Origin of the sequence: Nocardioides ochotonae (assembly GCF_011420305.2) — a bacterium.
In the GTDB taxonomy this organism is placed as follows: Bacteria; Actinomycetota; Actinomycetes; order Propionibacteriales; family Nocardioidaceae; genus Nocardioides; species Nocardioides ochotonae.
This window is the reverse complement of record NZ_CP061769.1, coordinates 4,079,417-4,136,514: the sequence shown is the minus strand read 5'-3', so window position 1 is coordinate 4,136,514 and position 57,098 is coordinate 4,079,417. Positions and strand designations below refer to the sequence as shown.

The following is a 57,098-nucleotide window of genomic DNA, read 5'->3' as shown; positions in this document are numbered from 1 at the left end:
GAGGACCCGGAGGTCCGCGACGCCGGGCGCCGGCCCTCGCCGTACCCCGCCCCGGCGGACTCGCTGACCCGCCGGATGCCGCTCGGCACCTTCGTCCACGCCCGCTCGGGCGACAAGGGCGGCGACGCCAACCTCGGTCTCTGGATCGCCCACGACGCACCCGCCTGCCCGGCGGGCCACGCGGAGCGGGTCACCTGGCTGGCCAAGCTCATCAGCCCACGCAAGGTGCGCGAGCTCGTCCCCGAAGCGACCGACCTCGACATCGACGTCTTCGTGCTGCCCAATCTCGGCGCCGTGAACGTGGTCATCCACGGGCTCCTCGGGCGGGGGGTGGCCGCCTCGACGCGGTTCGACCCCCAGGCCAAGGGGCTCGGCGAATGGGTCCGATCGCGCACCGTCCACGTCCAGGAGGACCTCGCATGACCGCCACGACCGACCCCACGACCGACGAGCGCACCCCCGAGGAGGCCGCGGAGGTCCGCGCCGCCCTCAAGGAGACCGCCCAGGAGTTCACCCGCCGGGAGGTCGCCCCGCACCTGCAGCAGTGGGAGGACGACGGGGAGATCCCGCGGGCGCTGCACCGCGCCGCCGCGCGCCAGGGCCTGCTCGGCGTCTCCTTCGCCGAGTCCGTGGGCGGCGAGGGCGGCGACCTGCTCGACACCATCGCGCTGCAGGAGGGGATGTTCGCCGAGGGCGCCTCCAGTGGCCTGATGGCCGGGCTGTTCACCAACGGCATCGCGCTGCCGCACATCGCGGCCCACGGCACGCCGGAGCTCATCGACGCCTACGTGCGCCCGACCCTGGCCGGCGAGCTGATCGGCGCGCTCGCGATCACCGAGCCCGGCGGCGGCTCCGACGTCGGCAACCTGCGCACCACCGCCGTGCGCGACGGCGACCACTACGTAGTCAACGGCGCCAAGACCTTCATCACCAGCGGCGTGCGCGCCGACTTCGTGACGACCGCGGTGCGCACCGGCGGCGCCGGCTCCGGCGGCGTCAGCCTGCTGGTGATCGACAAGGACACCCCCGGCTTCACCGTCGACCGCCGCCTCGACAAGATGGGCTGGCGCTGCTCCGACACCGCCGAGCTGTCCTTCGTCGACGTGCGGGTGCCGGTGGCCAACCTGGTCGGCGAGGAGAACGCCGGCTTCTGGTACATCGCCGAGCAGTTCGTCGTCGAGCGGATGGCGCTCGCGGTGCACGGCTACGGCATCGCCGGGCGCGCGCTGGCCCTGGCCAAGGAGTACGCCGGCCAGCGCGAGACCTTCGGCGAGCCGCTGATCAAGCGCCAGGCGGTGCGCCACAAGCTCGTCGAGATGCACCGCCAGGTCGAGGTCGCCCGCGCCTACACCTACGAGGTCGCGCGCCGCCACGCCGCCGGCGAGATGGTGATCGCCGAGGCCTGCCTGGCCAAGCAGACCGCGTGCGAGACCGCGGCGTACGTCTGCGACCAGGCGGTGCAGCTCTTCGGCGGCGCCGGCTACATGCACGGCACCGAGGTCGAGCGGCACTACCGCGACGCGCGGCTGCTGCCGATCGGCGGCGGCGCCACCGAGGTGCTCACCGACCTCGCCGCCAAGCTGCTGGGCTACTCCTGATGACCGGGGCGCGGGCGGCGATGCAGGAGCGGGTCGCCGAGCTCGACGCCGCCCACGCCCAGGCGGTCGCCGGCGGCGGGGAGAAGTACGTCGCGCGCCACCACGCCCGCGGCCGGCTGCTGCCGCGCGAGCGCATCGAGCTGCTCCTCGACGAGGGCTCGGCGTTCCTCGAGCTCAGCCCGCTGGCGGGCTGGGGGTCCGACTTCGCCGTCGGCGCCAGCGTCGTCACCGGCATCGGGGTGGTCGAGGGCGTGCAGTGCCTCATCACCGCCCACGACCCCACGGTGCGCGGCGGCGCCTCGAACCCCTGGACGCTGCGCAAGATCTTCCGCGCCAACCAGATCGCTGCGGAGAACGACCTCCCGCTCATCTCCCTGGTCGAGTCCGCGGGCGCCGACCTGCCGACCCAGAAGGAGATCTTCATCCCCGGCGGCCGGCTCTTCCGCGACCTGACCCGGGCCAGCGCCCGGCGCCAGCCCACGATCGCGGTCGTCTTCGGCTCCTCCACCGCCGGCGGCGCCTACGTGCCGGGGCTCTCCGACCACACCGTGATGGTCAAGGGGGCCGCGCAGGTGTTCCTGGCCGGCCCGCCGCTGGTCAAGATGGCCACCGGCGAGGACGCCGACGAGGAGGCCCTCGGCGGCGCGGAGATGCACGCCCGGGTCTCCGGGCTCGCCGACCACCTCGCCGAGGACGAGCACGACGCGATCCGCATCGCGCGCCGGATCGTGGCCCGGCTGGGCCGTGAGCACTGCGCCGCGCCCGAGCCGGCGACCAGCACCGAGTACGCCGAGCCCGAGGTGGACCCCGAGACCCTCCTCGACGTGGTCCCGGTCGACCTGCGCGAGCCGTTCGACCCGCGCGAGGTGGTCCGCCGCGTCGTCGACGGCCCCGGGCCGGGCAACGAGGTCGCCTTCGACGAGTTCAAGGCGCTCTACGGCACCTCGCTGGTGACCGGCTGGGCGCGCCTGCACGGCCACCCGATCGGGATCCTGGCCAACGCCCAGGGCGTGCTGTTCAGCGAGGAGGCCCAGAAGGCCACCCAGTTCATCCAGCTCGCCAACTCCTCGCGGACCCCGCTGCTCTTCCTGCACAACACCACCGGCTTCATGGTCGGCGAGCGCTACGAGCAGGGCGGCATCATCAAGCACGGCTCGGCGATGATCAACGCGGTCGCCAACAGCACCGTCCCGCACCTCTCGGTGCTCGTCGGGGCCTCCTACGGCGCCGGCAACTACGGCATGAACGGGCGCGCCTTCGACCCCCGCTTCCTCTTCTCCTGGCCCAGCGCGAAGTCGGCGGTGATGGGGCCCGCCCAGCTGGCCGGCGTGCTGTCGATCGTCGCCCGGGCCGGCGCCGAGGCCCGCGGCCAGGACTACGACGAGGCCGCCGACGCCGCGATGCGCGCGATGGTGGAGCAGCAGATCGAGGAGCAGAGCCTGCCGTTCGTGCTCTCCGGGATGGTCTACGACGACGGCGTCATCGACCCCCGCGACACCCGCACCGTGCTCGGCATCTGCCTCTCGGTGATCGCCCTGGCCCCCGACCCCGACGCCGGCTCCTTCGGCGTCTTCCGGATGTGAGGGCTCGATGATCACCCGCCTGCTCGTGGCCAACCGCGCCGAGATCGCCGCGCGGGTGTTCCGCACCTGCCGCCGCCTCGGCATCGAGACCGTCGCCGTGCACTCCGACGCCGACGCGTCGCTGCCCTACGTCGCCGAGGCCGACCACGCGGTCCGGCTGCCCGGCACCAGCGCCGCCGACACCTACCTGCGCGCCGACCTGATCATCGACGCCGCCCGGCACGCGGGCGCCGACGCCGTGCACCCCGGCTACGGCTTCCTCTCCGAGAACGCCGACTTCGCGCGCGCCGTGCTGGCGGCCGGGCTGACCTGGGTCGGCCCGGCCCCGGAGTCGATCGAGCAGATGGGCGCCAAGGTCCGCGCCAAGCAGGTCGTCCGGGCCGCCGGCGTACCCGTGCTGGAGGCGCCGGAGCTGCCCACCGCCGCGGACCTGCCGCTGCTCGTCAAGGCCTCCGCGGGCGGCGGCGGGCGCGGCATGCGGGTGGTCCGCGACCTCGATGACCTGCCCGCCGAGCTGGAGCGGGCGCGGGCCGAGGCGGCCGCGGCGTTCGGCGACGGCACCGTCTTCGTCGAGCCGTACGTCGAGCGCGGCCGGCACGTCGAGGTCCAGGTCGTCGGCGACACCCACGGGCGGGTCGCGGTGCTCGGCACGCGCGACTGCTCGGTGCAGCGCCGCCACCAGAAGATCGTGGAGGAGGCGCCCGCGCCCGGCCTGTCCGCCGTGGTGGAGCGGGGCGTGCTGGAGGCCGCGCGCCGGGCCGCGGAGGCGATCGGCTACGTCGGCGCCGGGACCGTGGAGCTGCTCCTCGACCCGGGGACCGGCCGGTTCTGGTTCCTGGAGATGAACACGCGTCTCCAGGTCGAGCACCCGGTCACCGAGGAGGTGCTGGGCCTGGACCTGGTGCAGCTCCAGCTCGAGGTCGCGGAGGGGCGCGCGCTCGGTGCCGGGGCCACCGACACCGTCGGCGGGGAGCCGTGGGCCGACGGACACGCGATCGAGGTGCGCCTCTATGCCGAGGACCCCGCGCGCGGCCACCAGCCGCAGAGCGGGGTGCTGACCGCCTTCGAGGTGCCCGCCGAGCCGGGCATCCGGGTCGAGGCCGGGTTCGCCGCGGGCGATGCGGTCACCACCCACTACGACGCGATGCTGGCCAAGGTGGTCGCCCACGCCCCGACCCGCGAGCAGGCCGCCCGGCTGCTCGCCGGGGTGCTGCGCCGCGCCCGCCTGCACGGCGTGGTCACCAACCGCGAGCAGCTGGTCGCCGTGCTCACCTCACCGGCGTTCCTCGCCGGCGAGCTGAGCACCGGCTTCCTCGGGGACCACCTCGCCGAGCCCGCCGACCCCGCTTGCGTCGCCGTTGACCCCGGCGCCCCGGTCGCCGCCGCGCTGGCCCTCGCCGAGCGGGCCGCCGCCGCGCGGACCGTGCAGCGCGGCATCCCGGTCGCCTGGCGCAACGTCGTCTCCGCCCCGCAGCGCACCACCTTCCGCCGCGGCGAGGAGGAGGTCGCGGTCGCCTGGTGGGGCGGGCGCACCGGCTACACCGTCGAGGCAGCCGAGCCGGGCGCCGCGCTCACCGTCGTGGCCGCCGGCCCGACCCGGGTCACCCTCGAGCGCGCCGGCGTACGCACGTCGTACGACGTCGCGGTGAGCGGTCCGCGCGACCACGAGGTCGTCGAGGTCGACGCCCCGACCGGCCACGTGCGCCTGGAGCGGGTGCCCCGCCTGCCCGACCCGGCCGAGGCCGGGGGAGCCGCCGCGCGCGGCGCCCTGCTCGCCCCGATGCCGGGCAGCGTCGTCAGCGTCTCCGCCGAGGTGGGGGCCACGGTCCGCGCCGGGCAGCCGCTGCTGGTGCTCGAGGCGATGAAGATGCAGCACACCGTGAGCGCACCCACCGACGGGGTGCTCACCGTCCTCGATGTCGAGCCGGGCGCGCAGGTCGCGGCCGGCGCCGTCCTCGCGGTGGTCGAGGCCCGCACCGATACCCCTGATGAAGGAGAGCACCGATGACCACCTTCTCCGAGACCGAGGAGCGCCAGGAGCTGCGCCGCCAGGTCGCCAAGCTGGCCGGCACCTACGGCCGTGACTGGTTCGCCCGCAAGGCCCGCGCGGGCGAGAAGAGCACCGAGCTGTGGCTCGACATCGGCCGCAACGGCTACCTCGGCATCAACATCCCCGAGGAGTACGGCGGCGGGGGCGGCGGCATCGGCGACATCGCCGCGGTCTGTGAGGAGCTGGCCGCCCAGGGCTGCCCGCTGCTGCTGATGGTGGTCAGCCCGGCGATCTGCGGCACCGTGATCACCCGCTTCGGCACCGAGGAGCAGAAGCGCCGCTGGCTGCCCGGCATCGCCGACGGCACCTCCACGATGGCCTTCGCGATCACCGAGCCCGACGCCGGGTCCAACTCCCACCGGATCACCACCACCGCCCGCCGCGACGGCGAGGACTGGCTGCTCAGCGGCAACAAGGTCTACATCTCCGGCGTCGACGAGGCCGAGCACGTGCTGGTCGTGGCCCGCACCGAGGACTCGCGCACCGGCAACCTCAAGCCGTGCCTGTTCGTGGTCCCCACCGACGCGCCGGGCTTCGAGGCCCAGGAGATCGCGATGGAGATCGTCAGCCCGGAGAAGCAGTTCACCGTCTTCCTCGACGACGTGCGGCTGCCCGCCGACGCCCTGGTCGGCGACGAGGACGCCGGGATCTTCCAGCTCTTCGCCGGTCTCAACCCCGAGCGGATCATGGCGGCGTCGTTCGCCACCGGCCTGGCCCGCTACGCGCTCGACAAGGCCACGACGTACGCCCGCGAGCGCACGGTGTGGAAGACCCCGATCGGCGCCCACCAGGGCGTCGCGCACCCGCTCGCCGAGGCGCACATCGAGGTCGAGCTGGCCCGGCTGATGACGCAGAAGGCGGCCGCGCTGTGCGACGCCGGCGACGACGCGGGCGCCGGCGAGGCCGCCAACATGGCCAAGTACGCCGCCGGCGAGGCCTGCGTGAAGGCCGTCGACTCCGCGGTGCAGGTCCACGGCGGCAACGGCGCCACCCAGGAGTACGGCGTCGCCGGCCTGCTGGTCGCCTCCCGGGTCACCCGGATCGCCCCGGTGAGCCGCGAGATGATCCTCAACTACGTCGCCCAGCACTCCCTGGGGCTGCCCAAGTCGTACTGACCGGGGTGCGGATAGTCCGCCACACAGGGGTCGTGAATCGCGCCGATGACGACCCTGGTGTGGCGGACTATCGCGCCGGCGAGGGCAGGTGACCGCGCAGGTGACCGCGATGGTGGCCGCGCTGCTGGCATGACGCCGGTAGCGTGAGGACCGTGGGACGAGTGAGCGAGGGAGTGGACCGCACCCAGCAGCGGGTCCCGGTGCTCGGCTTCCCGCTCGCGGTGATCTACAAGTACTCCGACGACCAGGGCAACTACCTGGCCGCGATCATCACCTACTACGCCTTCATCGCGATCTTCCCGCTGCTCCTGCTCGCCACCTCGATCCTCGGCTTCGTGCTCCAGGGCGACCTGGCGCTGCAGGAAAAGGTGCTCGACTCCGCGCTCGGGCAGTTCCCGATCATCGGCGACCAGCTCGGCCGCCCCGGCGGGATCAAGGGCTCCACCGGCGGTGTCGTCGTCGGCGTCTGCGTCGCGCTGTACGGCGCGCTCGGGCTGGGCACCGCCGTGCAGAACGCGCTCAACGTCGCCTGGGCGGTGCCGCGCAACAAGCGCCCCAACCCGATCCTGCTGCGGTTGCGCAGTATCGGGCTGATCTTCACTGTCGGGTTCGCGCTGCTCGCGCTCTCGCTGGGCTCCGCGCTCAGCCAGGCCACCGTGTTCGGCGAGCGGGTGGCGTCGTACCGCTGGCCGATCGTGGTGGTCACGGTGCTGGCGACGACCCTCGTGCTCGCGGTCGTGATGCGGATGGGGCTGGCCCGCTCGCACCCGCTGTGGGGCTCGGTGCCCGGGGCGTTCGTGATCGCGGTCCTGTGGCAGACCCTGCAGTACTTCGGCACGCTCTACGTCACCAACGTCCTGGCCGAGACCAGCGACATGAACAAGACCTTCGCCCTGGTCCTCGGTCTGATCGGGGTGCTGTGGATGGCCGCGGCGATGGCGGTGATCGGCATCGAGGTCAATGTGGTGGCGGTGCGGAAGCTGTGGCCGCGGGCGCTGCTGACCGCGTTCACCGACCGGGTCCGGCTCACCGACGCCGACCGGCGCGCCTACGCCAGCTATGTCCGCTCCCAGCGGCACAAGAGCTTCGAGCGGGTGCGGGTCAGCTGGGGCCCGTCGCCGCTGGACCTCCCCGACGAGCCGGACGCCGAGGACGAGCCGACGCTGCCCCTGGAGTTCTCGGGCTATGAGGACGTGGACGCCGGGCACAGCGAGCGCGAGCTGGACCGGATGGGCCGGCTGCCGGGTGACGAGCCCGAGGTCGAGGTCGACCGGCTGTCGGGCGACGTGCCCGACGAGGTGCCCGGCGAGCTCCCGCGGGAGCCCCGGCGCTGAGCCTCAGCCGCGCAGGCGGGTGCGCAGGGTGTCCAGCACCTGCGGCTCGAGGCCGAGGCCGTCGAGCAGGTAGCGCTCGCGGGTCCCGTAGCGCGCCTCCACCGCGGCGTACGCCGTGTGCAGGTAGTCGGCGTCGGCGAGCAGCACCGGCTCGAAGATCGCCGCGCCCTCCGGGCCGCTGGTCTCGGCGATCAGGCGCAGGGTGGCCGCGCGGCTCGCGGCGGCGCGGGTGTTGGTGAGCAGGTAGTCGGCCAGCACCACCGTGTCCGCCACACCTGCGACGTGGAGCAGCAGCGCGGCGGTCCAGCCGGTGCGGTCCTTGCCGGCGGTGCAGTGGAAGAGGTGGACGCCCTCCTCCGCCAGCGAGGTCAGCAGGGTGCCGAGCGCGGCGCGGGTCGCCGGCTCCTCCACGAAGCCGCGGTAGACCCGCTCCATCAGCGCCACACCGGCCTCCGCGTCGGGGAGCCCGGTGATCTCCTCCAACGGGATGCCGAGGACGTCGACGTGGTGGCGGGTCGCCCCGGGCACGTCCACGCCCGGACGGTGCTCGATCTCCGCACCCGTGCGCAGGTCGTGGATCGCGCTCACCCCGAGCGCCGCGATCGATGCGGCGTCCTCATCGGTCAGCCGCAGCTCGTTGGAGCGGTAGAAGACCCCGGTACGAAGCGGCGTCCCGTCCCCTGCCCGGTGCCCCGGCCCCGCCACGTCGCGGAAGTTGTCCGCCGACGCCAGTCGGACCAGGTCCTCCGCTTCGCTCATGGGCGCAGGATAGAGGCCGCCTCGTTGGGCGACTGGTGTTCCCCGTTGGTTGAGCTTGTCGAGACCGCGGTGGAGAAACCTCTTGTCGTCGAACGTGCGTTCGAGTAGGATGAGGCATGGCCGACCCCGAGCTCCCCGACTGCGACTCCCCAGCCGCCGTGCTGGCGTTCGCGCAGGCCCGTCGGGCGGCGGCCCAGCGGGCGGAGATCGATGTCCTGGAGGCGGCTCTGGTGTGGGCGTCGATGCACCCCGAAGAGTCGGTCGCCGATCAGATCCCGACGACCGGTCTGGTGTTCGGCGAGCTGGCCGTCCCGCTGGCTGGTGAAGGTACCCCGCTGGTGGCGGAGTTCGCGCCGATGGAGTTCGGTGCCGCACTGGGCCTGTCCACCGACTCCGCCCGCTCGCTGGTGGGTGACGCGCTGGAGCTGGCCCACCGGTTGAAGCGGACCTGGAAGCTGGTCCGCGCCGGCAAAGTGCCGCTGTGGAAGGCTCGGCGACTCGCGCAGCTCACCACCACCCTGCCGCTGGACGGTGCGGACTTCGTGGACCGCCAGCTCGCCGGCTTCGTCGGGAAGATCAGCTGGGCCGCGATCGAGCGGGTCGTCGACCAGGCCCGCGTCGCCTTCGACCCGGAGGGTGCGGAGAAGGAACGCCTCGCTGCCGCCGACGGCCGCCGCTTCGACGTCCACACGCGCGAAGCCACCCACGACGGCACCGTCCACGTCGAGGGTGTCCTCGACCTGGCCGACGCGATCGACCTGGACGCCGCGATCCGCCAGGGCGCGGAGGAGCTGGCCGCGCTCGGGTCCGCCGAGGCGTTGGACGTGCGCCGCTCGATGGCCGCCGGTGAGCTCGCCCGCCGCCAGCTCGCGTTCGACCTGCGCACCGAAGCCGGTGACGGCGCCGCGTCGGTGGTGAAGCCGCGCCAGGTCGTCATCCACGTCCATCTGTCCCACGCCGCGATCAGCCGCGACGAGGCCGGGGTCGCGCACGTCGAGGAGACCCGGTCCATCGTGTCGACCGAGCAGGTCCGCGACTGGTGCGCCAACCCTCAGACGCAGGTGACGATCAAGCCGGTCATCGACCTCGAGGCCCACCACCACACCGACGCCTACGCGGTCCCCGATCGGGTCGCCGAGCAGACCCGTCTTGCCCAACCGGTATGCGCGTTCCCCTGGTGCGAACGCCCGGCCCGCAGGTGCGACGCCGACCACGTCACCGCCCATGACGACGGCGGCCCGACCTGCTCCTGCAATCTGGCTCCGTTGTGCCGGCGCCACCATCGGGCCAAGACCCACACGGCGTGGACCTACGACAAGACCGATGCCGCGACGTACCTCTGGCGATCGCCACACGGGTTGCACCTGATGAAGGACCGCGGCACCACCCGGCTCGTCACCGCGCACCCGCCGGACGAGTAGATCGACCGCCCCGGACCCCGCCAGCACCCAGTCGGCGGGGCCACACCCCTGCGTTGGTCTCGACCAGCTCGACCAATGGCGCGCGCTCCCGCCCGCACGCCGACGGGGCCGGCAGCACCCTGAGGTGCTGCCGGCCCCGCCGGTCGATCTGTCCTGCCGTTTCGTCCGGCGTCAGCGCACCACGCGCACCACCGTGCGGGCGTTGGACGCCTTGACCAACGTGTTGCCGGCGTAGCGGACCACGAGGGTCTTCTGGCCGGGGTTGCCGAGCCGTGCCAGCGTCAGCACCACTCGACCCTTCGCGTTGGTGGTTCCGCGGGCCACGACCTTGCCGTTGGAGCGGACCACGACCTTGCCGGTCACGGTCGCGGAGGCGGTGACCTTGACCGTCAGGCGGGCCCGGGTCGTCGGGGTGATCCGCGCCGGGGTCACCTTCTGCACCTTCGTGCTCGAGGCGACCTTCACGACGGCCGCGGGGGTCACCCGCACCGTGACCGGCGCCGAGGTGGCGGCGGCGGTCAGGTCGTCACCGGCGTACGTCGCGGTGACCGACACCGATCCGGCGGTGGGGAACGGCCCGACCGGGCCGCTGGCCGTGCCGTCGGCGCCCAGGGTGAGGGTGCCGATGGTCTCGGCGCCCGCCTTGAGCGTCACCGTGCCGGACGGGGCGAGGTCGAAGTCGTTGGTCGCCGTCACCGAGACGGTGGCCGTGGACTTCTGGCCCTGCTTGACCGTGGTGGGCGCCATCGACAGCTCGACGCTCGCGTCGGCCTGCGCCGGCTCCCACTCCGGGTCCGCGATCCACTTGCGGTAGCGCTGGTCGGAGGCGTCGGCCGGGTCGTAGTCCGACTCGATGTTGCCGGCCGAGTCCACGGCGTACCAGTAGATCGGCGTGCCGACCGGGACGCGGACCCGCTCGCCGCCCTCGCGGGCGCCGCCGGACTCCCACCGGGTGGCGTTGGCCTCCGTGGGCGCCGAGCCGTCGGTCGTGTAGTAGATCTCCGCCGCCTCGTCGGTCTCGAAGACGAACTCGACCTGGGTCGGGTCCGAGGTCTCGACGAACTGCAGCGTCGAGGTCGGGCCGGTCACGTCGAGGTCCTGGTCGCGGGCGACCCGGAGCAGCTCGACGATGCCGTTGGCGTACTCCATCGTCTCGTCGTGGGCGCCGGGGCCGGTGGGCGTGAGTGCCTCGAACGGGGGCTGGAAGGTCCGGCCCACCTCGAAGCTCCAGCCGTACAGGCCGTACTTGTACCAGCCGAGGTCGCCGGAGTTGCCGGCCGCGGAGTACAGCACGTCGACGATCGGCCCGGTGCGGGCCGGGGTGACGCTCATGCCGCGGTGCCGCTTGATCGCGGTCAGGATCCGGTTCGAGGCCTGCCAGAAGTAGGCCTCCTCGCCGACGGTCGGCCGCGGGGAGGTGACGCGCCCCTCGGCCTTGTACGCCCCGGGGGCCCACATGAAGTAGTCGCCCGAGGAGTGCATGTTCATCGAGTACCGCATGTTCGGCCGCGCCATCATCCAGTCGACGTTCTGGGCCTCGGGCTCGGAGAGCTCCGCGGGACCGGCGAAGGTGCCGCTGGTGCAGTCGGTGGTCGAGGCACCGGAGTAGCCGTCGAAGGCGCTGTACTCGGTGTAGTTGCGGTTCAGGTCCACGCCCCAGTTGTTGCGGCCGGTGGCGTCGTAGTTGCCGCCCTCGGCGCAGTACCGCGTCAGGTTCTTGCGCTGCGAGGCGAAGTCGAAGAAGGAGTAGTGGCCTCCGTCGGGGTTGATGGACGGTGCGATCCAGATCTCCAGGTTGTCGACCAGGTCCTTCGTCGGGGCGTGCGTGGCGTAGTTGCGCAGCAGCCGCTCGGCGACCTCGACCGTGACCAGGGGCGGCACCCACTCGCGGGCGTGCTCCTGGGCGTAGGCCAGGACCCCGGGCTTCGAGCCGTCCCGGGTCTTGCCGATCTTCAGCGCGTAGACCGGGTGCGGGTCACGAGAGACCCAGGCCGGGGCGTTGAGGTTGTCGCTCAGCTCGATCACCGGGGTCGCCCGGACGACGCCGGTGCCGGCCTCGGCGCGGTACGGGTAGGCGTCGACCAGGGTCGAGGCCTCGGGGTCGGCCGCGATCGCGTTGACCACGTCGATGGCGGTGGTGGTGATCGCGCCGCTCGCGTCGGTGGCCACGCTGATGGTGACCCGGTTGTCGCTCACGGTGACGTCGAGGGCCGCGTCGGGCGTGCCCGGGTCGACGATCTGCGCGCTGAGGGCGTTGCCGCCCTCGTGGCCCCAGGCGAGGGACTCGATGCCGACCCGCGAGGCGTTCGGCACGACCTCGGCCGGGACCAGCTGGCCGGTCACGGCGTTGCCGCCGTTGCGGATGCGGGTCGCGTCCATCAGCGAGATGCCGACGGTCGGCAGGGTCAGGGTCTCGCCGCTCGTCGGGGTCGCGCTGCCGCTCGGGGCGGACGCCAGGCCGGTGGTGGCGTTGACCAGTGCGACGGCGACCGCGCCGGCGTTCTGGGCGTTGAGGACCTTGTCGGCCAGCGAGCACTCACCGCGGTCGATGACCGCGATCGCGCCGGCGGGCAGGCCGGTGATCGGTCCACAGCCCATGCTCGGCGTGGCCGCCGGCCAGGCCGCGTTCGCCGCCGACGTCACCCGACGCAGTACGACGGGCGCTGCCGTGGTCTCCGCGGTGGGCAGCAGCGCCGCCCAGGCGCCGCTCGACGCCACGGCGTACGGGATCTGGACCTGGCGCCCGTCGATCGTCGCGGTGATCTTGTTGGTGTCCTCAAGCATGGCCTGCGCCTTGCGGCGGTAGCCCGCCGAGCGGTTCGGGAGCTCGACGACCTCGGCGATGTCGGGGAAGTCCTTCGCGAGCTGCTGGATGCGGGCGTAGAGCTCGGTGGGCACGAGGTACTTCGACATGTAGTCCTGCTGGTAGCCCGGCCCCTTGAACGGGTCCTTCTCCGAGCCGGTCCGCAGCCAGTCGTTGACCTTCACGATCGTCACGTCGCCGCTGGGGCTGGTGATCTGGATCCGGTCGGGGCGCACCGCTTCGCCGCGCACGTCGACGTGCACCGGCGCGGCGCCGAGGTGGTACATGTACACGCCCGCGTCGACGAAGCGGGTGATCGTCTGGGTGCCGCCGGAGCCCATCGGGGTGCCGGGGCCGCTGTCGCGCTGGACGGTCAGGGGGGTGTTCTGCTCCTGGCCGAAGTCCCACTTGGCCTCGACGGAGAGGGTGCCGACGCCGAAGGCGGTGTAGTAGTCGGCGCGGATGATCTCGATGTCGGAGGCGTCGGGCGGGGTGGAGCCCGGGAGCGCGCGCTCGCGGACGCTCTTGGTCTTGACGCCGGGGCGGTTCTCTGCCTTGGTGGCGGCGATGGCCTCCTGCCGCTCGGCGAACGCCCGGGCGGAGTCGGCCTGTGAGAACAGCACCTCGCCGAACGTGTAGCCGGCGCGGGTGAGCGCCTCGATCTCGCTGTCGGTGACGACCGCGCGGACCGTCAGCCCGTCGTCGGTCTGCTCGACGCCGTGCTCGAGGTCGACGCCGGTCGCGACCAGGCGGTCCATCTCGGCGGTGTCGGCGAGCAGCACCTCCACGACCATGGCCTCCTCCTCGGCCTGGCGTTCCAGGACGAGGTCGGGGGTTCCTGGTGCGGCGGTGACGGTGGGGCTCTCGGCGATGGCCAACATGGACGTGACCAGCGCGGCCGAGAAGATCAGCGCGGGTCCGCGCGCCTTCCAGCGGCGCCGTCGGGTGGGTAGGGACATGCCACTCCTTCACGAAGGGACGCGTCGCGTACGCCGCAGAGGCCCGGTCGACGGGCATCGGTGAGGGAGACGAGGGTGGCGAGCGAGGTGTCCGGGGGGGGGTGCGAACAACCAAGCAGACGGTCGGTTGCGCAGTCAATGGTTTCCGTTACGGCTCCCGCAGCGGCACGAACAGATACGCGCCGTGGTGCGTGATCTCGGGACCGTCCGGCTCGGCGCGGACCAGCAGCATCGTGCCGCGCACGGGGATCACCATCCGCCCACCTGGAGCGAGCTGGGCGACGAGCGCGTCGGGGAGCGCGTCGGCCTCGGCCGACACCAGCACCCGGTCGTACGGCGCGCCCGCGGGATCACCCAGGGTGCCGGGGCGGGCGGCCTCGATGCGCGCGGCCGGGCGCGCGGCGGCGGCCAGGTTGGCGGCGCCCACGGCGACCAGGTCGGGCTCGAGCTCCAGGCCCAGCACCTCGCCGGTGGGTCCGGTCAGGTGGGCGAGCAGCGCGGTGGTCCACCCCGACCCCGAGCCGACGTCGAGCACCCGCTGCCCGGGGCGCACGTCGAGCAGGCGCAGCATCGCCGCGACCGTCCGCGGCTGGGAGCAGGTCATGCCGCACCCGATCGGCAGCGGGCCGTCGTAGCCGGCGCGGCGGCGTTCCTCGCGTGGGAGGAACAGCGAGCGCGGGGTGGCGGCGAACGCGGAGTCGACGGCGTCCATCGTCCCAGCGAACCACCGAACGGGCGCCGGTGTCAGCAGCGACACCGACGCCCGCAGGCATCCGGGGGACTCAGCGGGTGGCCCCGCTAGGCCTTGTCGAACTCGAAGAGCGCCACGACCTCGTCGCTCGGGGTCTGCGACCCGCCCTCGGGCTCGAGGGTGATGCCGGCGCCGATCGCGGTGGCGGGGTCGCCGGCGAGGACGACGGTGTTGTCCTCGCCTTCCGGCATGATCGCCGCGCTGACCATCCCCTCGTCCTGGTGGTTCAGCCAGACCTCGTAGACCTTGCCGTCGGGAGCGGGGGCCATGTCCTCGGTCTCGATGACCGCCTTGTTGAGCGAGCGGGACACGAGCACGGTGGCTTCGGAGCCGTCGGGGAACTCCTGGCTGTACTCCTCCACGTCACCGGCCTGGCGCACCTGCTCGACCGCCGAGAGCGACGGGGTGTCGGAGCCACCGTCGTCCCAGGGCTGGGTGACGGCGACGCCCACGGCCCCGAGCACCACCGCGGCCGCGGCGACCGCGAGCGCGCTGGTCCAGCGCCGCCGCGACCGAGCCGCGGTGATCGGCGTCGGGTCGGTGGCAGCGCCCGAGCCGCCCGTACCGGTCTCCACCGCGACGGAGCCGACCTGCTCCTGCCGCTCCGCGGTGTCGTGGTCCTCCTCGAGGGCCGGCGGCAGCGGCCGGATGCTCGCGATCTGGCTCAGCACCGCGTCGCGCAGGGCGGGCGGCGGCGGGGTGGCCGTGGTCGAGGCGAGCAGCGCCGTGGCGTCGCGGAGGCTGTCGACCTCCGCCTGGCACGCCTCGCAGCCGGCGAGGTGGCGCTCGAAGTGCGCGCGCTCGACGTCGTCGAGGGCATCGACGGCGTAGGCGCCCGAAAGCGCGTGGATGTCTTCGCTCACTGGCCTACTCCCATCGTGTCTCGAAGTCTGATCAGTCCATCTCGGATCCGCGTCTTCGCGGTGCCGACCGGGAGGTCGAGCATGCTCGCCACCTGCGCGTGCGTATAGCCGCCGAAGTACGCCAGCTCGAGCGCCTCGCGCTGCACCGGGGTCAGGGTCTCCAACGCGCCGCGTACGCGGCGGGCCTCCATCGAGGCGTGCGCGGCCTCGGCGGTGGTGTCGTGCTCGACCGGCCGGTTCTGGTGATGATAGGTCTCGTCGCGCCGGGTCGCAGCCTCGGCCGAGCGGACCCGGTCGACCGCCTTGCGGTGCGTGATCGTCAGCATCCAGCCGAGCGGCGAGCCCCGGTCGGGGTCGAAGCGGCTGGCGGTGCGCCAGATCTCCAGGAAGGCCTCCTGCGTGACCTCCTCGGCCTGCGCCGGGTCACGGACCACGCGCAGGGCGAGGCCGTGCACGCGGGCAGCGGTGAGGTCGTAGAGCTGGGCGAAGGCTCCCTGGTCCCCACGCGACGCACTGCGGAGCAGCGGTCCGGGGTCGGGAACCGCCGGCGTCCCCTCCGGGGAGGGGACACCGGCGAGCGGTCGGGTGGGGTCCACAGGGAGATCCTTGCGCGTCAGTGTCCGGTCGTCATGCCCAGGGCGTCGCGATCAGGGCATCAGGACGGTGTCGATGACGTAGACCTTGGCGTTGGCGGTGTCGATGTTGCCGCACAGCACGGCCGCCTTCTCGTCGCCCACGCTGAACTCCTCGCCGGAGCCGGTGACCTTGAGCTTGTCGCCGTTGAGCGTCTCGAACGTGCCGTTCAGGTCCTCGGGCTCGAGCTCCTCGGTGACCACGTGGTGGGTGAGGATCTGGGTGAGCAGCTTCTTGTCCGCCAGCACCTTGTCGAGGTCCTTCTTCGGGATCGCGGCGAAGGCGTCGTTGGTGGGCGCGAAGACGGTGATGTCCTCGGCGGAGTTGAGGGCGTCGACGAGGTCGGCCTCGGTGACGGCGGTCGCGAGCGTCGAGAGCAGCGGGTTGGCGGCCGCGGCGTTGGCGACCGGCTCCTCCGCCATCCCCTTGAGGGAGCCCGCGCCCTTCTTCGGCACCGACTCGCAGGCAGCGCCGAAGACCCCGGCGCCCATGGCCGACTCGCTCTCGGTCATCTCGCTGTCGGAGGGCGACATCTCATCGGAGGGCGACATCTCGGAGTCCGAGGGGGACATCTCATCGGACGGGCTGGCGGAGGACGCGGAGTCGGAGGCGTTGTCGCCGCCGTCGTCGTCGCTGCAGGCGGCGAAGCCGAGGGACATCGTGACGGCGACGGCCGCCAGGGCCCCGGTACGGCGAAGGGAGCTGCGCTTCATGGAACTGCCTTTCGATCAGTGATGCGGGTCTGGTTCGGCTGTCATCGGGTGTTCGACGCGATCACCCGGACGGATTGGTCGGACCGGTGGGCAATCGACCGCTCCAGACCGGTCGGGCCGGCGCCTTTAGTCCACGTCGACGACGATCTCCTGCAGGCCGCTGGCGCCCTCGGGGAACGGGTCGGCGCGCACCGGCGTCTGGGTCTCGCCGTCGCCGTTCACGGCGCGCACGGTCAGCGTGTGGCGCCCGCTGCTCGCCTCCCACGGCATCCACCACTGGCGCCAGTAGTCCTCGCCCACGTCCGGGCCGAGCCGCGCCGGCTGCCAGCCGCCCCCGTCGATGCTGACCTCCACCCGGGCCACGCCGCCGCGGTGCTGGGCCCAGGCGATCCCGCCGATCACGGTGTCCCCGGCGTCGATGGTGTCGAAGGACCCGGGGGTGTCGATGCGGCTGGCGAGCTTGATCGGGGCGTCGGTGGCCCAGTCCCGGTCGGTCCAGTACGCCGACTCCTCGGCGTAGGTGGTCAGCGTCATCCGCTCCAGCCACTTGGTGGCGCTGATGAAGCCGTAGAGCCCGGGGATCACCAGGCGCACCGGGAACCCGTGCTCGCGGGGCAGCGCGGCGCCGTTCATCCCCACCGCGACCAGCGCGTCGCGCCCGTCGGTGGCCAGCTCGAGCGGGGTGCTGATCGTCATCCCGTCGACGTCGGTGGAGAGGATCTGGTCGGCGTCGCTGCCCACTCCGGCCAGGTCGAGCACGTCGGTGAGCCGCACCCCGAGCCAGCGCGCGCCGCCGACGTACGGCCCCCCGACGGAGTTGCTGACGCAGGTGAGGGTGATGTCGCGCTCGACCAGCGGCATCGCGAGCAGATCCGCGAAGCTCAGCGTCACCTCGCGCTGCACGTCGCCGTCGATGGTGAGGCGCCAGTCGTCGACGTCGACGAGGGGTACGTCGAGGCGCGTGTCGATGCGGTAGAAGTCCGCGCTCGGGGTGCGCAGCGCGGTGATGTCGGGGAATCGCTCCTCCAGCCCGGCCGGGAAGCGCGGCGCACGGTCGGTCGCGGCCGGCAGGTCGACCTCGGCGGGCTGGAGGCGCAACCGGGTCAGCCAGCGCCCGGCGCCGCCCATCACCGCGGCTGCGAGGCCCAGGACGCCCACGGCGACGAGCACGCCTCTCCGACTGGGCCGGGCGACCTCGGTGTCGGCGAGGGCCGGCCACGGGTCGGTGTCGGCGGCCCGGACCAGCCACACCAGCGCGCCGACCCCGGCCAGGGCCGCGACCACGCTGGGGACGACGTCGGCGAGCCCGGCCTGCGGGCGCGACAGCGCGGCGGCCCCGGCGAGCGCGGTCAGCGCCACCAGCACCGCGGCGCCGAGGGCGGTACGGCGCCGGGCCACCAGGCCCGCGACCGCGGCGAGCAGCAGCACGCCGGCGAGCACCGAGCCGACCAGCACCGTCTTGTCGTCGTCGCCGAAGGTGCGGATCGCCCACTCCTTCAGCGGCGTCGGGGTCAGGTCGATGACCGTGGACCCCACCGCGAGCACCGGCGAGGCGGCCGGGTCGAGCAGCGCCGCGGTGAGGTGACCGGCGGCGGTCCCCACCAGCGCGGACAGCACCCCGAATCCGGCGAAGAGCAGGGCGCGTGCGCCTCGAGGGGTGTCCATGGGGGTCATTCGGAACCGGCGCGCCGCCCGGATGTCTGGCCACGTGGCCGTGACCGGGCAGGATGCGCGGCATGGCCGAGGCACCTGCATCCGTGGTCGGGTACGCCGTCGCCGACGGCGTCGCGACGATCACCCTGGACTCCCCGCACAACCGCAACGCGCTGTCGCGCCAGCTGCTCGCCGAGCTGGAGGACGCCTTGGACCGGGCCGCCGCCGACGACGCCGCACGCGTGGTGCTCCTCCGCGCGGCCGGGCGGGTCTTCTGCTCCGGTGCCGACCTCGGCGAGGCCGCGGCCGGCTCGATGGCCGACGGGGCGCGGCGCATCGTCGCGCTCCAGCGCCGCCTCCTGACGCTGCCCAAGCCGGTGGTGACCCGCGTGCACGGCGCGGTCCGGGCCGGCGGCACCGGCATCGTCGCGGCCTCCGACGTCGCGATCGCGGCGGCAGACGCCACCTTCGCGCTCACCGAGGTCAAGCTGGCGCTGGCCCCGGCCGCGATCTCGGTGAGCGTGCTGGCGCGGATGACCTCCCGCACCGCTGCCCTCACTGCGCTGGGCGGTGAGGTGTTCAGCGGCGCCGACGCCGCGGCGTACGGGCTGGTCACGTCGGCGGTCCCCGCCGAGCAGCTGGACGCCGAGGTCGAGCGGGTCTGCGCGAGCCTGGCGACCGGGGCCGCGCAGGGGCTGCGCGAGACCAAGGCGCTGCTCAACCGCGACCTGATCGCCCGCCTCGACGAGCGGGGCGAGGAGCTCGCCGGGCTGAGTGCCCGGCTCTTCGGCTCCGAGGAGGCACGTACGGCGATGACCGCGTTCCTGCAGCGCGACCGCTAGCCGCCCGGCGATCTGTCGGGGCAACCTTTCGCGGGGCCCAGCGGGTCCGGAAGGGCATGACCACACTGCCAGGGCCGACGCAGGCCGCCGTCTCGGGGGGAGCAGGACACGTGGAGCGCATCGACTTCGACGAGTTCGTGGCCGCCCGGTCGACCGGCCTGCTGCGCACGGCCTACCTGCTGACCCACGACCACGCCCTCGCCGAGGACCTGCTGCAGACCGCGCTGGCCAAGGCGTGGTTCGCCTGGTCGCGGATCGAGACCTCCCCGGAGGCCTACGTGCGCCGGATCCTGGTCACGACCTACGCCTCGTGGTGGCGGCGGCGCTGGAACGGCGAGCACGCCACCGAGGAGCTGCCCGAGACCCCGGGGCCCGACGCGAGCGCCGCCAGCGACGCCGCCCACGACCTGTGGACCGCGATGGGCAGGCTGCCGCGCCGCCAGCGCGCCGTGGTGGTGCTGCGCTACGTCGAGGACCTCTCCGAGGCGCAGACCGCCGACCTGCTCGGCTGCTCCGTCGGCACCGTCAAGAGCCAGGCCAGCAAGGCGCTGGCCAAGCTCCGCATCGACCCCGCCCTGAGCGAGGACCGCCAGCACCTGCCCGAGGGGGACCTGCGATGAGCACCATCGACGACCTCAAGACCACCCTGCACCACGCCGCCGACGGCCCCGACCACGCGCTCGGGGGCCGCGCGGCCGCGGTGCACCAGCGGGTCCGCGTCGTACGCCGCCGGCGCCGGGTGGCCGTGGCGGGCACGGTCGCGGCACTGGTGGCCGTCGCGGGCATCGGCCTGGGCGTCGGGCTGGACCGCGACGAGCGCAAGGACACCCTCGACCCCGCGCACGGCCTCGACATCGACTCCACCATCACCTGGAACGGCCTGGAGTACGCCGTCGTGGACGCCCAGCGGGTCGAGCTCGCCGAGGCCCGGGCCGACGACCTGCGCGTCGAGCCGGGCGGTGGGGACGATGCGCAGCGGCTGCTCGCCGTCGAGACCGACGGGCTGGGCACGGGGGACGTCACCCTGATCGGCGGCGGCGAGATCCTGGGCCGCGCGTCCGACGCGCTGCCGCTCACCGTCGACGCCTACGCCCGCGCGATCCGCCTCGAGCTCGGCGACCCGTCCGGGGAGGCGGCCACCCCGGACGGGGACGCGTCGGTGACCTGGGCGGTCTACGAACGCACCGACACCCTGCCGGAGGGTCCCAGCGACGGGTACGCGGTCTGGCCCGAGCGGGCTGACGCCATGACGCTGGTCGCCGGTGGCTTCTCCGAGCCGGGCAGCGGCGTGCTCGAGGCCGACTACCGCGGCCGGCTCGACGCCGTCAGGTTCTCGACGTACTGCCGCACCCGGGAGCCGGGGATCTTCCTGCACGTCGCCGTGGACGGGAAGGATCGGGTGTTCGGCCACCGCTGCACCGCCGACCCCGGCGAGGACCTCACCGGTGTCTGGCGCGGCATGGACGGTGCCGAGGTCGCTGCGCACACCTTCTCGGTCCGGGTCACCCGCGACGAGCTCGGCCGGGGCGAGCCGGTCAGCGCCGACGACCTGGTGGTCGGGCTGGGGGTCTACGAGACCGGCGGGCGCTTCCGCGTGCAGGGCCAGTGGCTCTACGAGGTGGTCGAGGAGGGGACCCTGTGGCGCCGCGACCGGGTGCACCGGCTCACCTCGACGGCCCAGACCGTGCGGATCGACACCACCGGCGGTCCGGTCGCGCTCCGCCTGGTCAGCCCGGGTGGCCCCACCGTCGCGCTCGTGGCCCAGGGGCGGCGGCCCGGCTCGGTCACCGGCAGCCCGTTCCTCGGCGCAGGCGGCGCGCTCGGCATCCACCTGCCGGCCGGCGACGTCTACGAGGTCGCCCTGGACACCGACAGCGAGCGCACCGACGCGCCCGGCGAGGGCGCGGTGGAGGACGTCGAGGCGAGCCTGGTCGTCTACCGCCCGACCGGCCGCTGACGGTCGCCGATCACCCGCCGGCGTGGGCCGGGTCGCACCGACGAGCAGGAACTCGACGGTTCGCTCCGGTCCGCGCCACGCTCCGGATACAGTTGCTCGCTTGCCCCGACCGCCGACGCGGACAGGGCTGGTCAGCCGGCGCAGGCCGGTCCGTAGAGCGGAACCGTGTGTCGAGGGGATCCATCCGTGAGTGACGAGCTGGTCGAGCAGGAGCTCCAGGGGGAGCAGGAGTTCGTGGACCGGGTCTACCGGCAGTTGGCGGACTCCGCGGAGGCCGCCAAGCAGCTGGCCCGGGAGGGCCACGACCGCGGCAAGATCGGGCACGAGGGCGGGCTCGTGGAGCGCGACGCGATGGTCTTCCAGGCCGCCAAGCGCCTCGCCCAGCTCGACGCCGCCCACGAGGGTCTGGTCTTCGGCCGCCTCGACCTGCGCCCCGAGCGCGACGCCGCGCCGCGCTACATCGGCCGGGTCGGACTGCGCGACGAGCACCGCGACTCGCTGCTGATCGACTGGCGCGCGCCCGCCGCCGCAGTGTTCTACCAGGCGACCGCCGCCACCCCGCACGACGTCGTACGCCGCCGGGTGCTGCGCTGCGTCGGCCCCAAGGTCGTCAGCGTCGAGGACGAGCTGCTCGACGACTCCGTCGAGACCGACCTCCCGATCGTCGGCGAGGGCGCGCTGATGGCGCAGCTCTCCCGCGCCCGCGACCGCTCCATGCACTCGATCGTCGCCACCATCCAGGCCGAGCAGGACAAGGCGATCCGCGCGCCCGGCAAGGGCGTCGTGTCGATCTCCGGCGGCCCCGGCACCGGCAAGACCGTCGTGGCGCTGCACCGCGCGGCGTACCTGCTCTACAGCGACCGGCGCCGCTACGAGTCCGGCGGCGTGCTCGTCGTGGGCCCGAGCGGTGTCTTCATGCGCTACATCGAGCGGGTGCTGCCGAGCCTCGGTGAGACCGCGGTGGCGCTGCGCTCGCTCGGCGAGGTCGTCGACGGGGTCCGCGCGACCCGCCACGACGAGCCCGCGGTCGCCGACGTCAAGGGCGCGGCCCGCATGGCCGAGGTGCTGCGCCGCCTCGCGCGCCAGCAGGCGCCCGGCAGCCCCGGCCACTTCAAGATCTTCTACCGCGACGACACCCTGGTGCTCGACCGCGGCGTGCTCGGCCGGGTGCGCCGTCAGCTGATGAGCCAGGGCCCCCGCAACAAGCAGCTGCCCCGGGTCGCGCACGCGCTGCTCGACGCGCTGTGGCGCCAGGTGCGCGGGGAGCGCGGTCGCGAGCGCGGTCGCGAGTCGTTCAACGAGGACATGCTCTCCGACGACCGCTTCGTCGACTTCGCCGCGGCCTGGTGGCCGCCGCTGGACGCACGCTCGGTGCTCGGCTGGCTGCGCGACCCCGAGGTGCTGGCCCGGGTCTCCGACGGCCTGCTCAGCGAGGAGGACCAGCGACTGCTGCTGAAGTCGTGGACCGGCGACCCGCGCGACCTCTCGGTCGAGGACGTCGCGTTGCTCGACGAGCTGCGCTACGCCCTCGGCGACGTCCCGGCCAAGGCCGACGACGCGCGCGACGACCCGATGGCGCTGATCACGGGCGGCGTCGACATGCAGGAGCTGTTCACCGCCGCCGACCGCGAGTACGCGCCGACCGGGCGCGCCTGGGCCCCGCCGACGCACCGCATCGAGGACGACCCCTACGCCCACGTGCTCATCGACGAGGCGCAGGACCTGACCCCGATGCAGTGGCGGATGGTCGGTCGCCGTGGCCGCACCGCCTCCTGGACCATCGTCGGCGACCCGGCGCAGTCGTCCTGGCCGGTGCCGCAGGAGGCCAACGACGCCCGGGCCGAGGCGCTGGCGGGCAAGTTCGTCCACGAGTTCCACCTCTCGACCAACTACCGCAACTCCGCGGAGATCTACGCCCACGCCGCGGCGTACGCCGAGCGGGTCGGCCTGGACGCCGACCTGCCCACCGCGGTGCGCTCGACCGGGGTCGAGCCCCGCATCGTCGAGGACGTCGACGACCTCGAGGCCGCCGTACGCGCCGAGGTCGACGCGATCGCCGGGCAGGTCGCCGGCACCGTCGGCATCGTGGTGCCGGCCGCGCGCCGCGCCGAGGTGAACTCCTGGCTGGCCGCGTGGCCCGAGCGTGCCGAGGACGCCCCCGGCGCCCGCGCCGCCGCCGGCGACGCCACGCTCACGCCCTCGGGGGAGGACCGCGTCGTCGTGCTCACCGGCCTGGACACCAAGGGCCTGGAGTTCGACGGCATCGTGGTCGTGCGGCCGCAGGAGATCGAGGACGAGTCGGTCACCGGCCGCGCCACCCTCTACGTCGTCCTCACCCGCGCCACCCAGCTGCTCACGACCGTCTCCTGAGGGTTTCGCGGCCCGGCGGAGCGGGGACGGCTGCGTCATGCGCATCGTGACGATCGTGGGATCGCTGCTCCTGGCCCTGGTGCTCGGCTTCGCGGTTGGCTGGCTGGTCTTCGACGAGGACGAACCCGACGACCGCGAGGTGGCCTGCGCCGGTGCGCGGTCGCTGCCAGAGGACCCCGGGGAGCGCTGGGGCCCCGCGCTGGCCAACCAGGTCCACGGCGTCGCGATGCTCGCCCAGGGCGCCGGCTCGACCGGTGACGACCTCGACGACCTCGACGAGCTCGGGCGCGCCGGACGCGAGCTCCAGGGGGTCCTGCGCGACCTCGAGCTCGAGCGGTACGTCGGCGCCCGCGCGGCGCTGCTGGAGGCCTGCTAGCGGCGACGGGCCGGCGTCCCGCCCACCTGTCACGCGGCGTCGTCGACGCTGCTCACGTCTCCTGAGGCGTGTCCAGCGTCCACAACCCCGCGTCACAGCGAACGGGGGCGCAACTAGAGTTCGGCCATGACTGCGACGACCTCTGCCCGGGACGCCATCAAGGCACTCCAGGGGCACGAGGCGTGGGCGATCATCCGGCGCTCCACCCGGGCCGGGGACCGCGACACCGTGGGCCTGGTCGGGGGTCGGCGCAGCGTGGTGGAGTCGCTGCTCGACGTCCCCCTCGAGGAGGGTCCGCCGGCCGAGGGCCACATCGCCGACCGGCTGCTCGCGATCCCGTTCCGCCAGGTCGCCGAGCGCGGCTTCGAGGCCCACGACGACCAGACCCCGCTCGTCGTGGTCGACGTGGAGACCGAGCTGGAGTTCTCCGTCGCCGAGATCGTCGAGGCGATCGACGACGTCGAGGTGGCCTTCACCGACCGCGGCGGCTTCGAGACCTCCGACGAGGAGTACGCCGGGGTCGTCGAGGCGATCATCCGCGATGAGATCGGCCAGGGCGAGGGCGCCAACCTCGTCGTCGGGCGCCACTACCGCGCCCAGGTCGCCGACTGGGGCGCCGACAAGGCGCTCGCCGTCCTCAAGCGGCTCCTGGAGCGCGAGCGCGGGGCGTACTGGACCTACCTGTTCTTCACCGGCGACCGCTACCTCGTCGGCGCCACCCCCGAGCGGCACGTCTCCATCCACGGCGGCGACGTCCGGATGAACCCGATCTCCGGCACCTTCCGCCTCGGCGGCGGCGAGGACACCCAGCAGCGGCTGCTGGACTTCCTCGCCGACGAGAAGGAGGTCTACGAGCTCTTCATGGTCGTCGACGAAGAGCTCAAGATGATGTGCGACATCTGCGACCAGGGCGGCCAGGTCCTCGGCCCGTTCCTCAAGCCCATGAGCCGCCTCGTGCACACCGAGTACCTCCTCGCCGGCCGCACCACCCGCGACCCCCGCGAGGTCCTGCGCGACACGATGTACGCCGCCACCGTCACCGGCAGCCCGGTCCGCAACGCCTGCCGCCTGATCAAGAAGTACGAGACCGAGGGGCGCGGCTACTACGGCGCCGCCCTCGCGGTGCTGGGACGTGACGCCGAGGGTGGCCCGGTGGTGGACAGCCCGATCGTGATCCGCACCGCCGACGTCGACCTCGAGGGCAACCTCAAGGTCACCGCCGGCGCGACGCTGGTGCGCGACTCCGACCCGGCGTACGAGGTCGCGGAGACGCACGCCAAGGCCGGCGGCATCCTCAGCGCCTTCGGCCTGGTCGAGCCGGCGCCGGTGCCCGACGTGAACGTCGGCGAGCTGGTCCTCGACGAGGACGTGCTGCTCGCGCTCAACGCCCGCAACCAGCGGCTCTCGACGTTCTGGCTGACCGACCAGGCCGGCGTCTCGCCCGAGCCCGGCCTGCGCGGCAAGAGCGCGGTGATCCTCGACGGCGACGACGACTTCGTGAACATGCTGCGCCACGTGCTGCGGGTGCTCGGCATGCACAGCGACGTGGTGCGCCACGAGGACTACCGGCCGGGTTGCCTGAGCGGCTACGACCTGGTGCTCGTCGGGCCCGGCCCCGGCGACCCCCGCGACGACGCCGACCCCAAGATGGCCCACCTGCGCGCCGCGGTCGACGAGCTGCTCGCCGCCGAGCAGCCGTTCCTCGCCGTCTGCCTGGGCCACCAGGCGCTGTGCCACCGCCTCGGGATCCCGCTGGCGTTCAAGGACATCGTCTTCCAGGGCACCCAGTCGCCGGTGCGGATCGGGCGCCGCACCGAGCGCGTCGGCTTCTACAACACCTTCGTCGGACGGGTCGCGGAGGGCACCGAGCTGCCCGCCGGCGTCAGCGTCGAATCAGATGGCGAGACGGGTGACGTGCATCTGGTGCGGGGTCCCCACTATCGTGGGATCCAGTTCCACGCCGAGTCGATCCTGACCGAGCGTGGCTTCGAGATCCTGCACGACCTCGTCGCCGACCTCCTGCTCGACTGAAGACCCCTCCGGGGAGTCCTCGCGCAGGTCACAGACGGGACAGGGCCCGGTGGAGTGGGGAAGCTCCTCCCGGGCCCTGTCTCACCTTTCGCCGAAGAGTCGCTCGGCGGCCCGGGAGTCGGCGTACTCCTCGAAGCGTGCGATGCGCCCGTCGCGCAGGGTGACGACCAGGCAGGTCGGCACCCGCACCGCCTCGCCGGCGGCGTTGGTGCCGACGGTCGTCGCCTGGAGCACCCAGCCGCCGTCGAAGACCTTGAGCCGCGCGTCCTCGACGCGGACGTCGGCGCCGGCCTGCACCTGCCGGGTGCGCGACGGCGTGCGCTGGATCTGCGACTCCCGCTCCCCGATGTTGTGCCAGGTCGAGACGCCCTCGGCGTAGACGTCGTCGTCGGCGCGGCGCCCCGCCAGGAACGCCGGCAGCCACCGCTGCGCGACGGCCAGCGCCTCCGCGACGCCGGCGCTGGAGGGGGTCTCGATCACGGGAGTGCTCATGGGCCCGCATCCTGCACCGCCGCCGCCCCGGTCCGCCGGCCGGGTGTCAGCGCACCCGCAGGCGGAGTGCCGGCGCCCGGTCGGCGGCCACCAGATCCGAACCGCGGTACGTCGTGGCGACGCGCCAGGTGCCCCGGGCGAGGCGGGGCAGCCGGATGCTGACCCGGCCGTCGACCAGACGGGCTCCCACGGTGCGGGTGCGGGTGCGGTCCCGCGAGGTGAGCGTGACGCGGACCCGCCCGGTCGCGGTGGGACCGGTGGTGGCCACGGTGACCCGCAGCAGGGCGCGGGTGCCGTGGGCGACCGTCGTCCGGGCCAGCGTGGCCCCGGCGACCGAGGGGGCCTTGCCCGCGGGGGCGGGCGCCTCGACGGTGAGCAGCACGGACCCCGACGTGGACGCGGCGACCACCGTCTCGTCGGCGGGGACGAAGCGGGCGGTCAGCAGGTGCTCGCCGACCGGCAGGTCGGCCCCGACCCGGAGCTCGGCCTCCCCGTCGGCCACCTCGACCGAGCCGAGGACCACCTCGCCGGCCAGGAAGTCGACCGTGCCGTGCACGCCGTCAGAGACCGGCGTCGCGGTGGTGATCCGGGCGCGCAGCTGGGCGCGGTCCTGCTCCTCGGCGTCGAGGCGCTGGCTGGTGCGGGTGGAGGTGAGGCGCACCGCGGAGGCGACACCGTCGACCTCGGCGAGGTCGACGCTCACCGGCACCGAGACGGCCCGACGGCCGTTCGCGTCGACGACCGCGGCGTACCAGCGCTCGCCGGCCACGGGGTCCGCGAGCTCGACCGGCACGGTCGTGCCCGCGGCGACGCTGCGCTCCAGCACCGGCCGGGACGCGGCGGTCAGGCCCCAGTCCTCGGCGCGCAGGTGCTTGGTGACCATCAGGTCGATGCTGGCGACGAACTCGTCGTCGTGGGCGTGGTAGCGGCCGTCCTCGAATCCCGCGGCGGGGGTGCCCCGCATGCCGGGCTCGTCGTACTTGTAGGCCTCGAAGGAGTCCAGGTGCGGCGAGTAGGCGTTGACGCCCATCAGCTCGGCGTCGACGTCGAACTGCAGCAGCCGCTGGAAGCCGGTGTCGCGGTCGAGGGTGTCGGCGCGGGCCTCGGGCACGGTGGAGCGGTAGCCCTGGTAGTCGGCCAGCATCTGCACGACCGTGCGGCCCGCCTCGCCGACGTTGCGCACCGCGACGGTGTCGGCGGCGATGTCGATCGCGTCCGACTGCTCCCCGGTCACCGGGTCGCCGTACTTGGTGGCGACGCCGTGGTAGTGCCCGCCGAGGACCAGGAAGACGTTGTCGCTCGGGGCGACGACCTCGCTCCACACCCGGTGGCCGCGTGCGGTGACCCGGTTGGACAGGTTCTCGATGTTGCCCTGGGTGTCGAGGTAGGAGTGGGTCAGCAGGACCACGTTGTGGTGCGGGTAGGTCGCCGCGATCTCGCGGGCCCAGGTCAGCTGCGCCGTGGTGGGCCGGTAGGGCAGCGACAGCATCAGGTAGTCGATGCCGCTCTCGGTCACGAAGTCGTAGTGCGCGGAGTTGTCGCCGCGGCGCCACGGGGCGCCGTACCACTCCTGCTCGGCGTACGCCGCGGGGCCGAAGTACTCGTTGTACAGCGTGTTGTCGCGGCCCCAGAAGTTGTCGTGGTTGCCCGGCAGCACGCCGTTGGGGACGCCGGCGTCGTTGAGCAGGTCGTGGATGCGCCGGGCCGCGGCGAACTCCTTCTCGGCGCGCCGCGGGTCGGCGTTGGCCTGCATCCAGTTCTGGATGAGGTCGCCGGTGTTGGTGCTGTAGCCGATCTTGCGGGCCTCGTGGTTGGCCACGACCCAGGTCGCCATCCGGCGGAACGGCTCGCGGAAGGCCTCGGAGAGGAACTGGGTGTCGCTCATGTGGTTCAGGGCCCAGTCGTAGTCGGCCGGGTCGGCGAACGCGCGGTCGGTCACGCCGATCTCCTCGACCAGGCCGCCGGCGACGCGGGGGCCGTCGATGACCAGGACGTTCAGCTCGCCGTCGACGAGGTGCTGGGCACCCAGGGCGCCGACCAGGGTGACGTGGCCGTCGGCGTCGGCGGTGGCGTGGGTGAGCAGCGTCCACTCCTCGCCGTCCCAGGCGTGCATCTGCACGTCGTTGCGCTCCCGGGTGGGGGTGGAGAAGGTGAACTCGAGGCCCTCCTCGGGCATCTCGGTGGCCGGTACGGCGAAGCGCAGGAACGGGTAGCCGTAGCCGTCCGCCCGGGCCGCGAGGCCGGCACCGGTGTCGCGCAGGCGCCGTTCGCCGGCGACCGCCAGGCGTGCCGGGACCCGGCGCGAGGTGGCGCCGCCGAAGACCCGAGCCGCGGCGAGGTCGACCTGGGCCGCGTCCACCGGTGCGCCGCGGCGGACCTCGAGGTCGAGCGGGCCGTCCGCGGCGGGTGCCACGACCTGGGCGGAGTAGGCGCCGCCGCGGACCTTGGCGGAGGCCTGCGGGGTCCCGGGGGCGGTGGCGACGTCGAGGTCGACGGGGTCGGTCTCGCCCGGAAGCGGCTCGGTGGGGTCGACCCAGGCCACGTCGGCCAGCTCGCCCGGGGTGCGGGCCGCGATCACGAAGTCCTCCTCGTTGTCGCCGGTGGTGCGGGCGCGCTGGAAGGACTCGCCCAGGTCCTGCTTGGCGCCGGCGCGCAGCTCCGAGCCGATCACGCACGGGCTGAAGGGGACGGTGGGGTAGATGCCCGCCGCGTCGACCTTGCGGCCCTGCGGGTCGCGCAGGTACATGCCGGAGGCGTTCTGTGCCAGCCCGGTGCGGTACGTCGCGTCGGCGAGCTCGCGCAACGCGGCCGGGGCGCCGTCGTCGGTGGCGAGGTACACCTCGCCCGGGCGCAGCGTCACGTCGCCGAGGTCGGCGACCTGGTGGCCGGCGTTGCCGCGGCCGGTGGCCTCGCAGCGGGTCAGCGACCAGCCGGAGAGGTTGACCGGCTCGGTGCCGTAGTTGGCCAGCTCGACGAACTCGTCGTCGTCACCCGCGGGGCCGGAGTCGGCGATCTCGGAGATCCGGACCGCCGAGTGCGTGAACCCGCCGCGGTCGACGACGCTCAGCTCCTCGCGCGCGGTGTGCACCCCGGGAGTGCGGGTGGTGGCCAGCACGAAGTCGCGGGCGTTGTCGCCGGTGTCGCCGACCCGGTGGTAGGACTCGTCCTGCAGGTTGTCGGCGTCGACCGGCACCGAGGAGCCGTCGGTGCACATCGAGGTGCGGTTGGCGTAGGAGCTGAACCGGTCTGCGATCGACTCGTCGGGGCGTACCAGCATCACGCCGAAGTCGCGGAAGTGCATCCCCGAGGAGTACGTCGCGTCGGCCCGCCCGGCGTACGCGCCGGCGGCGTGCGCCACCAGGTAGGACTCGCCCGGGGCCAGGACGCCGTCCGGCAGGGCGGCGTTCTGCAGGTAGGTGGTGCCGTTCTCGCCGCAGCGGTAGAGCCGCCAGCCGCTGATGTCGGCACTCTGCTCGCCGGTGTTGGTGAGCTCGACGAAGCTGTCCGCGGTGCTGGTGCTGGACTCGTTGGCCACCTCGGTGATGCGCACCGGTGCGGGCACCACCGGCGTCGGGGCGTCGGCCGCGGCGTTCGGGGCGTCCGGCGTGCGCACGGCGACGATCCAGTCCCGCTCGACGTCGCCGGTGGTGGCGACGCGCTGGTGGCTCTGATCGAGCCGGTGGTCCAGGGGGCGGGCCAGGGCACGGTCGCTCATGCCGCACTCGCTCAGCACGCTCGGGTGGTAGAACCCGACCCGGTCGAGGACCCGCTCGTCGGGGCTCTCCAGCAGGGCGCCGAAGCCGAACTCGTGCAGGTTGGCGCCGGTGGCATCGTAGACGTCGTCGCGCGCGATCCGCTCGCTCGCGGTGGGGCCGCTGACGGTGTAGGTGTCGCCCGGGGCCAGGACGGTGCCGGCGGGCACGACCTTCTGCGGGCCGTAGAGGTCGCCGGTCTGTCCGCAGCGCAGGATCCGGTAGCCGGAGATGTCGACCGGCTCGGCGCCCCGGTTGGCGATCTCGATGAAGTTGTCTCCCGACACCCGGGCGGCCTGGGGGCTCGCCCCGGCGCCGCCGTTGGCGATCTCGGAGATCAGGACCGGGCCGCCGAGGACCGGTTCGACGTTGGGGTGCTGCGCGCCGGCGCTGGCCGGGCTCATCACGCCGGGCAGCAGGCCGCCCAGCACGCTCGTGGAGGCAACCGCCGCAATGGCCGCTGCCGTTCGCTTCTTGGTCACGAAGGACTCGCCTTTCACTGGTTCGCCCGCGGAGGACGGGCTCGCCGGAACCCTTGCCAAGAGGGGTGATCAACGGGAGGCGCCGCGGCTGCCGCCGGGCGTCGCCGACGTGAACGTGCCGTGTCCCGCACGGCCCGATCGGCGCCCGGGCGGGCGCGGTAGATTCCGGCCGTGACCGGAGCGGACGTCGTGGTGGTCGACCACCACGACTCCTACACCTGGAACCTCGCGCACCTCGTGGCCGCGGTGACCGGGACGCTGCCGCGGGTGGTGCAGCACGACGAGGTCGAGGCCGCCGATGTCCTGGCCCACTCCCACGTGGTGCTCTCGCCCGGGCCGGGCACCCCGGACTCGCCCCGCGACTTCGCCGTCGGCCGCGCGGTGCTCGCCGCCGCCACCCGGCCGGTGCTCGGCGTGTGCCTGGGCATGCAGGGCCTGGTCACGTCGTACGGCGGGCGGGTGGGGCGCGTCGCGCCGGGGCACGGCGTCCTGGCGCGCGTCGAGCACGACGGGCGCGGCCTGTTCGCCGGGCTGCCGCAGGGGTTCGCGGCGGTGCGCTACCACTCGCTGGCCGCGCTCGAGGTCCCCGACTGCCTGCGGGTGACCGCCACCGACACCGTGTCCGGGCTGGTGATGGGCGTGGCGCACCGCTCGCTGCCGCTGGTCGGCGTGCAGTTCCACCCCGAGTCGGTGCTCTCCGAGCACGGCGCCGCACTGGTCGCGAACTTCCTGGTCGGCACCCGGTGAGCGCCCCCGACCTGACCGGCGACCCCGCAGACTGGCTGCCGGGCCTCACTGCCGCGCACCGCCGCTGCTTCTGGCTCGACGGCGGCGGTGGCCGGGCGTGGTCGGGGCACCGCTCCCACGTCGGCTGGCTGGCCGACGACGACGTCTCGCTCAGCTACGACGCCGCCGCCCGGGAGGTCACCCGCCACACCGACGGGCGCGCGGAGGTGGTCGGCGACGACCCGTTCGCGGTGCTCGAGGCCGAGCTGGACGACGGCCCCGCCGACGCGCAGTGGTTCGGCTTCTTCGGCTACGCCGCGCGCCCCGACCTCCCCGCCCACCCCTCGCGCCGCGACGGCGCGGGCCTGCCGGACGCGGTGTGGATGCGCCCTTCTCGGGTGCACCTGCTCCCCGGTCGTCCGGGTGGCCCCGACGCCGAGTCCCCGTCCGGCGCGCCCCGGGTCCCGGCCGACCCCGAGGTCCCCGCGTCCTACCGCGCCGCGTTCGCGCGCGTGCAGGAGCACCTGCACGCCGGCAACACCTACGAGGTCAACCTGACCCACCGGGTGACCGCCCGCAGCGACCTCACCCCCGCCGCGGCGTACCTGCGCCTGCGCGCGGCCAACCCTGCGCCGTACGCCGGCTTCGTGCAGCACGACCTGCCCGGCGCCGAGGCCTGGCTGCTCAGCTCCAGCCCCGAGCGGTACGCCGTGGTCGGCGCCGACCGCACCGTGGAGACCCGCCCGATCAAGGGCACCACCGCGCGTGGCGCGACCCCGGAGCAGGACGCGCGCGCCCGCGCCGAGCTGGCCACCCACCCGCGCTTCCGCGCCGAGAACCTGATGATCCTCGACCTGCTGCGCAACGACCTGGCCATGGTCTGCGAGCCCGGGACCGTCGAGGTGCCGCACCTCCTGCAGGTCGAGTCGTACGCCGCGGTGCACCAGCTGGTCTCCACGGTGCGCGGCCGGTTGCGCCCGGAGGTCTCGACGCTCGCCGCGCTGCGGACGCTCTTCCCGGCCGGCTCGATGACCGGGGCGCCCAAGCTGCGCACGATGGAGGTGATCGCGGAGGTCGAGGCGACCCCGCGCGGCGCCTACGCCGGGGCGTTCGGGCGGATCGGCGCCGACGGCACCGCCGACCTCGGGGTGGTGATCCGCTCGCTGACCACCACCGGCGACGGGACCTGGCAGCTCGGCACCGGCGGCGGCGTCACCGTCCACTCCGAGGTGGCGAGCGAGCACGCCGAGGCGGGCTGGAAGGCGGCCCGGGTGCTCGCCGCGCTCACCGACCGGTCGACACCGCCTGACTAGGCTCGGAGGCATGGAACGGCCCGTGGTGATCGTCCTGTTCGGCGCGACCGGTGACCTCGCACGGCGCAAGCTGCTGCCCGGGCTGCTGCGGCTGCACCGGGCCGGCCTGCTCTCCGACGCGCGGATCGTCGGCACCTCGCTGGAGGAGCTCGACGACGAGCAGTTCGTGAAGCTCGCCCACGACGCCTGCCTGGAGTTCGGCAAGGGCGGGCTGAGCGAGGAGATGTGGGCGCCGTTCGCGCGGATGCTGAGCTACGTGCCGACCGGTGCGGGTCCGCAGGCGCTGGCCGCCGCCGTCGAGGCCGCGGAGCAGCAGTTCCCGCCGGAGCCCTACGTCGGGCGCCTGCACTACCTCTCGGTGCCCCCGAAGGCCGCGCTGGACGTCGTGCACATGCTCGACGAGGCCGGCCTCGTCGAGCGCTCGCGGATCATCATGGAGAAGCCGTTCGGCACCGACCTGCCCTCCGCGCAGCGGCTCAACGCGCGCCTGCACGAGGTCTTCGAGGAGCACCAGATCTTCCGCATCGACCACTTCCTCGGCAAGGAGGCGGCGCAGAACATCCTGGCCTTCCGGTTCGCCAACGGGCTCTTCGAGCCGATCTGGAACCGCAACTTCATCGACCACGTGCAGATCGACGTCCCCGAGACCCTGGGCCTCGAGGGCCGCACCCGCTTCTACGAGTCGACCGGCGCCTACCGCGACATGGTGGTCACCCACCTGATGCAGGTCCTGGCGTTCATGGCGATGGAGCCGCCGACGTCGCTGGAGCCGGGGCCGATCAGCGACGAGAAGCTCAAGGTGTTCCGCTCGATGCGCCCCATCGAGCCCGGCAACGTCGTGCGCGGTCAGTACGTCGGCTACCGCGGCAAGGAGGACGTCTCCGACTACTCCGACACCGAGACCTTCATCGCGCTCAAGGTCGAGATCGACAACTGGCGCTGGGCCGGGGTGCCGTTCTACCTGCGCACCGGCAAGAAGCTCGCGGAGGGCGCGCGGATCATCTCGATCGCCTTCAAGGAGCCGCCGCTGTCGATGTTCCCGGCGGGCTCCAAGGCGGGCACCCAGGGCCCCGACCACCTGACCTTCGACCTCGCCGACCAGTCGCGGATGTCGCTGTCGTTCTACGGCAAGCGCCCGGGGCCGGGGATGACGCTGGAGAAGGTCTCGATGCAGTTCGCGACCCACGAGACGCTGGGCTCGGAGTCGGTGCTGGAGGCCTACGAGCGGCTCATCCACGACGCGATCCGCGGCGACCACACGCTGTTCACCACCGCCGCCGGCATCGAGACGCTGTGGGAGAAGTCGGTCCCGCTGCTGGACAACCCGCCGCCGGTGCGCGCCTACCCACCGGGCAGCTGGGGCCCCAACGCCATCCACCAGCTGGTCAACCCGCACGCCTGGCGGCTGCCGTTCGAGCGGGGCTGGCGCGAGACCAGGACCTGAGGGCCGCGCTCAGGCCCCCGGCGAGGCGCGCCGGGTGCCGTCCTCGGCGTACTCCACCCGGGCGAAGTCGACCACCCGCTTGGCGTTGGCCAGCGCGCTGACCACGACCGTGCCCAGACGTCCGGTGCGGTCGAAGACCGCCGCCGTCCCGACCGCGATGCCGTCGTCCTCGCGGCGGTCGGTGGCGGCCAGGCCGATCGAGACGCCGTCGGGCTCGCGGGCCAGGACCAGCGTGATGTCGGTGTTGATGTGCTCCACGCCGTTGCTGCCCCAGTTGGTGACCAGGCTGGCGCCGTCGGCGATCGAGGCGACCGCCTGGAACGGCGTCGGCGCCTCGCCGGCCACGATCGAAGGCCCGGTGCTCCAGTACTGCTTGCGCCCGGCGTTCTGGTGCTGGGTGAAGTCCTGCGACCAGCCCACGGCGTCGCTGTGGATGAACGGCACGTGCGCCTCGGTGGTGACCGGGGCGAGGTCGAGCGGCGGCGGCACCAGGTCGCTCTCCGGGCCGGGTGCCCAGGTCTCGCCGGCGGTGCTGCCGGTGGCCCGCAGGAACAGCCCGCTGGCGCGGGCCACCGCGACGTCGCCCTGGAGGTACGTCGCGTCGACCAGGCACAGCCGGTTGCCCTCGCGCACCACCTCGGTGCGCACCACGCACGGGTCCATCGTGGCCGGGCGGAACAGGTCCACGGTGTAGCGGGCCGGACGCAGGTCCGCCCGGCCCAGCTCGGCCACCCGCTGCTCCAGCGCCCGCGCCATCGCCCCGCTCACCGCGACGCCGTGCAGGTGGTTCTCGCCCCACATGCTGGCGGCGAGGTCGGTGGCGAGCAGCTCGCCGGTGCCGGGGTCGAGGCGGTAGTAGCCGAGGCCAGAGGAGTCGGGGGAGTCGGGGGAGTCGGGGGAGTCTGGGAACTCGGAGGCGGCAGTCACGGGACTCATGGTGCCTGCAGCTTCTCGGCGCGTGCGCTGGCGTTCGACAGCTGGGTCATCGCGGTGGTGACCCCCTCGACGAGCGCCGCCCGGTCGTACGGCGCGGTGTCGGCGGCGTTCACGACGTGGATCAGGCTGCCGTTCTGCACGAAGCCGGTCGCGGCGACGCCCTCCTTGTCGGTCGCGACCACCAGCCGGGCGGCGTCGGCGCCCGGGATGTCGGGTGCGCTGATGTCGCCGTCCTCGGGCGCGCCCATGGTCTCCCAGGCGGCGTCCAGGCCGTCGGCGAACACCATGTAGTTGGCGTCCAGCACCGGCCCGCCCTCCTCGGTGGGTACCAGCGCGCAGCGCGGCGCCGCCTCGGTGCCGCGGTCCGGCTCGAGACCGGTGCCGAGCACGGCGGCGAGCCGGTCCACCCGCAGCCCGTCGCACGGGTTCCAGGCCTCCGGCTGCGCCGAGTCGGACGCCTCGGGCTCGGACCCGCCGTGGGCGGCGGCGACGTCCGGCGCACTCTCGGGCCCGGGGTCGTCCCCGCTGCAGGCGCTCAGCGCTCCCAGGGACGCGACGAGGACGGCGGCGGAGGCAAGCGAGCGACGGCTCAACGGGGGTTCTCCTGGGTGGTGCTGGTGGACAGGGGCGTGCCGGAGGGGGTGGTCTCGACGTCGTCGTCGGTGACCGGCTCGGCCGGCGGGGTCTGGGGCGGGGCCGGGGGAGGGGTCGGGGGCGGCGGCGTCGGGTTGCCGGGCAGCGACAGGCGCAGCCGGGCCCCGCCGGCCGGCGAGCGGTCGGCGCTGACGGAGCCGGAGTGCCGGCTGGCGATCTGGCGCACGATGGAGAGCCCGAGACCGGAGCCGGGCATCGAGCGGGACTCCTCGGAGCGGTAGAACCGCTCGAAGACGTGCGGGAGGTCCACCTCGTCGATGCCGGGACCCTCGTCGTCGACGGTCAGGGTGCCGCGCTCGAGAGTGATCCGCACGGTGCCGTCCGGCGGGCTCCACTTCGCGGCGTTGTCGAGCAGGTTGGTCACCGCACGCTCCAGCCCGGCGGCCTCGCCCACGACGTACCACGGGGTCGCGTCGACCTCGAAGGCCACGCTGGGGGCGCGTCGGCGCACCCGCGCGATCGCGTGGTCGAGGACGTCGACCAGGTCGACTGTCTCCACCACGTACTGCATCGGCTCGTCGCGGGCGAGCTCGACGAGGTCGCCGATGAGGGTGGTGAGCTCCTCCATCTGGGCGCGTACGTCGGCCATCAGCTCCGCACGCGCGCCCGGGGGCAGCGTGGTGCCGGCGGCGTCGGCCTGGGCGAGCAGGTCGATGTTGGTCCGCATCGAGGTGAGCGGGGTGCGCAGCTCGTGCCCGGCGTCGGCGACCAGCTGGCGCTGGAGGTCGCGGGAGGCCGAGACCGCGCGCAGCATCTGGTTGAACGCCGTGGCCAGCCGGGCCACCTCGTCGGCGCCCTCGACGGGGATCGGGGTGAGGTCCTCGGTGCGCGCGATGCGCTCCACCCGGGAGGTCAGCAGCCGCACCGGGCGCAGGCCGTTCACCGCGACCATCCAGCCGGCCATGCTGGCCGCGATCACGCCGGCGCCGCCGAACAGCAGCATCACCACGCCCAGCCGGGACAGCACCTGCTGCTGGGACTCCAGGGACTGGGCCAGCACCAGGGCGACGCCGTCGCCGTAGTTGACCGCCACCATCCGGAAGGCCTCGCCGTCGGCGCGCACGGTGCGGATGCTGGTCTTCTCCTCGCCGCGGGCGACGGCGATCTCCGGCTCACCGGGGCGCAGCGTCTCCTCGGCCAGGATCTTGGGGTTGGTGTTGCCGGCTGCGTTGACCAGCGCGATCCGCACGTCGGTGGCGACGAGCGCCCACGCGGGGACCTCCTCGCCGGAGGTGAAGGTGAGGGTCGGGGCGGCGGCGGTGCTGCGCGCCCGCTCGACCAGCGACTGGTCGAGCGTCGACTGCATCTGCATGCGGACCGTGACGTAGGCGCCGAGCGCGACGAACGCGACCGCGAGGCCGACGGCGATCGTGGTGAGCAGGGTGACGCGGCTGGCCAGGGAGCGGCGGTAGTGCCAGCGACGGTCCTCGCGGGGGGTGGTCTCGGGGGCGCTCATGCTTCCTTCAGGACGTAGCCGACCCCGCGCACGGTGTGCAGCAGCCGCGGCTCGCCGGCGGCCTCGGTCTTGCGCCGCAGGTAGCCGACGTAGACCTCGAGGGAGTTCGCGGTCGTGGGGAAGTCGTAGCCCCAGACCTCCTCGAGGATGAAGCTGCGCTCCAGCACCCGGCGCGGGCGGCGCAGGAACATCTCCAGCAGGGTGAACTCGGTGCGGGTCAGCTCGATCAGCCGGTCCCCGCGGCGTACCTCGCGCGCGCCGACGTCCATCGTGAGGTCGGCGAAGGAGAGGATCTCCTCGTCGTCCTCCTGCACGACCGCGCGGCGCAGCAGCGCGCGCAGCCGGGCGAGCAGCTCGGGCAGCGCGAACGGCTTGGTCAGGTAGTCGTCGGCGCCGGCGTCGAGACCGGCCACCCGGTCGCCCACGGCGTCGCGGGCGGTGAGCACCAGGATCGGGACGTCGTGGCCGGCGGCGCGCAGCGCGCGGGTGGTCTCCAGACCGTCGAGGCGCGGCATCATCACGTCCATCACCACGACGTCCGGGGCGGCCGCGCCGATCTGGGCGAGGGCCTCGGCGCCGTCGGCGGCGAGGCGCACGTCGTAGCCGTTGAACTCCAGCGAGCGGCGCAGCGACTCGCGCACCGCCTTGTCGTCGTCGACGACGAGGACACGGGGCAGGCTCTGGGCGCTCACCCCTCCCATGCTGCCAGTCCTGGCTGAGCCGTGTCTGAGAAGGGACGCCCGGCCCCGGTCGTGGGTCGCCTCAGAGGTACGCCGCGGCGGCCTGCGCGGCTCGGGCGCCGTAGCCGCTGCCGAACAGGCAGGCGTGCACCAGCAGCGGGAAGATCTGGTGCAGCGCGACCCGGTCGCGCCAGCCCTCCGCGAGCGGGTGCACCTCCTCGTAGGCGTCGAGGACCCGCGCGAGGTGGGGCAGCCCGAACAGCGCCAGCATCGCCAGGTCCACCTCGCGGTGCCCGCCGTACGCCGCGGGGTCGACGACGCTCACCCGCCCGTCGGCCCCCCACAGGACGTTGCCGTTCCACAGGTCGCCGTGCAGGCGGGAGGGCGGCTCCTCGACCACGAGCGTGGGCAGCCTGCCCACCAGCCGCTCGATCACGTCGGCCTCGCTGCCGCTGACCGCCGCCCGGTCGCGCGCCACCTTGAGGTAGGGCAGCACCCGGCGCACCGCGTAGAACTCCGCCCAGGACGGCGCCGGGCGCTGGGGCAGCGGCAGCTTGCCGATGAACGCCTCGTCGCCGCTGCCCGGCGGGGCGCCGTACGCCGGGGCGCCGGCATCGTGGGTGGTGGCCAGGGCGCGCCCGAAGGCAGCCGCCGCATCGATGGTGCTGCGTCCGGGCTCGACCCAGCGCAGCACCAGGCACTCCTCGTCGACGCCGAGCACGTCGGGGACCGGGACGCCGCCCTCCACCTCCCGCAGCCAGCGCAGGCCGCGGGCCTCGGAGGGGAAGAACCCCTCCGGCGCGTGCGGGAGGGTCTTGACCAGCGCGGTGGTGCCGTCGCTGAGCCGCAGCTTGGTGGCGGTGCAGATGTCGCCACCCGCCACCGGCGCCGTGGCCACGACCGCCGCGCCGAGGAGCTTCTCGGCGTGACGGGCGACCAGGGGCTGCCGGGTCATGGCGTCGGCGGGCCGAGGATCTCGCGCAGCGCCGCGACGAGCGCGGCCGACGTACGTTCCACCATCGCGAGCACCTCCTCGAAGCCGTCGTCCCCACCGTAGTAGGGGTCCGGTACCTCCCCGCCGGGGTCGACCGGATCGAAGTCGCGGAACAGCCGCACCCGCTCGCTGCGCCCGCCCACGCCGGCCAGGTTGTCCGGGTCCATCGCCAGCACCAGGTCGTTGCGCGCGCGCCAGCCCTCGTCCCACTGCCGGGCCCGGTGCCGGCTCGGGTCGAGGCCGACGGCACGCAGCGTGGCAGCGGCGCGGCGGTCCATCGGCTCCCCGACGTGCCAGCCGCCGGTGCCGCAGCTGGACACCTCGACGCGGTCGGCGAGCCCGGCCTCGGCGATGCGCGCCGTGAGGACCACGTCGGCCATCGGCGAGCGGCAGATGTTGCCCAGGCAGACCAGGGCGATCGCGTAGCGCCCGGGGGTCCTGGGCGGGGGGAGCGCGGGCAGCGCGGATCGGTCGGCGGGTCCGGTCACGGGCTCAGTCATCGACGCCGATCATGGCGTCGACGATCCAGGTCACGATCGTGATCACGATCGCGCCGCCGACGGCCGACCAGAAGCCGTCGACCTCGAAGCCGAGGTCGAAGTGCTCGGCGACCCAGCCGGTCAGCATCAGCATCGCCGCGTTGATGACGAGCAGGAAGATCCCGAGAGTCAGGATGATCAGCGGGAACGACAACAGCTGGAGCAGCGGCTTCACGAACGACGTGATCACCCCGAGGATCAGCGCCACCCCGAGGACCGGGAGGATCTTCTCCTCGAGCTCCGCGCGCCCCGAGGTGGGGCCGGCGAAGCTGATCCCCTTGATCAGCCAGGCGGCGGCCGCCACGGCCAGGGCGTTGGTGACCAACCAGGTCAAGAAGCGTGTCATGGCCCGATTGTGGCAGGCGGGCTCCCCGCTCCCGGCGCGTCTCGCGGGTCTCGCCGGGTCTCGCTGGGGTCAGGCCTCGGGCTCGAGGGCCAGGGCGGTGATGATCTCGTCGGCCGCGCCGGCGAGGTGCGCGCGCAGGAACTCGTGGGCGGCGTCGACGTCGCCGGACTCCAGCAGCAGCACCAGCCGGGCGTGGTGGTCGGCCTCGTCGTGGGCGTTGCGCCGCAGCCGCTCCACCTGCGCGAGGGCCAGCTTGAGCTCGGTGACCAGCTGCTCGGCCATCTGCACCAGGCGCGGGCTGCCGGCGAGGGCGACCAGGCAGAGGTGGAAGGCCAGGTGCCGCTCGTTGAGCTCCTGGTAGCTGCCCCCGGCGTGCACGGCGGTGGTGTAGTCCTCCAGCGTGGTGCGGACCCGGCGGCGCAGAGCGTCGTCGGCCTGTGGCCAGGCGCGGACGCCCGCGCTCTCCAGCACCCAGCGGGCCGCGCATATGTCCCGGACCGAGGCGGCCTCCGGGGTGGCGACGCTGACGCCGCGGTGCGGCTCGCGGGTGGCCAGCCCCTCGGCGACCAGCAGGGTGAGCGCCTCGCGCACGGTGGGGCGCGAGACCCCGAGGGAGGCGGCGAGCGCGACCTCGCGCAGCGGCGTGCCCGACTCGAGCTCGCCGTCGAACACCGCGCGTCGCAGCTCCTGGGCTGCGCGGTCCACGGCGGTGGCGGACTCCAGGCGCAGCGTCCCGGCGGAGGCGGCGGCCGGATCGGACATGGCCCCATTCTTGCCCACCGACCACGCCCACTACCGTCGGCGCCATGTTCCCGGTCGGTGGGGTCGAGGTGATGCTGCTCGGCGTCGTGCTCGCGGGCCTGGTCTGCCTGGGCCTGGTCGCCGCGCTGCGCCCCTTCGCCGGTACCCGCTGGGCGGTGCTGGTCGGCGGGCTGTGCTGGTCGCTGGCGGTGATCGCCTGCGTGACGCTGCTCCCGGCCGACTCGGCCCCGGGGATCGTGCCGGCCGAGACCCGCAGCGAGACCTGCTCGTGGGACGTCGGCGGCCCGGCGCCCGCGGGGTTCTGGATCTTCTCGGGCGGGCAGCGGCTGCTCAACGCGCTGGTGTTCGTCCCGGCGGGGGCGCTGCTGGTGCTGGTGCTGGCCCGTTGGCCACGGCTGATGGTGCTCACGGTGCCGGTCGGCCTGGTCGCGCTCGGCGCCTACTCCGTGGCCATCGAGATCGTCCAGCTCGAGCTCGCCCGGCTGGACCGCGCCTGCGACGTCACCGACATGGTGGACAACGCCACCGGTGCCGTGCTCGGCGGGCTGCTCGGGCTGGCGCTCGCGCCGATCGTGCGTCCGTGGCGCTCCGGGCGGCGCTACCGCGCGTGACCCTCCAGCCCCCAGGTGACGGCGCTCACACCTAGGGTGATCTCGTGACCTCCCCCCAGCACGAGCCGCCCCCGCCGCGGCTGCCGCGTCCGCGGGCGACGCTCGCCGAGATCCCGCCGTACGTCGCCGGCCGCCCGCCCGCGCTGCGTCCCGGCCTGACGGCGTACAAGCTGTCCTCCAACGAGAACCCCTACCCGCCGCTGCCCGGCGTGCTGGAGGCCGCTGCCGAGGCGGTGGCGCAGATGAATCGCTACCCCGACATGGGCGCGGTCGCGCTGCACGCCGCGATCGCCGAGCACGTCGGCGTCCCGGTCGAGCAGGTCACGGTCGGCACCGGCTCGGTGGCGCTGATCTATGAGATCGTCCAGGCCTTCTGCGAGCCCGGCGACGAGGTGGTGATGGCCTGGCGCTCCTTCGAGGCCTACCCGATCGCCGTCGCGGCGTCCGGGGCGACGGCGGTGCGGGTGCCGCTGCTGCCCGACGCCCGTCACGACCTCCCCGCGATGGTCGCCGCGATCACCGACCGCACCCGGGTGGTGCTGGTCTGCACCCCCAACAACCCCACCGGCCCCGCGGTCACCCAGGCCGAGCTCGACGCGTTCCTCGCCGCGGTGCCGCCGCACGTGCTGGTCGTCGTCGACGAGGCCTACCTCGAGTTCGTGCGGATGGCCGACCCGGTCGACGGGCTCGCGACCCTGCGCCGCCATCCCCAGGTGGTCCTCACCCGCACCTTCTCCAAGGCCTACGGCCTGGCCGGGCTGCGGGTCGGGTACGCCGTGGCCGCCGAGCCGTTGGCCGCGGCGCTGCGCGCGGTGGCGCTGCCCTTCGGGGTCTCCCACGTCGCCCAGGTCGCCGCGATCACCTCGCTGGGCCGCCGCGAGGACCTGCTCGAGCGAGTGGAGGTGCTCCTCGCCGAGCGCACCCGCGTCCTGGCCGGGCTGCGCGATCGCGGCTGGGAGGTGCCGGAGGCCCAGGGCAACTTCGTCTGGTTCGACCTCGGCGAGCGCACCGCGGCCTTCACCGAGCACGCCGAGGGCCTCGGCATCACGGTGCGCCCGTTCGCCGGGGAGGGGGTCCGGGCGACGGTCGGGGAGCCGGAGGGCAACGACCGGCTGCTCGATCTGGCCGCGGCGCTGCGACCGCGCTGAGGCGGCTCAGCGCCCGGTCGCGCTGAAGTGCTGGTAGTCCTTCAGCGAGGTCCAGCCACCGCCCCACTCCCAGCCGATCCGGGCGAAGGCGGCCACGACCGGGCCGTCGGCGGTGATCATCCCCGGGCGCACCGGCGTGCGGCGGGCGTAGGACGTCGCGAGCTCGGGCAGCACCAGGTCGCCGCGCACGTAGGGGTTCTGGAACGGGTTGACGTCGACCGCGCGCCCCGACGCGTGCTCGGAGTACGACGACCCGCCGGTGATCGGGCGGCACACGAACGCGCTGGTGTCGTTGCCGTCGCCGGTCGGGGTGGCGTCCTGGTCGGCGCGGGTGGTGATCACCATCCGCTCCAACGGGAAGTCGGCCCGCCACAGGTCGCCGAAGACCTGCACGAGGTCGTCGGCGTCCTGGCGGTGGACCAGGAGCTCGCCGGTGTGCCGGGCGCCGTCGAACCCGCGGAAGGTCAGCCGCAGCCAGGTCAGCTGCTCGCGCGCGACCGGGCAGCCGGGTCGCCAGGTGGAGCGGGCGAGCACCCGCGCGGGTGCGGGCGCCACGACCCGTGAGGCGTAGCCGCGCCCGGGGAGCATCCGCACCGGGTCGGGGAGGGTGAAGGCGCGGCGGCGCAGCTCGGGGGGAGTCGTCTGCGCCGCGGCGTACCCGTCGGGGCCGGCGGGCAGCTCCCGGGTGCCGAGCCAGGCGGGCGGCGTGGTGCCGGGCGCCGGGGCGCTGGGTGTCGGGGTCGGCGAGGGGATCGCGGGGGCGGAGGTGCTCGACGGGCGGCTCGGTGTCGGCGCGCCGCGCGGCTCGTCGGTGCCGCTGCAGCCCGCTGCGAGGACGAGCAGAGTCGCGGCGCTCGCGACGGTGGCGCGGAGGGGGCGGGGCACGGTGTCGACGCTACCGCCGCAGGGCAGGTGGTTGAGCGTTCATCTAAGGTGGGGACATGACAGCCGATGGGGACCAGACCGCGACGTACGTCGAGAAGGGCAAGGCGTTCGACCGGGACATGAGCTACATCCCCGATCGGATCCTCGCCGGCGAGCGGCCTGCGGACCCGCTGGACGCGGCGTGCGGCGGCCGCGCCGACGTCCAGGTCTGGCCGGTCGAGCCGGGTCGCTACCGGCTGATCGCCGCCCCCGCGTGCCCGTGGGCCAACCGCACCCTGATCGTGCGCCACCTGCTCGGCCTCGAGGACGTGCTGAGCGTCGGCCTGCCCGGCCCCACCCACGACAAGCGCAGCTGGACCTTCGACCGCGACCCCGGCGGGCGCGACCCGGTGCTGGGCATCGAGCGGCTCCAGGAGGCCTACTTCGCGCGCTACCCCGACTACCCGAAGGGCATCACGGTGCCCGCGATCGTCGACGTCGCCAGCGGCGAGGTCGTCACCAACGACTTCCCCTGGATCACCCACGACCTGTTCTTCGAGTGGCGCGAGCACCACCGCCCCGACGCCCCCGACCTGTGGCCCGCCGACCTGCGCGAGGAGATGGAGCAGGTCATGAAGCGGGTGTTCACCGAGGTCAACAACGGCGTCTACCGCTGCGGGTTCGCCGGCTCGCAGGAGGCGTACGACGCGGCGTACGAGCGGCTGTGGGCGGCGCTGGACTGGCTCGAGGAGCGGCTGGCGACCCGCCGCTACCTGATGGGCGCGGCGATCACCGAGGCCGACGTCCGGCTGTTCACCACGCTGGCGCGCTTCGACGCGGTCTACCACGGCCACTTCAAGTGCAACCGCCAGAAGCTGACCGAGATGCCGCACCTGTGGGGCTACGCCCGCGACCTGTTCCAGACGCCGGGCTTCGGCGAGACGATCGACTTCGAGCAGATCAAGGCGCACTACTACGTCGTGCACACCGACGTGAACCCCTCCGGCATCATCCCGGCCGGGCCGGACCTGTCCGGGTGGCGGGAGCCGCACGGCCGCGAGGAGCTCGGGTCGCTCTAGCCTGAGTCCATGGGGCACAGCCACGGGCACGGCCACGGGCGCGGGGGCGGGGGCGGTCATGGGGGGCACGCCGCCGGACGGGCCGCGGATCGCCGGCGGCTGCGGATCGTCCTGGGCGTCACCGCCTCGGTGATGGTGCTCGAGGTCGTCGGCGGCCTGCTCACCGGCTCGCTGGCGCTGCTCGCCGACGCCGGCCACATGGCCACCGACGCCGGCGGGGTGGTGCTCGCGCTCGGGGCGTCGTACCTCGCCGCGCGCCCGGGCGGACCGCGCTCGACGTTCGGCTACCACCGCGCGGAGATCCTCGCCGCCGCGGTCAACGGGCTGGTGCTGCTCGGCGTGTGCGCGTACGTCGCGTGGGCCGGCATCAGCCGGCTCGGCGACCCCACCCCGGTCGACGCGGCGCCGATGGTCGCCGTCGCGCTGGTCGGCCTGGTCGCCAACGTGGTGTCGCTGAGCGTGCTGAACCGCTCCGACACCGGCTCGCTCAACATGCGCGGTGCGATCAGCGAGGTCTTCGCCGACCTGGTCGGCTCGCTGCTCGCGGTGGTCGCGGGCGTCGTGATCTGGACGACCGGCTGGGAGCGCGCCGACGCCGTGGCGTCGCTGGTGATCGCGGCGCTGATCCTGCCCCGCGCGATCCTGCTGATCCGCGACGCGGCCGTCGTCCTGCTCGAGATCGCCCCCGACAGCCTCGACCTCGCCGACGTGCGCGAGCACCTGCTCGGTGTCCCCGGTGTCGTCGACGTCCACGACCTGCACGCCTGGACCATCACCAGCGGCATCCCGAGCCTGTCGGCCCACGTCACGGTCACCGACGCCTGCCTCGCCGAGCGCGGCGTCGGCCCCACCCTCGACGAGCTCAGCCACTGCGTCGCCGAGCACTTCTCCGTGCGCCACGCGACCTTCCAGGTCGAGCCCGTCAGCCACCGCTCGCACGAGGACCTGGGCGAGGCGCACTGAGGGGCGGTCCGTTGGTCGAGCGCCCTCCGTTGGTCGAGCGCACCTCCGTTGGTCGAGCTTGTCGAGACCCCCTCCATGTGACGCGCTGACACCTCAGGGTGAACGCAATCCCTCAGGAGGCAGCATGACCCCGAACAGCAGCGACCCGACCTGGGAGCGGACCGCCCGCGCGGTGCGTGACGCCGCCCCCGACGTACCTGAGCTCACCGCAGAGGAGAAGGCTGCGCTGTGGGCGCGGGTCGAGGCGCACCAGCCAGCGGTCGGGAGGCGTCGCCGCGGCTGGAAGGTGGTGGTCGCCGGGGTGGTGGCGGCAGCGCTCGTGGGAGGCGCCGGCGCTGCGACGGCCGAGGTGCTCAGTGCGCGCACGGGAGAGTTTCCGGCTGACGCCGAGGCCATCGAGCTCGGAGGGCCCGGCGAGTATCTCGACCCGGAGGCTCCCGACTTCAGCGACGTCCTGGACGAGGTCAGCGCGGACATCGACTTCCCTTCGGCCGAGTCACGCGATCGCGCACTGGGGTGGGAGCTGACCAACTATTCCGACGGCAGCGGTGCGACGGTGTCGACCGGTGCGATCCGGCTCTGGATGGCCGGTCACGCGCTCTGCTCGTGGACCGACACCTGGGCCGCGGCGCTGCGGACCGGTGACACCGCCACGCAGCACGAGGCCGCGCAGGTGGTCCTCGATGCGAGGACGTGGCCGGCGATCACCGACACCGATCCGGACCTGGCGAACGAGTCCGAGTTCGACTGGCTGCCCGAGCTGGAGCGCGCGATCGAGGCAGCCGACCCCGCCGCCGCGAGGCGGGCGTTGGACCCCCATCAGGCCTGCATGCCGGGCCTCGCGCCGGAGCTGGGGATGGGGGAGCCGCAGTGACCCGGGCTGCCTCGCCGGCGGACGTGGCGGAGCTGTACCACCGTCACGCGGCGGAGCTGCGCGGCTACCTCCATCGGCGAGCAGGCCAGGCCGGCGCGGACCTGCTGGGCGAGGTCTTCGTCGTCGCCCTGCAGCGGCTGTCGGACCTGCCCGACCCGGACCTGCGCCGCGCGTGGCTCTTCGGTACGGCGCGTCGGCTGCTCCTGGCCCAGGAGCGCAAGGACTGGCAGCGCGCTGTGGCGGAGGAGCAACGTGCCCGGGTCCAGGAGTCGTCGCCGGGCCCGTCCGGGGATCGATCCGCGGACCGGGACCTGGGCCGGGACCGTGCCGTGCACGAGGCGCTCGCGTCCCTCCGGGAGAAGGACCGCGAGCTGATCCGGCTCACCGAGTGGGAGCAGCTCCAGATCGCCGAGGCCGCCCTGGTGCTCGGGATGCGCCCGGGGACGGCACGGATGCGGTTGCTCCGGGCGCGGCGATCCTTGGCCGCGCATCCCGGGCTTCGGAAGGCGATGGAGGCGCCTCGAGGGAGCGGCGGTGCACAGGCCGACCCGAACGGCGAGCACTCTGAAGAACCCCTTGTTCTCGAACGCACGTTCGAGTAGAATGAGGCATGGCCGACTCCGAGCTCCCCGACTGCGACACCCCAGCCGCCGTGCTGGCGTTCGCGCAGCGCCGTCGGGCTGCCGCCCAGCGGGCGGAGATCGACGTCGTGGAGGCCGCCCTGGTGTGGGCGGCGATGCACCCGGAGGAGTCGGTCGCCGATCAGACCCCGACCGCCGGGCTGGTGTTCGGGGAGCTGGCTGTCCCGCTGGCCGGCGAAGGGGCGCCGCTGGTGGCGGAGTTCGCGCCGATGGAGTTCGGCGCCGCGCTCGGCATGTCCACCGAGTCCTCACGGGCGCTGGTCGGTGACGCGCTGGAGCTGGCGCACCGGCTGAAGCGGACCTGGAAGCTGGTCCGTGCCGGCAAGGTGCCGCTGTGGAAGGCCCGGCGGCTCGCGCAGCTGACCACCACCCTTCCGTTGGACGGCGCGGACTTCGTGGACCGCCAGGTCGCCGGTGTCGTGGGGAAGATCAGCTGGGCCGGGATCGAGCGGCTCGTCGACCAGGCCCGCGTGGCCTTCGACCCCGAGGGTGCGGGGAAGCAGCGCCGCGAGGCGGCCGACGGGCGTCGCTTCGACGTGCACACCCGCGAGGCCACCCACGACGGCACCGTGCACGTCGAGGGTGTCCTCGACCTCGCCGACGCGCTCGACCTCGACACCGCGATCCGCCAGGGCGCGGAAGAACTCGCGACCTTGGGGTCCTCTGAGTCCCTCGACGTGCGCCGCTCGATGGCCGCCGGCGAGCTCGCGCGACGCCAGCTCGCGTTCGACCTCCGGGCGGAGGCCGGTGACGGCGCCGCCTCGGTGGTCAAGCCGCGGCAGGTGGTCATCCACGTCCATCTCTCCGATGCTGCGATCAGTCGCGATGAGGCCGGTATTGCCCACGTCGAGGAGACCCGGTCGATCGTGTCGACCGATCAGGTGCGCGACTGGTGCGCCAACCCTCAGACGCAGGTGACGATCAAGCCGGTGATCGACCTCGAGGCCCACCACCACACCAACGCCTACGCGATCCCGGACCGGCTCGTCGACCAGACCCGTCTGGCCCAACCGGTCTGCGCGTTCCCGTGGTGCGAACGCCCCGCCCGCAGGTGCGACACCGACCACGTCGTCGCCCACGGCGCGGGCGGCCCGACGTGCAGCTGCAATCTCGCGCCGCTCTGTCGCCGTCACCATCGGGCCAAGACCCATACGGCGTGGACCTACGACAAGACCGATTCGGCGACGTACGTCTGGCGGTCCCCACACGGGCTGCACCTCGTGAAGGACCGCGGCACCACCCGGCTCGTCACCGCGCACCCGCCCGACGAGTAGATCCCGAGCCCCGGACCCCGCCAGCACCCCGCCGGCGGGGCCACACCCACGTCCGGGCTGTCGTCCCACGGGCGCTGCGGCCGCACCAAGGGCGAATCGCATCGTGGCTGTCGACTGGAGGGGCTCTTCCGACGGCTGCGCTGGCGTGCCTGCCGCCACCCCACGAGAACCATCCCAGCGCCGTGATGCTGGCGCAGCTGCCAGGCAGGGCATCGCCGGTCGTCTCGAGCAGGTCCTGGCGGAGCCTCACCGCCCTGCCCCGCGAGGTGCGTGCATCCGCCCAGTCCGATCCGGGCGGCGTCCAGATCACGTGCCCCCTCTGCCTGACACAACGCCAGTGCGAGAGTGTGGCCCCGGGTCGAGGGGGAGTGGTACGCCGTGGCGACGAGGACGGTGGAGGTCCACAGCGAGGTGCGCGCGCCCGCGACGGCGGTGTGGGCGCGGGTCGTGCATCCCGACGGCATCAACCACGAGATGCGGCCCTGGCTGACGATGCGCATGCCGCGCGGCGCGGCCGGGCTGAGCGTGGACACGGTCCCGCTGGGTCAGTTCGTCGGGCGCGCCTGGCTCCGGCTCTTCGGGGTCGTGCCGTTCGACTTCGACCACCTGAGGGTCGTGGAGGTCGAGTCGGGGGTTCGGTTCCTCGAGCGCTCCACGATGATGAGCATGCGGCGCTGGGAGCACGAGCGGGTGCTGACGCCGGTCGCCGGTGGCACGCGGGTGCACGACCGGATCACGCTGCAGCCGCGGCTGCCCGTCCCCGGCCTCGCTGCGGTCCTGGCACGGGTGGTCGATGCGTTCTTCCGGCATCGCCACCGCCGCCTGCGGCGCTACTTCGCGCCCCGCTGACGCCGCGACGCGCAGCGCCGCAGCGCCGACCAGCTCAGGACGCCCGGCGGGCGTCCTGCTCGGCGGCGTCGGCGAGCCGGACGAGCGTCTTCTCGATGCCGCGGCGGTTGCGCGTGGTCATGCCGAGCAGCTCATACATCTTGGCCTGCACGCCGTTGACGTCGGAGTAGTCGAAGGTCTCGGTGATCCGGGTGCGCTCGCCGTCGGGCTCGAGCTCGTAGCGCCAGATGTGGCCGCCGGGGTGCTGCCAGGCGAGGCGGCGGCCCTCCTCGAACTCCACGACGGTGCTGGTGATCTTGTACGGCACGCCCATGCGCATGTTCATGCCGAACTTCGCGCCGAGGGAGAGTCGGTCGGGTCCGGCGATGGCGTCGCGGACGGTGCCCGAGCCGTCCACCCGGGAGTGCTGGCGGGGGTCGGCGAGGATGTCGAAGACGACGTCCGCGGGGGCGGTGGTCGTCGTGCTGGCGAGGACGCGTCGAGAGGTCATGGCCGCCAGCCTAGGGAGGCGACCCCGAAGCGGGGGGTGAGTTGGCCGCGCGAGGGGGTCGGGCTAGGTTGTGCCGCACACGATCCAGTGGTCCCGGTCACAGGATCTCTGCAGGGTCTCTCAACAGGATCGGTCCCCGGCGCCCCACCCCGGCGCCCGGGGCTGGCACATCCGGTCGGCGGCGATCCCGCAGCCCGGTGAAGCGAAGGAGCGCTCCATGTCACAGCAATCCGGCGACGGCTTCGGCCCCGATCTCGCCGAGGTCTTCGGACCCGCCCACTCCGACGGTGGTCCCGAGCTGGTGCAGCTCCTGACCCCCGAGGGCGAGCGGCTCCACCACCCCGAGTTCGACCTCGACTTCTCCGCTGAGGAGCTGCGCGGCTTCTACCGCGACATGGTGCTCACCCGCCGCCTCGACGTCGAGGCCACGGCGCTCCAGCGCCACGGCGAGCTCGGCATCTGGGCCCAGCTGCTCGGCCAGGAGGCCGCGCAGATCGGCGCCGGCCGCGCGCTGCGCCCGCAGGACCACGTCTTCCCCACCTACCGCGAGCACGGCGTGGCCTGGTGCCGCGGCATCGACCCGCTCCAGCTGCTCGGGCTGTTCCGCGGCGTCGACCACGGCTCCTGGGACCCCGAGGAGCGCCACTTCGGCCTCTACACGATCGTGATCGGCGCCCAGTGCCTGCACGCCGTCGGCTACGCGATGGGCATGCAGCGCGACGGCGACGTCGGCACCGGCGACCCCGACCGCGACGCCGCGGTGCTCGCCCACTTCGGGGACGGCGCCTCCTCCCAGGGCGACGTCAACGAGTCCTTCATCTTCGCGGCGTCCTACAACGCCCCGGTCGTGTTCTTCTGCCAGAACAACCAGTGGGCGATCTCCGAGCCGATCGAGCGGCAGAGCCGGATCCCGCTCTACCAGCGCGCGCTCGGCTTCGGCTTCCCCGGCATCCGCGTCGACGGCAACGACGTCCTGGCGACGTACGCCGTGACCCGCGCGGCCCTCCAGCGCGCCCGCGACGGCCAGGGCCCGACGTTCGTGGAGGCCTACACCTACCGGATGGGCGCCCACACCACGACCGACGACCCGACCCGCTACCGGCTCTCCGACGACGTCGAGCGGTGGAAGCTGCGCGACCCGATCGCCCGCGTGGAGGTCTACCTCAAGCGCAACGGCCTGGTCGACGAGGCGTTCCTCGAGGCGGTCGCCGAGGAGGCCGACCAGCTCGGCGCCACGCTGCGCGAGGGCTGCAAGGCGCTGCCGGACCCGGCGCCGCTCAGCATGTTCGACCACGTGTACGCCGAGATGACCGAGGAGCTCGCCGCCCAGCGCGACGGCTACGCGGCGTACCGGGAGACCTTCGAGGGAGGCGTGGCATGAGCCAGCGGGTCACGCTCGCCAAGGCCCTCAACATGGGGCTGCGCCGGGCCATGGAGGACGACGACAAGGTCCTGTTGATGGGCGAGGACGTCGGCAAGCTCGGCGGGGTCTTCCGGATCACCGACGGGCTGCAGAAGGACTTCGGCGAGGACCGGGTCATCGACTCCCCGTTGGCCGAGTCCGGCATCGTCGGCACTGCCGTCGGGCTGGCGATGCGCGGCTACCGCCCGGTCGTGGAGATCCAGTTCGACGGGTTCGTCTACCCCGCCTACGACCAGATCGTCTGCCAGGTCGCCAAGATCCACTACCGCAGCCGCGGCCGGGTGAAGATGCCGATGGTCATCCGGATCCCGTACGGCGGCGGCATCGGCGCGGTCGAGCACCACTCCGAGAGCCCCGAGGCGCAGTTCGCGCACACCCCCGGGCTCAAGGTCGTCACCTGCTCCAACCCCGTCGACGGCTACTGGATGATCCAGCAGGCGATCGCGTGCGACGACCCGGTGGTCTTCTTGGAGCCCAAGCGGCAGTACCACGCCGACAAGGCCGACCTCGACGACCAGGCCACCCCCGATCCGCTGTTCACCTCCCGCATCGTGCGCCCCGGCACCGACGCCACGCTGATCTCCTACGGCCCGATGGTGAAGACCGCGATGAAGGCCGCCGAGGCTGCCGCCACCGAGGGGCGCTCGCTGGAGGTCGTCGACCTGCGGACCCTCTCGCCGCTCGACATGACGCCGGTGCTCGACTCCGTGCGCCGCACCGGCCGGGCCGTGGTCACCCACGAGGCGCACGTCAACCTCGGGATGGGCGCCGAGGTCGCCGCGCGGATCACCGAGGAGTGCTTCTACTCCCTGGAGGCCCCGGTGCTGCGGGTGGGCGGGTTCGACACGCCGTACCCCGCCTCCCGCATCGAGGAGGACTTCCTGCCCGACCTCGACCGAGTGCTCGACGCCGTCGACCGCTCCTTCGACTACTGACGCCACCGAGGGGACCCGGATGCCCGAGTACAAGCTGCCCGACGTCGGGGAGGGCCTCACTGAGGCCGAGATCGTGGCCTGGAAGGTCGCGGTCGGCGACATCGTCGCCATCAACGACGTCGTGGTCGAGATCGAGACCGCCAAGTCGCTCGTCGAGCTGCCCTCGCCGTACGCCGGGGTGGTGAGCGCGCTGCTCGTCGAGGCCGGCCAGACCGTCGAGGTCGGGACGCCGATCATTGCGATCGGCGAGCCCGCCGCGGCGACCCCCCAGGCCCCCGAGGCGCCGGCCGCACCGGTGGTCGAGGCCCGCATGGAGATCGACCTGTCCAACCCCGCCGCCAGCGGCGGCGGGGAGGGCGAGAGCCTGGTCGGGCGCAACAAGGCCGAGCGCGGCCCGATGCGCCGTCCGCGCCGCGGGTCGGCGTCCCCCTCCACGCTCGCCGGTGCCGCGACCCAGATGCAGGTGCAGGGTGCCTTCTCTCCCGGCGGTGCCCAGTCGCAGGCCGTCGTCGAGGTCGACGAGCCGGCCGTGCCGGCCACCGCCGCGCGGGTGCCCGCCGAGCGGGTCCGTGCCCTGGCCAAGCCGCCGGTGCGCAAGCTCGCCAAGGACCTCGGGGTCGACCTCGCGGACCTCACGCCCACCGGCCCGCACGGCACGATCAGTCGGGCGGACGTGGAGGCGGCCGCAGGCGCTGCCCCGGCGCAGTCCGACGATCGGGTCCTCGGACCGTCCCTGGGGGACACGGGCATGCCGTCCGGGATCGGTCGCTCCTTCCTGTCCTTCCACGACGGGGAGACCCGCGAGCCGATCAAGGGCGTGCGCAAGATGATGGGCGAGGCGATGGTGAGGTCCGCCTTCACCATCCCGCACGTCACCGAATGGGTCACCGTCGACGTCACCCGCACCCTCGAGCTGGTCGAGCGGCTGCGCGCCCACCGCGATTTCCGCGACGTCCGGGTCTCGCCGCTGCTCGTGGTCGCGCGCGCGGCGATCCTCGCGATGCGCCGCACCCCCGAGATCAACTCCACCTGGGACGACGCAGCCGGCGAGGTCGTGTTCAAGCACTACGTCAACCTCGGCATCGCCGCGGCCACCCCGCGCGGGCTGGTCGTGCCCAACGTCAAGGACGCCGACCGGCTGGCCCTGCCCGAGCTGGCCCAGGCCCTCCAGGCGCTCGCCGGCACTGCCCGTGAGGGCCGCACCCAGCCGGCCGAGATGAGCGGCGGCACCTTCACGATCACCAACGTGGGTCCCTTCGGCGTCGACGGCGGCACCCCGATCATCAATCCCGGCGAGTCCGCGATCTTGTGCGCGGGCGCGGCGAAGAAGCGTCCGTGGGTGGTCACCGAGGGCGGCGAGGACCGCATCGAGGTCCGCCACGTCATGCAGCTCTCGCTCTCCTTCGACCACCGCCACATCGACGGCGAGAAGGGATCCCGCTTCCTCGCCGACGTCGCCGGCGTGCTGGAGGACCCGGGGCTCGCCCTGCTGTTCTGAGCGCGGCCGACCGTGCCCCCTGCTTGACTGACGCCGTGCCCGAGCGCGAGATCACCAGTCCCGTCGACCTCTGCCTCCCCGACGGCCGGCTCGATCCCGCGGCCGTGGGGTGGACCCGCACCCCGCTGCACCGCGCCAACCTGCGCCGCGGCCCGGGCTGGTGGGGGCGCACCAAGCGCTGGGAGTACTGGGGCATCGTCACCCCCACCCACGTGGTCGGCCTGGTGGTCTCCTCCCTCGACTACGCCGGCGTGCTGGGGATCTACCTGCTCGACCGGGCCACCGGCCAGGAGACGTCGTACGACGAGGTGGTGCCGCTGGCACGCGGCGTGGTGCTGCCCGACCGCGCGGGCCGCGGACCGGTCAGCGCGCACGGGCCGAGGACGTCGTACACCTTCGACCAGGGGGAGTCCGCGACCCGGCTGCAGGCCAGCGGCCCGGACGTCGAGATCGACCTCGAGGTCGCGGTCGTCCCCGGCCAGGACAGCCTCGGTGTGGTGGTGCCGTGGACCCCCCGGCAGTTCCAGTACACCGTCAAGGACCTGGCCCGACCGGTCACCGGCACCCTCACCGCGCACGGCACGACGTACGCCGTGGGCGGCGCGGCCGGGGACGCCTGGGCGGTGCTCGACCACGGGCGCGGGCGCTGGCCGTACTCGATGACCTGGAACTGGGCCGCCGGCAGCGCCGCGGGGCGCGCGATCCAGCTCGGCGGCAGGTGGACGGTCGGCACGCCGCACACCGAGAACGCGCTGCTCGTCGACGGGCGGCTGCACAAGATCGGCGAGGAGCTGGCCTGGTCCTACGACCGCTCCGACTGGCGCCGGCCCTGGGAGATCCGCGGCGAGCGGGTCGCGGCGCGGTTCCACCCCTTCCACGAGCGGGTGGCGCGGACCAGCCTGGTCGTGCTCGCGGGGGAGACCCACCAGTGCTTCGGCCACTTCACCGGCTGGGCCAGCACCGACGACGGCGAGCGGGTCGACCTCGACGGCTTGGTCGGCTGGGCCGAGGAGGCGCGCAACCGGTGGTGAGTCAGACCTTCTTGGCCATCATCGAGACCACCGTGCCGTCGGTGTAGGCGCGCTGGCCGACCTCGACGAAGCCCCGCTTGGCGTGGAAGGCCAGCGACGGCTCGTTCGCCGGGCGCAGGTTGACCTCCAGGGTCAGCCGCCCGCGCACCGCCGCGTCCCGCTCGACCGCGTCGTAGACGAGGCCGCCGAGCCCGCGGCGGCGGAACCGCGGCGCGAACACGATCCGGTCGAGGTAGTGGAAGTCCTCGCCGTACCTCTCGGTGAACCAGGCGTAGTTCTCCGCGTCGTAGGTCGAGCCGCCGTCCACGACGATCACGAAGCCCGCGATCTGCGGGCCCTCGCCGTCGTCCACCTCGACCACGTCGGCGCGGTGCGCCCAGCCCTGGAGCGCGGCCAGCCGGTCGGCGTCCATCGGGGACAGCACGTCGACGTCGGCCTCGTTGAGGGCCAGGACGGCGGGTACGTCGCGGGGCTCGATCGGGCGCAGCAGTGGAGCGGTCACGGACGCCATTGTGCCGAGGCGCCCGCTGCGCACCGTCGGCGGCTCAGGTACGCCGGCGGCTCAGCCGGGCCGCGCCGAGGGCGAGCCGGCTGGCCGCCGCGCTGGCGACCCGGCCGGTGGCGGTGCCGCGGGGGCGGCGGGGGTTCTTCAGGGCGTCGGTGCCGCCGTCGACGGTGACCACCGAGCCGACCAGCAGGCTGGAGGCGTCGGAGAGCAGGAACGCGATCAGGGCGGCGACCTCCTCGGGGCGGCCCGGGCGCTGGAGCGCGGTGGGGTAGGTGTCGGCGTACTTGCCGAAGACCGGGTCGCGGCGCACCTCCTCGGTCATCGGGGTCGCGATCAGCCCGGGCGCGATCGCGTTGAGCCGGATGCCGTCGCGGGTCCACTCGCGCACGTGGTCGCGTGCCCACCAGGCCAGCGCCGCCTTGCTGGCCGGGTAGGCGAAGACCGCCGACACCCCGCCCGCGGCCGCGCGGGCCTCCGCCTCGTCACCGGCCAGGCAGGTGCGGGCCAGCGCGGCGGGCCAGGCGGGCTGGCAGGTGATCGAGTTGGAGGCGAGCAGCACCACCGAGGCGAGGCTGTCGGGTGTGGAGCCGGCGACGAGCAGGTCGCGCAGCCCGGTCACCAGGTCGACGGCGCCGAAGTAGTTCACCGACACCAGCAGCCGGCTGTCCACGCCGCTGATCCCGGCGATGCCCGCGCACGGCACCACCCCGTGCAGCACGTCGGTCGCCTCACGGATCTCGCGCACGGCGGTGTCGCGCCCGGTCGGGGTGGACAGGTCGGCCACCACGTCGGCCTCGTGGCGGTCCACCCCCAGCACGCGGTGGCCCTGCTCGCGCAGGAGGGTGGAGGTGGCCGCCCCGATGCCGGAGGCGGCGCCGGTCACGACGTACGTCCTGGTCATGGCCGGGACTGTAACGCGTTCTAGTTCGGTCCGCTCAGGCGTAGCGACGGACCCGCTCCGCCGGAGCCCCGGGCCCGGTCTCGAGCAGCACCGCGAGCTCGTGCTCGAGCACGGCGCCGACCCGGCGGCAGAACTCCTCGGGCTCGTCGGCGGCGTCCGGCTTCTCCACGACCACCCGGTCCACGATGCCGAGCGCCGCGAGGTCGAGAGCGCGCACCCGCTGGGCGCGGGCCATCTCCGGGGCGTGCTCGGTGTCGCGGTACACGATCGCGCTGGCGCCCTCCGGCGGCAGCGGCGAGAGCCAGGCGTGCTGGGCGGCCACCACTCGGTCGGCCGGCAGCATCGCCAACGCACCGCCGCCGTTGCCCTCGCCGAGCATCAGGCACAGCGTCGGGGCGTCCAGGGTGACCAGGTCGGCCAGGCAGCGCGCGATCTCGCCGGCCAGCCCGCCGTTCTCGGCCTCCGGCGACAGCGCCGCGCCCTGGGTGTCGATGACGGTGACCAGCGGCAGGCCGAGCTCGGAGGCCAGCCGCATGCCGCGCCGGGCCTCGCGCAGCGCCTCGGGGCCCATCGGCCGGTCGCGCTGGCCGCGCCGGTCCTGGCCGAGGAACACGCACGGCGCCTTGCCGAAGCTCACCAGCGCGATGAACAGCCCGGGGTCCTGCTCGCCCTGCCCGGTGCCGTTGAGCGGTACGACGTCGGAGGCGGCGTAGCGCAGCAGCCGTCGTACGCCGGGCCGGTCGGGGCGGCGCGAACGGGTGACGGCGTCCCAGGTCTCGACGTCCGGCACCGGCTCGTCGACGACCGCCGCGACCGGCTCGATCCCGTGCCGGGGCGCGAGCAGGATCCGCAGCGCGCGGTCGAGGATGTCGGCGATGTCCTCGGGTGCCACGACGGCGTCGATGATCCCGCGGGCGTAGAGGTTCTCGGCCGTCTGCACGCCCTCGGGGAACGGCTTGCCGTAGAGCGCCTCGTAGACCCGGGGGCCCAGGAAGCCGAGCAGCGCGCCCGGCTCGCCGACGGTCACGTGGCCCTGCGAGCCCCACGAGGCCATCACGCCGCCGGTGGTGGGGTGGCGCAGGTAGACCAGGTACGGCAGCCCGGCCGCCTTGTGCGCGGCGACGGCCTGGGCGATGCGCGCCATCTGCACGAACGCGGGGGTGCCCTCCTGCATCCGGGTGCCGCCGCTCACCGGGGCGGCCAGCAGCGGCAGGCCCTCGCGGGTGGCGCGCTCGACCGCGGCGACCAGCCGGTCGGAGGCGGCGCGCCCGATGGAGCCGGCGAGGAAGGAGAACTCGCCCATCACCACCGCGACCCGGCGGCCCTTCATCAGCCCCTCGCCGGTCAGCACCGACTCGTCCACGCCGCTCTTCGCGGCGGCCGCGGCGAGCTCGGCGGCGTACTGCTCGCTGATCTCGCCGCGCACGGGCGGGGTGTCCCAGGAGCTCCAGGAGCCCTCGTCGAGGACCAGGTCGATGAGCTGGGTGGCGTTGAGGCGGGTCACCCCGTGAACGCTAGGCCACCGGGGTCCCCGCGCCGTGGGCAGTGGCTGACGAGGTGGCGGTCGCCGCGTCGTCAGGTCGTGCCGCAGGTGCGCGCCGGACGCCGGGCACCAGCTCGCG

At 73.7% G+C, this 57,098-nt stretch carries 51 protein-coding genes (2 of these 51 running past the window's edge); 28 read left to right on the top strand and 23 right to left on the bottom strand.

Annotation, left to right across the window (positions count from 1 at the left end):
- The 6 genes from HBO46_RS19860 to HBO46_RS19835 all read left to right on the top strand — a co-directional run.
- Positions 1–423: the end of an acyclic terpene utilization AtuA family protein gene (locus HBO46_RS19860; RefSeq protein ID WP_166134886.1), read on the top strand. 1,344 nt of this gene lie to the left of the window's left edge; 423 of the gene's 1,767 nt are visible here — the last part of the coding sequence; its start codon lies beyond the left edge, outside the window; its stop codon occupies positions 421–423.
- Complete coding sequence (locus HBO46_RS19855) at positions 420–1,598, top strand: acyl-CoA dehydrogenase family protein (RefSeq protein ID WP_166134883.1); 1,179 nt, start codon at positions 420–422, stop codon at positions 1,596–1,598. Before HBO46_RS19860 ends, HBO46_RS19855 begins: the two co-directional genes overlap by 4 nt.
- Positions 1,598–3,181, top strand: a complete 1,584-nt coding sequence (locus tag HBO46_RS19850) for an acyl-CoA carboxylase subunit beta (RefSeq protein WP_166134880.1) — start codon at positions 1,598–1,600, stop codon at positions 3,179–3,181. Before HBO46_RS19855 ends, HBO46_RS19850 begins: the two co-directional genes overlap by 1 nt.
- Positions 3,182–3,188: 7 nt before the next feature.
- Positions 3,189–5,189, top strand: a complete 2,001-nt coding sequence (locus HBO46_RS19845) for an ATP-binding protein (RefSeq protein ID WP_166134877.1) — start codon at positions 3,189–3,191, stop codon at positions 5,187–5,189.
- The gene (locus HBO46_RS19840) at positions 5,186–6,346 is read left to right on the top strand and encodes an acyl-CoA dehydrogenase family protein (RefSeq protein ID WP_166134874.1); all 1,161 of its coding nucleotides are present in this window, start codon (positions 5,186–5,188) and stop codon (positions 6,344–6,346) included. The genes HBO46_RS19845 and HBO46_RS19840 overlap by 4 nt, the downstream gene beginning before the upstream one ends.
- A 161-nt stretch (positions 6,347–6,507) precedes the next feature.
- Positions 6,508–7,680, top strand: coding sequence for a YihY/virulence factor BrkB family protein (locus HBO46_RS19835; RefSeq protein ID WP_224769266.1), 1,173 nt, complete (start codon positions 6,508–6,510; stop codon positions 7,678–7,680).
- A gap of 3 nt (positions 7,681–7,683) precedes the next feature.
- Here HBO46_RS19835 and HBO46_RS19830 read toward each other — a convergent pair whose 3' ends face one another.
- A complete protein-coding gene (locus HBO46_RS19830; protein WP_166134871.1) occupies positions 7,684–8,439 on the bottom strand; it encodes a tyrosine-protein phosphatase in 756 nt (251 codons plus the stop codon).
- 116 nt (positions 8,440–8,555) lie between these two features.
- On the opposite strand from HBO46_RS19830, the gene HBO46_RS19825 reads away from it, so the two are divergent.
- Complete coding sequence (locus HBO46_RS19825; protein WP_166134866.1) at positions 8,556–9,860, top strand: HNH endonuclease signature motif containing protein; 1,305 nt, start codon at positions 8,556–8,558, stop codon at positions 9,858–9,860.
- A 171-nt stretch (positions 9,861–10,031) separates the two neighbouring features.
- On the opposite strand, the gene HBO46_RS20825 is transcribed toward HBO46_RS19825, so the two are convergent.
- The 6 genes from HBO46_RS20825 to HBO46_RS19785 all read right to left on the bottom strand — a co-directional run bounded on the left by HBO46_RS20825 (position 10,032) and on the right by HBO46_RS19785 (position 18,247).
- Positions 10,032–13,622, bottom strand: coding sequence for a M14 family zinc carboxypeptidase (locus tag HBO46_RS20825; protein WP_317983886.1), 3,591 nt, complete (start codon positions 13,620–13,622; stop codon positions 10,032–10,034).
- Between the two features lie 148 nt (positions 13,623–13,770).
- Positions 13,771–14,334: a protein-L-isoaspartate O-methyltransferase family protein gene (locus HBO46_RS19805; RefSeq protein WP_166134863.1), complete on the bottom strand. Its 564-nt coding sequence runs from the start codon at positions 14,332–14,334 to the stop codon at positions 13,771–13,773.
- Positions 14,335–14,420: 86 nt separating this feature from the next.
- Entirely contained in the window at positions 14,421–15,236 is an 816-nt protein-coding gene (locus tag HBO46_RS19800) for an anti-sigma factor (protein WP_166134860.1), read from the bottom strand.
- Positions 15,233–15,832 carry an ECF RNA polymerase sigma factor SigK gene (sigK, locus tag HBO46_RS19795; RefSeq protein WP_166134857.1) on the bottom strand — a complete coding sequence of 200 codons (600 nt, stop codon included), beginning with the start codon at positions 15,830–15,832 and terminating at the stop codon, positions 15,233–15,235. The genes HBO46_RS19800 and sigK overlap by 4 nt, the downstream gene beginning before the upstream one ends.
- Before the next feature lie 51 nt (positions 15,833–15,883).
- Positions 15,884–16,582, bottom strand: a complete 699-nt coding sequence (locus HBO46_RS19790) for a fasciclin domain-containing protein (protein WP_166134854.1) — start codon at positions 16,580–16,582, stop codon at positions 15,884–15,886.
- A 126-nt stretch (positions 16,583–16,708) separates the two neighbouring features.
- Positions 16,709–18,247, bottom strand: coding sequence for a molybdopterin-dependent oxidoreductase (locus HBO46_RS19785; RefSeq protein ID WP_166134851.1), 1,539 nt, complete (start codon positions 18,245–18,247; stop codon positions 16,709–16,711).
- Between the two features lie 71 nt (positions 18,248–18,318).
- On the opposite strand from HBO46_RS19785, the gene HBO46_RS19780 reads away from it, so the two are divergent.
- The 6 genes from HBO46_RS19780 to HBO46_RS19755 all read left to right on the top strand — a co-directional run bounded on the left by HBO46_RS19780 (position 18,319) and on the right by HBO46_RS19755 (position 25,811).
- Complete coding sequence (locus HBO46_RS19780) at positions 18,319–19,077, top strand: enoyl-CoA hydratase-related protein (protein WP_317983885.1); 759 nt, start codon at positions 18,319–18,321, stop codon at positions 19,075–19,077.
- Between the two features lie 110 nt (positions 19,078–19,187).
- Positions 19,188–19,697 (top strand): SigE family RNA polymerase sigma factor, encoded by a 510-nt coding sequence (locus HBO46_RS19775; protein WP_224769265.1) that lies wholly within the window; start codon positions 19,188–19,190, stop codon positions 19,695–19,697.
- On the top strand, positions 19,694–21,034 hold the full coding sequence (locus HBO46_RS19770) for a hypothetical protein (protein ID WP_166134842.1): 1,341 nt from the start codon (positions 19,694–19,696) through the stop codon (positions 21,032–21,034). Before HBO46_RS19775 ends, HBO46_RS19770 begins: the two co-directional genes overlap by 4 nt.
- Before the next feature lie 186 nt (positions 21,035–21,220).
- Positions 21,221–23,404 (top strand): HelD family protein, encoded by a 2,184-nt coding sequence (locus HBO46_RS19765; RefSeq protein ID WP_166134839.1) that lies wholly within the window; start codon positions 21,221–21,223, stop codon positions 23,402–23,404.
- 37 nt (positions 23,405–23,441) lie between these two features.
- Positions 23,442–23,780, top strand: a complete 339-nt coding sequence (locus HBO46_RS19760; protein WP_166134836.1) for a hypothetical protein — start codon at positions 23,442–23,444, stop codon at positions 23,778–23,780.
- A gap of 126 nt (positions 23,781–23,906) precedes the next feature.
- Complete coding sequence (locus HBO46_RS19755) at positions 23,907–25,811, top strand: anthranilate synthase family protein (RefSeq protein WP_166134833.1); 1,905 nt, start codon at positions 23,907–23,909, stop codon at positions 25,809–25,811.
- Between the two features lie 81 nt (positions 25,812–25,892).
- Here HBO46_RS19755 and HBO46_RS19750 read toward each other — a convergent pair whose 3' ends face one another.
- Positions 25,893–26,303 carry a nuclear transport factor 2 family protein gene (locus tag HBO46_RS19750; RefSeq protein ID WP_166134830.1) on the bottom strand — a complete coding sequence of 137 codons (411 nt, stop codon included), beginning with the start codon at positions 26,301–26,303 and terminating at the stop codon, positions 25,893–25,895.
- 46 nt (positions 26,304–26,349) lie between these two features.
- Positions 26,350–30,537 carry a lamin tail domain-containing protein gene (locus tag HBO46_RS19745; protein WP_166134827.1) on the bottom strand — a complete coding sequence of 1,396 codons (4,188 nt, stop codon included), beginning with the start codon at positions 30,535–30,537 and terminating at the stop codon, positions 26,350–26,352.
- 171 nt (positions 30,538–30,708) lie between these two features.
- Between HBO46_RS19745 and HBO46_RS19740 the strand changes: the two genes are divergently transcribed.
- Genes HBO46_RS19740 through zwf form a run of 3 tightly spaced genes read left to right on the top strand, consistent with a single transcriptional unit; the run spans position 30,709 to position 34,020 of the window.
- Entirely contained in the window at positions 30,709–31,284 is a 576-nt protein-coding gene (locus HBO46_RS19740; protein ID WP_166134825.1) for an anthranilate synthase component II, read from the top strand.
- On the top strand, positions 31,281–32,576 hold the full coding sequence (locus HBO46_RS19735; RefSeq protein ID WP_224769264.1) for an anthranilate synthase component I family protein: 1,296 nt from the start codon (positions 31,281–31,283) through the stop codon (positions 32,574–32,576). The genes HBO46_RS19740 and HBO46_RS19735 overlap by 4 nt, the downstream gene beginning before the upstream one ends.
- A 10-nt stretch (positions 32,577–32,586) precedes the next feature.
- Positions 32,587–34,020, top strand: coding sequence for a glucose-6-phosphate dehydrogenase (gene zwf / locus HBO46_RS19730; RefSeq protein ID WP_166134822.1), 1,434 nt, complete (start codon positions 32,587–32,589; stop codon positions 34,018–34,020).
- Positions 34,021–34,029: 9 nt separating this feature from the next.
- Here the strand turns inward: zwf and HBO46_RS19725 are convergent, their stop codons facing one another.
- From HBO46_RS19725 to HBO46_RS19690, 8 genes are all read right to left on the bottom strand, one after another.
- Positions 34,030–34,947 (bottom strand): thioesterase family protein, encoded by a 918-nt coding sequence (locus HBO46_RS19725; protein WP_224769263.1) that lies wholly within the window; start codon positions 34,945–34,947, stop codon positions 34,030–34,032.
- A 5-nt stretch (positions 34,948–34,952) separates the two neighbouring features.
- Complete coding sequence (locus HBO46_RS19720) at positions 34,953–35,549, bottom strand: hypothetical protein (RefSeq protein ID WP_166134816.1); 597 nt, start codon at positions 35,547–35,549, stop codon at positions 34,953–34,955.
- A complete protein-coding gene (locus HBO46_RS19715; protein ID WP_166134813.1) occupies positions 35,546–37,066 on the bottom strand; it encodes a HAMP domain-containing sensor histidine kinase in 1,521 nt (506 codons plus the stop codon). Before HBO46_RS19715 ends, HBO46_RS19720 begins: the two co-directional genes overlap by 4 nt.
- Positions 37,063–37,758 carry a response regulator transcription factor gene (locus tag HBO46_RS19710; protein ID WP_317983884.1) on the bottom strand — a complete coding sequence of 232 codons (696 nt, stop codon included), beginning with the start codon at positions 37,756–37,758 and terminating at the stop codon, positions 37,063–37,065. Before HBO46_RS19710 ends, HBO46_RS19715 begins: the two co-directional genes overlap by 4 nt.
- 70 nt (positions 37,759–37,828) lie before the next feature.
- Positions 37,829–38,701, bottom strand: a complete 873-nt coding sequence (locus HBO46_RS19705) for a fructosamine kinase family protein (protein ID WP_166134807.1) — start codon at positions 38,699–38,701, stop codon at positions 37,829–37,831.
- A complete protein-coding gene (locus tag HBO46_RS19700) occupies positions 38,698–39,240 on the bottom strand; it encodes a low molecular weight protein-tyrosine-phosphatase (protein WP_166134804.1) in 543 nt (180 codons plus the stop codon). Before HBO46_RS19700 ends, HBO46_RS19705 begins: the two co-directional genes overlap by 4 nt.
- Complete coding sequence (locus HBO46_RS19695) at positions 39,233–39,625, bottom strand: phage holin family protein (protein WP_166134801.1); 393 nt, start codon at positions 39,623–39,625, stop codon at positions 39,233–39,235. The genes HBO46_RS19700 and HBO46_RS19695 overlap by 8 nt, the downstream gene beginning before the upstream one ends.
- 69 nt (positions 39,626–39,694) lie before the next feature.
- Complete coding sequence (locus HBO46_RS19690; protein WP_166134798.1) at positions 39,695–40,387, bottom strand: GntR family transcriptional regulator; 693 nt, start codon at positions 40,385–40,387, stop codon at positions 39,695–39,697.
- 44 nt (positions 40,388–40,431) lie between these two features.
- Here HBO46_RS19690 and HBO46_RS19685 point away from each other — a divergent pair, with 44 nt between their 5' ends.
- Both HBO46_RS19685 and hisC read left to right on the top strand, forming a co-directional pair.
- Entirely contained in the window at positions 40,432–40,998 is a 567-nt protein-coding gene (locus HBO46_RS19685) for a VanZ family protein (RefSeq protein ID WP_166134795.1), read from the top strand.
- A gap of 44 nt (positions 40,999–41,042) precedes the next feature.
- Positions 41,043–42,146, top strand: a complete 1,104-nt coding sequence (gene hisC, locus HBO46_RS19680; protein WP_224769262.1) for a histidinol-phosphate transaminase — start codon at positions 41,043–41,045, stop codon at positions 42,144–42,146.
- A gap of 6 nt (positions 42,147–42,152) precedes the next feature.
- Here the strand turns inward: hisC and HBO46_RS19675 are convergent, their stop codons facing one another.
- Positions 42,153–43,031 (bottom strand): M15 family metallopeptidase, encoded by an 879-nt coding sequence (locus tag HBO46_RS19675; RefSeq protein WP_166134792.1) that lies wholly within the window; start codon positions 43,029–43,031, stop codon positions 42,153–42,155.
- A 56-nt stretch (positions 43,032–43,087) separates the two neighbouring features.
- Between HBO46_RS19675 and HBO46_RS19670 the strand changes: the two genes are divergently transcribed.
- From HBO46_RS19670 to HBO46_RS19645, 6 genes are all read left to right on the top strand, one after another.
- Positions 43,088–44,089, top strand: a complete 1,002-nt coding sequence (locus HBO46_RS19670; protein WP_191480178.1) for a glutathione S-transferase family protein — start codon at positions 43,088–43,090, stop codon at positions 44,087–44,089.
- Between the two features lie 9 nt (positions 44,090–44,098).
- Positions 44,099–45,052 (top strand): cation diffusion facilitator family transporter, encoded by a 954-nt coding sequence (locus HBO46_RS19665; protein WP_166134789.1) that lies wholly within the window; start codon positions 44,099–44,101, stop codon positions 45,050–45,052.
- A gap of 124 nt (positions 45,053–45,176) precedes the next feature.
- A complete protein-coding gene (locus HBO46_RS19660) occupies positions 45,177–45,926 on the top strand; it encodes a hypothetical protein (RefSeq protein WP_166134786.1) in 750 nt (249 codons plus the stop codon).
- The gene (locus HBO46_RS19655; RefSeq protein WP_166134783.1) at positions 45,923–46,528 is read left to right on the top strand and encodes an RNA polymerase sigma factor; all 606 of its coding nucleotides are present in this window, start codon (positions 45,923–45,925) and stop codon (positions 46,526–46,528) included. The genes HBO46_RS19660 and HBO46_RS19655 overlap by 4 nt, the downstream gene beginning before the upstream one ends.
- A gap of 8 nt (positions 46,529–46,536) precedes the next feature.
- Entirely contained in the window at positions 46,537–47,841 is a 1,305-nt protein-coding gene (locus HBO46_RS19650) for an HNH endonuclease signature motif containing protein (RefSeq protein ID WP_166134781.1), read from the top strand.
- Between the two features lie 393 nt (positions 47,842–48,234).
- On the top strand, positions 48,235–48,690 hold the full coding sequence (locus tag HBO46_RS19645; RefSeq protein ID WP_166134778.1) for a hypothetical protein: 456 nt from the start codon (positions 48,235–48,237) through the stop codon (positions 48,688–48,690).
- A gap of 34 nt (positions 48,691–48,724) precedes the next feature.
- Here HBO46_RS19645 and HBO46_RS19640 read toward each other — a convergent pair whose 3' ends face one another.
- Positions 48,725–49,180, bottom strand: coding sequence for an SRPBCC family protein (locus HBO46_RS19640; protein ID WP_166134775.1), 456 nt, complete (start codon positions 49,178–49,180; stop codon positions 48,725–48,727).
- A gap of 217 nt (positions 49,181–49,397) precedes the next feature.
- Between HBO46_RS19640 and pdhA the strand changes: the two genes are divergently transcribed.
- Genes pdhA through HBO46_RS19620 form a run of 4 tightly spaced genes read left to right on the top strand, consistent with a single transcriptional unit; the run spans position 49,398 to position 54,067 of the window.
- Positions 49,398–50,561 (top strand): pyruvate dehydrogenase (acetyl-transferring) E1 component subunit alpha, encoded by a 1,164-nt coding sequence (gene pdhA / locus HBO46_RS19635; protein WP_166134772.1) that lies wholly within the window; start codon positions 49,398–49,400, stop codon positions 50,559–50,561.
- On the top strand, positions 50,558–51,538 hold the full coding sequence (locus HBO46_RS19630) for an alpha-ketoacid dehydrogenase subunit beta (protein ID WP_166134769.1): 981 nt from the start codon (positions 50,558–50,560) through the stop codon (positions 51,536–51,538). Before pdhA ends, HBO46_RS19630 begins: the two co-directional genes overlap by 4 nt.
- A 19-nt stretch (positions 51,539–51,557) precedes the next feature.
- Positions 51,558–53,036, top strand: a complete 1,479-nt coding sequence (locus tag HBO46_RS19625) for a dihydrolipoamide acetyltransferase family protein (protein ID WP_166134766.1) — start codon at positions 51,558–51,560, stop codon at positions 53,034–53,036.
- 35 nt (positions 53,037–53,071) lie between these two features.
- Positions 53,072–54,067, top strand: a complete 996-nt coding sequence (locus HBO46_RS19620) for a DUF2804 domain-containing protein (RefSeq protein ID WP_166134763.1) — start codon at positions 53,072–53,074, stop codon at positions 54,065–54,067.
- A gap of 1 nt (position 54,068) precedes the next feature.
- Here HBO46_RS19620 and HBO46_RS19615 read toward each other — a convergent pair whose 3' ends face one another.
- The 4 genes in view from HBO46_RS19615 to HBO46_RS19600 are tightly spaced (at most 43 nt apart) and all read right to left on the bottom strand, a layout consistent with a single transcriptional unit that may run on beyond the window.
- Positions 54,069–54,569, bottom strand: coding sequence for a GNAT family N-acetyltransferase (locus HBO46_RS19615; RefSeq protein WP_166134760.1), 501 nt, complete (start codon positions 54,567–54,569; stop codon positions 54,069–54,071).
- Between the two features lie 43 nt (positions 54,570–54,612).
- The gene (locus HBO46_RS19610) at positions 54,613–55,476 is read right to left on the bottom strand and encodes an SDR family oxidoreductase (protein WP_166134757.1); all 864 of its coding nucleotides are present in this window, start codon (positions 55,474–55,476) and stop codon (positions 54,613–54,615) included.
- Positions 55,477–55,510: 34 nt separating this feature from the next.
- Positions 55,511–56,980: a carboxyl transferase domain-containing protein gene (locus HBO46_RS19605; RefSeq protein ID WP_166134754.1), complete on the bottom strand. Its 1,470-nt coding sequence runs from the start codon at positions 56,978–56,980 to the stop codon at positions 55,511–55,513.
- Between the two features lie 10 nt (positions 56,981–56,990).
- On the bottom strand, positions 56,991–57,098 hold the end of the coding sequence (locus tag HBO46_RS19600) for a signal peptidase I (RefSeq protein WP_166134751.1). 474 nt of this gene lie beyond the right edge of the window; the window shows 108 of its 582 coding nt (coding positions 475–582); its start codon lies beyond the right edge, outside the window; its stop codon occupies positions 56,991–56,993.

Coding starts and splice junctions, on each gene's coding strand:
- HBO46_RS19855 (WP_166134883.1), top strand. CDS start 420: ATGACCGCCACGACCGACCCCACGACCGACGAGCGCACCCCCGAGGAG.
- HBO46_RS19850 (WP_166134880.1), top strand. CDS start 1,598: ATGACCGGGGCGCGGGCGGCGATGCAGGAGCGGGTCGCCGAGCTCGAC.
- HBO46_RS19845 (WP_166134877.1), top strand. CDS start 3,189: ATGATCACCCGCCTGCTCGTGGCCAACCGCGCCGAGATCGCCGCGCGG.
- HBO46_RS19840 (WP_166134874.1), top strand. CDS start 5,186: ATGACCACCTTCTCCGAGACCGAGGAGCGCCAGGAGCTGCGCCGCCAG.
- HBO46_RS19830 (WP_166134871.1), bottom strand. CDS start 8,439: ATGAGCGAAGCGGAGGACCTGGTCCGACTGGCGTCGGCGGACAACTTC.
- HBO46_RS19825 (WP_166134866.1), top strand. CDS start 8,556: ATGGCCGACCCCGAGCTCCCCGACTGCGACTCCCCAGCCGCCGTGCTG.
- HBO46_RS20825 (WP_317983886.1), bottom strand. CDS start 13,622: ATGTCCCTACCCACCCGACGGCGCCGCTGGAAGGCGCGCGGACCCGCG.
- HBO46_RS19805 (WP_166134863.1), bottom strand. CDS start 14,334: ATGGACGCCGTCGACTCCGCGTTCGCCGCCACCCCGCGCTCGCTGTTC.
- HBO46_RS19790 (WP_166134854.1), bottom strand. CDS start 16,582: ATGAAGCGCAGCTCCCTTCGCCGTACCGGGGCCCTGGCGGCCGTCGCC.
- HBO46_RS19785 (WP_166134851.1), bottom strand. CDS start 18,247: ATGGACACCCCTCGAGGCGCACGCGCCCTGCTCTTCGCCGGATTCGGG.
- HBO46_RS19780 (WP_317983885.1), top strand. CDS start 18,319: ATGGCCGAGGCACCTGCATCCGTGGTCGGGTACGCCGTCGCCGACGGC.
- HBO46_RS19770 (WP_166134842.1), top strand. CDS start 19,694: ATGAGCACCATCGACGACCTCAAGACCACCCTGCACCACGCCGCCGAC.
- HBO46_RS19760 (WP_166134836.1), top strand. CDS start 23,442: ATGCGCATCGTGACGATCGTGGGATCGCTGCTCCTGGCCCTGGTGCTC.
- HBO46_RS19755 (WP_166134833.1), top strand. CDS start 23,907: ATGACTGCGACGACCTCTGCCCGGGACGCCATCAAGGCACTCCAGGGG.
- HBO46_RS19750 (WP_166134830.1), bottom strand. CDS start 26,303: ATGAGCACTCCCGTGATCGAGACCCCCTCCAGCGCCGGCGTCGCGGAG.
- zwf (WP_166134822.1), top strand. CDS start 32,587: ATGGAACGGCCCGTGGTGATCGTCCTGTTCGGCGCGACCGGTGACCTC.
- HBO46_RS19715 (WP_166134813.1), bottom strand. CDS start 37,066: ATGAGCGCCCCCGAGACCACCCCCCGCGAGGACCGTCGCTGGCACTAC.
- HBO46_RS19705 (WP_166134807.1), bottom strand. CDS start 38,701: ATGACCCGGCAGCCCCTGGTCGCCCGTCACGCCGAGAAGCTCCTCGGC.
- HBO46_RS19700 (WP_166134804.1), bottom strand. CDS start 39,240: ATGACTGAGCCCGTGACCGGACCCGCCGACCGATCCGCGCTGCCCGCG.
- HBO46_RS19695 (WP_166134801.1), bottom strand. CDS start 39,625: ATGACACGCTTCTTGACCTGGTTGGTCACCAACGCCCTGGCCGTGGCG.
- HBO46_RS19690 (WP_166134798.1), bottom strand. CDS start 40,387: ATGTCCGATCCGGCCGCCGCCTCCGCCGGGACGCTGCGCCTGGAGTCC.
- HBO46_RS19685 (WP_166134795.1), top strand. CDS start 40,432: ATGTTCCCGGTCGGTGGGGTCGAGGTGATGCTGCTCGGCGTCGTGCTC.
- HBO46_RS19670 (WP_191480178.1), top strand. CDS start 43,088: ATGACAGCCGATGGGGACCAGACCGCGACGTACGTCGAGAAGGGCAAG.
- HBO46_RS19665 (WP_166134789.1), top strand. CDS start 44,099: ATGGGGCACAGCCACGGGCACGGCCACGGGCGCGGGGGCGGGGGCGGT.
- HBO46_RS19660 (WP_166134786.1), top strand. CDS start 45,177: ATGACCCCGAACAGCAGCGACCCGACCTGGGAGCGGACCGCCCGCGCG.
- HBO46_RS19650 (WP_166134781.1), top strand. CDS start 46,537: ATGGCCGACTCCGAGCTCCCCGACTGCGACACCCCAGCCGCCGTGCTG.
- HBO46_RS19640 (WP_166134775.1), bottom strand. CDS start 49,180: ATGACCTCTCGACGCGTCCTCGCCAGCACGACGACCACCGCCCCCGCG.
- pdhA (WP_166134772.1), top strand. CDS start 49,398: ATGTCACAGCAATCCGGCGACGGCTTCGGCCCCGATCTCGCCGAGGTC.
- HBO46_RS19630 (WP_166134769.1), top strand. CDS start 50,558: ATGAGCCAGCGGGTCACGCTCGCCAAGGCCCTCAACATGGGGCTGCGC.
- HBO46_RS19625 (WP_166134766.1), top strand. CDS start 51,558: ATGCCCGAGTACAAGCTGCCCGACGTCGGGGAGGGCCTCACTGAGGCC.
- HBO46_RS19610 (WP_166134757.1), bottom strand. CDS start 55,476: ATGACCAGGACGTACGTCGTGACCGGCGCCGCCTCCGGCATCGGGGCG.